The organism is Spirochaeta isovalerica (assembly GCF_014207565.1).
GTDB classification, from domain to species: domain Bacteria; phylum Spirochaetota; class Spirochaetia; order DSM-2461; family DSM-2461; genus Spirochaeta_F; species Spirochaeta_F isovalerica.
Genome location: NZ_JACHGJ010000005.1, coordinates 286,488 through 331,305, shown reverse-complemented (window position 1 = coordinate 331,305; position 44,818 = coordinate 286,488). Strand labels below are relative to the sequence as shown.

Genomic DNA, 44,818 nt, shown 5'->3' with positions numbered 1-44,818 from the left:
ACACCCGTTCCCATCCCGAACACGGAAGTTAAGCTCAACTGCGCCGATGGTACTGCAATTATGTGGGAGAGTAGGTCGTCGCCAGGCTTTTTTTTTATAATACTTTAAGGTTTGTAGTTTATGCTTTATTCAAGTTGCGACGAGGAACGCGCATAGGTAGTGAGCTTGAGCGAACGGAACTGGCGGACTCGTTCCTCGGCAAGCCTGCGGTACGATCCTGATGTCGCCAGGCTTTTTTATTTATAAGGAAATATCCCCGATCGTTTCTGGCTGATATATTTGGGCCTCTCCCTGATTCCGGTTGTTTAAGATCAGGTATTTATTAATCTTTCTCCACTTCCTTTTCAAGAAGACTTACCACAGAACTGAATACGTTCTTGTTTTCTTCGTTCAGCTCCATCAACGCTTTATGAGCTTCGAGCATCATTAAAGCCAGACTACGGTCGCCGGTTACCATTTCCGAAATGTCGGAAAGAGCCGTTTCCGTTACGGGGCTTTCATCGAGAATTGTGAAGAAATTATCAAAACCGATATTTGTCAGTAAGGTCGTTATATCGGGATTGGATGAAATAATGGTCGTTTTCTTATTAAATCTGCTGAGCATGGTATCGGCTATTTTGGCAAGAATCCCCAGATTCGTGCTGTCGAGATAGAGAGATTCCGTTAAGTCGATTACCACGCTCTTGTTGTCGATTCTGGAAAAAATGTTCTCCACGAAAGTATCGAATCCACCGCTGCCTGTGTATTTCAGGTTCCCGCTCATCTTAATGAGATAAAATGTTTCGCATTCGGCAAATTGATATTTTCCTTCATTCACTGGCTGTTCTCCTGACATTGAGGATGGTTATATCGTCGGGCAGAAAGCGGGTAGAATCTATTCCTATGTTTTCGATAAGAGAGGTAACGGTGCTTTCATAGGTCAGAATTTTCAGAAGCTGGCTTTCCTGTTCCTTCAGAGTTTTATCCTTGAGCAGTTCGAGAATTCCGTCGGACATGAAGATTAGAGAGAAATCGCGGGGCAGCTTAAGAATTTCCTTTTTGTAGCGGGCGATTCTTAAAAGACCCACAGGGGGACCCTTGAATCGTATGAAATCTTTTGATTTTCTGTCCAGTAAAACGGGAAAGGGAAACTGTCCCCCCGTAGAGTAATGGAGCTCATTCTTTTCCAGATCGATCAACCCGTAGAAAATTGTCAGATATTTACCAAGATCTTCTTTTATCAGAGTCTGATTTATGACATTGAGAAGTTCATCGGGTTTCAATATGAGTTCCACATTATTGTGATTATAACTGCCGATAAAACCGGATATCATCGATTTGAGGTAAACTGTAATAAAGGCTGAAGATGCGCCGTGGCCCGAGACATCGGCTATGTAGAATCCGATAAAGCGTTCATTAATTCTAAAATAATCGACAAAATCTCCACTGAGATAGAGGGAGGGAAAGATTTCCCTGGAGAAGGTTATCCCGCCGATTTCCATGTTGTCTTCGGGCAGGAGTTTGAACTGTATTTTTTTTCCGGCCTCTTCATCTTTTTCAATGATTTCAAGAGAGGCTGCCAGTTCAGCCGTGCGTTCTGCCACTTTTCTCTCCAGAGTGGTATTCAGCTCATTGATTTTCAATATGGAGATATAGGATCTCAAAGAAGTTATTACCGAGGATTTCAATTTTCTCGATGTCAGCTCTGATTTGTTTTTATAATCGTTGATATCGTAGTCAATCAGAACCTGCTCTTCCGGTGCCTGCCCGGGCTGTCCGGTCCGGAGGATGATTCTGACCATATTGTTTTTCAGTTCTTTCCGGATCTGTTCTACCACTCTTAAGCCCGCATCATCGGTTTCCATCACCACGTCGAGGAGTATAACGGCAATGTCTTCCTCTTTCTGCAGAACCTCCAGTGTTTCTTTGCCTGAGTAGGTATTGATAAACTGTATCGGTCTGTTGTCGAAACTGAAAGAATTGAAAACCAGTTCCGTTACACTGTGCACACCTTCATCGTCGTCTGCGATAAGAATCTTCCAGACGCTACTGCTGTTCATGTCAAATTCATCATCAGCGCTTGAGAACTCTAGTTCTTCTTCCAGTTGAAAATTCAAGCTGTCTGCCAAGTTTCCACCTTCTTCCTAATAATAATAATAGTGTAATGAGTTTTAAAAACAATCCCTTAGTGTTTTCTTTTTCTATCAACTATACTTTTAAATACAATAAAAAAAATGGAGTCACATATGAGAAATAAAAAACAAATATTGATTCTTCTTATTATGCTGCTGCCTATTCTTTCCCTTTTTTCCTACGATCCTTCGTCGCTGAACAGGGTCACCTTTATCAATAAAACGGGAGCTGATATCTGGTATGTTTTCCTGTCTCCCGGAGACAGCAGCGAATGGGGATTTGATATTCTCGGCTCAGAGAGAGTTCTTGAAAACAACAATCTTCTGAGCTTTTACGTATTTTATCCTAATTACAGTGATAATTTTGACATTATGGCTATCGATGAAAACGGCAAAACTTTCGTCCTCTACGAAAAGGAATTCAGTGATGACGAGGAGATTACGGTCCTCATTACATCGGGGGACGAGGAAGATAATCCCGGTATGGAATTCATTGAAGTGGAATTTGAAAACCAGACGGACTACGAAATGCTCTATCTCTTTGTCTCCCCGACCGATTCCGAAATGTGGGGCGTGGACATGATGGATGAGGAGCAGACGCTTTATCCCTATGATACGCTCAGCCTGCTGGCGCCCTATGATGATGAAACAGTCAGTTACGACGTCATGGCAGTCGATGAGGATATGGACGAATACCAGTTCACTCTCAATGTCAACTGGGATTATACAGATGATGACGGAGTGCTTCGCATTCCTATTGAAATGAGCGATCTTTCTGAATAGATATCGTTCCTACTTCATGCGGATAAGAGTTTCCTTTTCATAGGAGACTCCCGCTTTATCCAGGTCCTGAATAAATCTCTTCCCGTCCTGGGGATATCCCGCGGTTCTTTTGAGCCCCGGGATTTTTTCAGACCAGTAATCGTTAAAACAGATCATCATCATCTCCCGGATGTATTTGGAGAAGATCGAAGCCAGAGCGGTCTCCAGATATTTATCATCACCTTTTACCTGAAACCTGATTGTTGAATCTCCGACATCGTATTCCGATAGATCAACAGTTTCCCGGCGTATGGCCAGAGCTGTACGGGGAAATAGTTCCATGAGCCATTCTCCGTAATACCGGCGGCCGCCCTGTCTGTCCACAGTAATCCGGCTTTTTTCATCGAAGATGTGATGGACGAGGGGAGAGAGTATTGCCTGACAGGTTTCTCCCTTATTCTTTCCCGACAGGAGATATCTGTTAAACCTTTGTGCCGGAACAACATCCGAAATCAGACTTCGGGGGGTCAGGGAACGGCTTTTAAAAAATAATGTCAGTTCGCTGGCGGATTGTTCTATCTCTTCGTGAGAGCAGAACGCCGGAAGGGCGTAATCTTGCAGATTTGAGAACCAGGGTATTTCTCTGATTTCATGAAGATGGCTTTTATCGACATTCAGCTCTTTCAGTAGTGCGGATAGGTTGGAAGGAAGGGAACCGTGAAACTGTCTGAAAAAGGAAAGCGCCGTTTTCTCAAGGGGAGCCGGAGACTTGCCGGACGTATAGATTTTCTTACTGTCGCCAATCTGAAGAATTGAAAAATCTCTGAAGACATCGAAAAGCTCTTCTGTATTCTTTATCTCAAAGGACAGAGCTGTTGCGCAATAAGGGCCGAGAACCGGTCCGAGAGCGGCCTCATCTATACCGCCGAAATACTTAAACATAGATCCATACTACTTTTCATGAAGTTTGAATGGCAAGTGAAATATGTTCTTGCCCGAAAGGATGGCTTTATTTATTTTATAGGAATGAGAAAATGCGATTTCTACTCGAGATATGATCTTTCGGACAAAAGTCTTGAAGAAGCCGGTATTAAATGGACAGAGCTGACATCTATCGCCAAAGATTACGATTCTCTTCATGATACGCTCGACGCCGTCGGAAGATTTGTTGTTGATCAGATGATCAGCAGCCCTGTTATCCACTCCATAAACTACCGTCTTAAAGAGACCGATCATCTTTTGGAAAAAATCGTGAGAAAACGGACCGAGAACAGCCGGAGGGTGATTACAAAAGATAATTACCGGACGGAGATCAAAGACCTTATCGGGATCAGGGCCCTCCATCTTTTCAAGGAGGACTGGCTCAATATCCACAAATACATCTGCGACAACTGGGATCTCGCAGAAGAGCCGGTCGCTTTTGTCCGTTACGGTGACAACGACCGTATTCTCAATTTCTATAAACGGAATAATTGCCAGATCCGTGAACACAAATTCGGTTACCGGTCAGTACATTACACACTGAAAACACGGCCCAAGAATGAGGATTATCTGGTAGAAGTTCAGGTGAGGACGCTTTTTGAGGAAGCCTGGGGAGAAATTGATCACCGGGTCCGCTACCCTTATGAGATGAATAACGAACTGCTTGTCCGCCTCTCTTCCATTTTAAACCGCCTTGCCGGAGACGCAGACGAGCTCGGCTCGTATATGCGGTTTTTCAAGAAGAAGGAAAAGAAGAGAATTGCCGAACATAAACGGCAGCTGGAAGAGAAAAACAAACTTATTGATAAACTGTATAAGCAGATTGAATCGCTCGAAATCGGAAATCAGGAAAAGGAGAAAATCAACCGCAACATTGCCGATCTTATGCGTGAGGATGACAGTGTAGAAGAAGAATACGATTTTCCCTGGCTCGATTCTTTTCTGGACAGCGATCTGTTCAAGGGGATTCAGGGCCGCATAGCCGATTATATGAAATCCGAAGACTTCAAGCCTCTGGAGATTTCCGAAGAGGACCTCAGGCTGCTGCAGAAGACACAGAAGGAACTGATGTCTCTGATGGGGCCGTCGCCTGAGAAGGTGGAGGCTTTGCTCAGACAGAAAGGCTCCCTCGATATGCCGAATATGATCGATTATAAAGAGAGCGATGTGGTTGAGGAATCTCAGGAATCGTCGTCATAGAACTGTCTGATTTTCAGAAACTCATCATTGATTTTGAGAAAAAGCTCTACAATATCAGGGTCGAAGGATATGCCGCTTTCCTCTTTAATGATTTCAATGGCTTTTTTATGACTGTAGGCATCTTTGTACGGGCGCTCCGATACGAGGGCATCATAGGTGTCGCATAGTGCCACAATTCTGGCGGAAAGGGGAATGGTCGCTCCTTTCTTTCCTGTGGGATACCCGGTGCCGTCCCATTTTTCGTGATGGTATGTGGCGATTTCCCGGCCCATAGCCAGAAAGTCCTTTCGCCCTTTGTATTCCTTCAATGCCTCACCGGCAATAATCGTATGCTCTTTTATGGATTCGAATTCACTGCTTGTCAGCTTGTCGGGCTTCTGAAGTATCGTATCGGAAATGGCTACTTTGCCGATGTCGTGCAGAATGGAGGAAATCGCCATATCCTCGACAAAGGAATCAGTCAATCTCTCATCCCTGTCTCCGAAATTATGCATGTATTCCTGAGCCAGTTTTCTCGTATAGGATTCGACTCTTTCCAGATGTTTTCCCGTAGTGTGATCCCGTAGTTCCACCAGAGAAGCTATATGATAAATTGAATCTCTGTTATCTATCTTCAGTTCGTGGATCATATTGAGGAGCGTGCTGATATATTCCTCTCTGTTTTCCAGAGCTCTCATAATATCCGTTTTGTCTTTGACTATACCGATGATAAAGTCATCGTTCATGACGGGGACGCAGGAAAATTTGATTTCCAGATAATGCATCACCTCCCTGCCGCCATGAGTGACCGGAACATGAAAGCCCTTTACAAGGATTTCTTCTTCGCCATGGGCCAGTGTGGATAAGGCCTCTTCAATATCTTCCGAGTTGAGCAATTTCCCCAGATTGTATTTGACTCCGTCACGGGGAGAAATATTGACCATATGATAAAAAGCGGGATTAGACGATAGAATATTCCCTTTTATATCAACTTCAATGATTCCATTGGTACTGGATTCAATGATAGCCTGCAGTTTGCCGTTTTCTACACAGAGATTTTCGATTGTATTCAAGTAATGGAAGTTATCCATGAAACTACTGTAATCCTTTATTGCCGAGACTGTAAATCACTTTATTCCCCTGAAGCTTATCCCGCTTTTATTAATTCTTCGTTATTCGGATTTCCTTTTTTATAACGCCGAACCTTTCCGATTTCAGCCTAATCGTTCCGGTTCCCGCTGCTCCTGCCGTTCTTACCCAGAATCCTGTAGAGCCACCGGTGAGGGGGAGAACTTTCGGCCCGATTATGCCGACCGGCCCTTCTGTCTCCAGAGTTATGCTTTCATGGGCATATCTGACTGCATTGGCATATTCGTCCTCCAGATGGACAGTACAGCGGAGACAGTCCCAGGTTTCTCCTTCATGGAGAGTCTCCCTGTCGGCTTTCAACTTCAGGCTGACCGGTGAATTCTGGTCTCTGACTACAGTTTTGACCGGCTGCCCGTCTTTGTAGCCTGTGAAACTGAAAGTTGTGGCCTCTCCTCCCCAGCCTGCAAAATATTTAGTATAGAGATCTTCCGCCTCTTTGGTGTTCATCCGGTTCTTAAAAAGGAGCCAGCCCATTCTGATCTTATCTCTAATGCCCAGATCCAACCCTTCCCGGCTGATTTTCAGCATAAGCTCCTTTATTGCAAGAGCGTCTCTACTGGAAAAGGATTCATTCTTTTCGATGGCGTCGCCTATGAAATCATCGATGATTACAGGCGGATGGGGCAGGGAGGGGTAGAGATCTCTGCGAGGGTGGAAATCTCTTATGAGAACGCCGTTTTTATACATGCGGATATAATCACAGTTCGTAAATATATAGATGTCTCCCAGAAGAGATCCTTCCCTTTCTCCTATATTCATGGAACTGGATATTTCCAGAACAGGCGAATCATCCTGCTGCGAGGCATAGACCGATGCGGCCAGTTTCGGGAGCCGGAACATATCCATGACGCCGTGGTAACAGATTTTATCGCCGCTTCCGAAATCCTTATGGGTGTTGTAATCGAACATAGACCAGCCGATTGAACCGGAAATATCCTCCCGGCTGTACATGGTTTCCAGCACCGCCAGATGTCTTTTCGCCTGACTGAAAAGGTGGGCTTCATCGTCAAATTTCTTTGTGGGATACATGTGTCCGTTGTGTTCCGTCACCAGATAGGGTTTTGCCTTTCCCGATGTCCGGGACGGGGGGATCAGACCGCTGTTTTCTCCGGTATGGCTGAAGTCATTGAAGGTAAATACATCCTCCAGCATACTGCTTTCAGCAATGCAGCGGACTCCGCCAGTGGGCCTGGTGGCGTCCAGTTTTCTGGCAAGTTCATTCGTTTTCCTGTAGAAATCATCATTATCCTGAGATTCGTTAACCCTGACTCCCCAGATGAAAACGGAAGGATGGTTTCCGTCGGTCAGGATCATATCTCTCACATTCTGCAGGGATAGCGCCTGCCATGATTCGTCACCGATATGCTGCCAGCCGGGGATTTCATCAAAAACGAGAAGGCCGAGCTCGTCGCAGCGATCTAAAAAGTGCCGGCTCTGCGGATAATGGGAGAGGCGGACAGTGTTGACTCCCAGCTGGTATTTCAGGATTTCCGCATCATCATACTGGGCGGAACGGGGCATGGCATAACCGGTGTAGGGATAGCTCTGATGCCTGTTCAGCCCCAGCAGTTTGATAAGCTTTCCGTTCAGGCGGAATCCGTCCTTACGGTAATCAACCTGACGGAATCCGAAACGGAATGTCCTGCTGTCCCTGATTTCTCCGTCCATGGTCAGGAGCGTTTCCATCTCATAGAGAACGGGGTTATCTATGTCCCATAATTGCGGGACAGGAACCTGAAAGGAACAGACCTGTTTCTGTTCTTTTTTACCGGTGAAGGTGAGTCTTTCGCCGGTCCTGAAAAACTCTTCTCCCCGGCAGGTGATGATAAACTCCATTTCTCCCGATTGAGCTCTGCCGCTGTCATTGCGGAAATAGAGGTCCATGTCGACTGCAGGTGTTTCGGTGAGAACATTATCGGGTTTAATAAGGCCATGCTCCAGATGGAGCTCATGGCAGTATTCCAATGCGGTTTCCCTGTAAATGCCCCCGTATGTGAGGTAATCGACGACATGGCCGAAGGGAGGGATATCGCTTCTCTCTGTCGAGTCGACATAGACGGCCAGAATATCGGGGCCATCGGTATTGAGGGCATCGGTCAGATCTATCCGGAATCCGGTGTATCCGCCTTTGTGCTCGCCGAGAAAAACCCCGTTGAGAAAGACTCTGGCATAGGTCATAATCCCTTCAAAATGAATGTAGACTCTCTCGTCGCGCTTTAGAGAATCTATGTGAAGTTTCCGTCTGTAGCAGCTCTCGAACTGGTAAATTTTTTCATCAAAATAATTGTAGGGGATTTCGATATTGCTATGGGGGATTTCAACGTTGTCGAAATCGGTATCATCATATGCAGGAGAGAGGTATTCCTCTCTGAAATCAGCCTTGTATTTCCATCCGAAATTTATCGGTTCTCTTCTTTTCATTCGGGTACACTCGCTTCTCAGCCCTATTGTTACGGCGATAATTTAATCATTGAGCATCATACAGACTTTGATGACAAATTTCACTAGTTGTAAGATTTAAAAACCGGGTTTTTTTATAAGGTGAGGATTTTTTGCTTTGAGTGAAAACGATTCAGGATCGGCTGTAGATCCTGTCGAGCAGTTCTGTCGTTTTCAGAGCCCAATCTCCCGTTACCGCCGGATCTCTCTCTTCTCTGATGGCCCTGCAAAAATCGTCTATAAGCGGCGAATGGGCATTTGTACGGGGCGGGCAGACCCCTTTTTCTTTTTCCCCGTTCTTTACTATCCGGTAGATTCCCTCATTGAGGTTCTCTACATGGATAGAGCCTTCTGTTCCATAGATTTCGATTGTGTCCCGCGGTTCCTGTACGGTGTGTAGCGACGCAACATTGGCCATCAGCCCTGTTTTGAAAGTGAGAAGGGCAACAGATGTGTCCTCCACTTCACGCTGAAACCGTAGAGTTTTCAGAGTGCTGGTCAAATCGGCAATCTCTCCGAAAAGGTAATGAAGAAGCTCCAGTCTGTGACAGCCCATATCCATCATGGGACCTCCACCGGAAATTTCCGGTTTCAGCAGCCAGTACCGGGCTTCTCCTTCTTTCCTGTTGAATGGTTCAAAATTCTGGACCTGTACGTATCGGGGAGATCCGATCCCCTTGTCTCCGAGCACTTCCATTATCTTTTCGACCATAGGATAGAAGCGTCTGTAGTAGGCCACACCGAACCGGACGCCGTTGGCTTTGGCCGCGTCCAGCATCAGCGATGCTTCCCTGCTGTTCAGAGCCATGGGCTTTTCGCAGAGTACATGCTTGCCCTGTTCCATTGCGAAGATTGACTGTTCTCTGTGAAGATTGACCGGTGTGGCGATGTAAACAGCTTCTGCTTCGGGATCTCTGAACTGCTCTTTCCAGTCGGTATAGGTTCTGCTGAAGCCGAAGCGTTCGGCAAACTCTTCAAGAAGAGCCTTATTCCGGCGGCTGACCGAATGGGGATGAGCTCCGGGAAGATCGCGAATCGCCGGAGCAACCCGTTTCTCGCAAATATCACCTGCTCCGCATAGGGCCCATTTTACCGGCGTCATTTCAGATCCTCCCTGGGAGGGGAAAAGAGATCAAGGAGAACTGAAGGCTCTTCATAAGTCCAGGCATTGTGTTCCACTCCTGCCGGGGCTCTGTACCACTCGCCGGGATTGAGATCCTGAATGATTCCGCCGATATTGAAGCCCATTTTCCCGCTCACCAGATAACCCATCTGTTCTTCTCTCTCGTGTTTGTGGGGTGGAAAGGTTTTCCCGGCGGGAAAGCGGTATTCTACAACCTGGATATGGTCTCCCGTGTATATTCTCCGTTCGATATCGCCTTCGACAAATTCTATCTTCATTTCAGCCTGGCCGATAAAAAAATCTTCTGCTTTCATTATGTACCTCGCATATATGAAACTATATTACGATTCTCAGGGAAAGTACAATCAGAGCTCTGCAGCTCTGACCTCTTTGTTTGACGGTGTTCCCTTTCAATGGTATGTTGCATAAAAGGGATTGAGAAATGAGAAAAGGAACCATGATTCCGGCCGCGATCATTCTATTCGGGGTTTCGGTGTTGTTCGCAAACGGAAAAACAGAAGCTGATATCTCAGATACTCCCATCGTATTAAGGCTGGCTGAAACTCACGGCGCGGACTATCCTACGACACAAGGCGATTATGAATTTGCAAGGCTGGTTGAAGAACGGTCAGATGGCAGAATCCGTATCCTTGTTTACCCCGATGCGCAGTTGGGCGAAGAAAAAGCGGTTATAGAGCAGGTGCAGTTCGGCGCCATTGATTTTACCCGTGTCAGTATTTCTCCCCTGGCGGCATTTTCCGAAAATTTCAATGCCCTTCAGATGCCCTATCTTTACAGAAATGCCGACCATATGTGGAAAGTTCTGAACAGCAGGCTGGGCGACGATTTTCTGGGAAGTCTTCTGCCGGCCGGATTTGTCGGATTGAGCTGGTTTGATTCGGGAGCGAGAAGTTTTTACAACTCCGTAAGGCCTATAAAATCAGTAGAGGATTTTAAAGGTCTTAAGATCCGAGTCCAGGAAAGCTCCTTGATGGCCGGTCTCGTCGAAGCTCTGGGAGCCGTTGCGACCCCCATGCCTTTCGGACTTGTCTACAGCGCCATCCAGACCGGCGTTATCGACGGTGCCGAGAATAACTGGCCGAGCTATTTTTCAACGGAACACTATGAAGTGGCCCGGTATTTCACCATTGATGAACATACGAGAGTCCCTGAAATTACTATTGCCAGCAAAATCACTATGGACAGGTTATCCGATGAAGATCAGAGGCTGATTATGAAAGCGGCAAAAGACAGCATGGCTTTTCAGATCAATGCATGGAAAGAGTATGAGAAAGAAGCGGAAGCTGCCATAGAGGCCAATGGAAATGAAATCTTCTATCTCGAGGACAACAGTTCCTTTCAGGCGGCCATGCAGCCGCTATATGATGCTCTTTCTCCCGATCTCCAGAATATCGTTAAAGAGATCAGGGATATAAAATAACCTTATGATAGATAATCTGATCGGAAAAACATGGAATAACCTCTCCATAAAAAGAAAACTCATATTCTTCTTTACCATCATTATTTTAAGCGTTTCCATTCTCTACTTTTATATTCTGAACAACGCTTTCGTATACATGAAAATGTTTGAAGAGGACCTGATAAAAACATCTCTTGTTCACAATCTCTCAACGGCTGTGAAGGCGAACAATGAGAAATTCGCCGTCGCTGTCAGAGATTACAATTCTGAGAATGTGGAGGCTTTTGATAACACCATCGATAGGGTGTGGAAATCATGGAACATGGTGAAGAATGAAACCTTTTCATCCCGGGATGCCCTGTTTGAAATTGAGGCGGTCCGCTACGGTATGCTGGCGTATCTGGAGAGCGCGAAGTCATCTCTCGTCTTATTCAATTCCAATAAGGACCTCTTTTCCGAACAGCTTCTCCGTGCCAACAGGATTGAAGATTATATTGAAACTTATCTGGACCGGCTTATTAACGTCAGGCTGGAAGAGAGTTCGAAGCTTCATGAAAGTCAGAAAGAAGCTGTGTCTCATATACAGAGAATCAGTTTTCTGGGAATTCTTTTTATCAGTCTCTTAAGCCTTGTATTCGGAAATTTCTTTTCGGTTACGTTGACAAAGCCGATCATAGACCTTGCTTCCAACACTATTAAAATAGCCGAGGGGAACCTCAATGTCAAAAAAGTTTCTGACAGTTCGCATAACGAAATAACCGTGCTGATCAATTCATTCAACAGGATGAGCCGCAATATCAATCAGATGGTTGAGAGCCTGAAAGACAAAGCCAATATAGAGAAACAGCATTATGAAGATGAAATGAAACTGATTGATATGGGAAAATCCCTCCGGGAAGCGCAGTTTCTCAGCCTGCAGTCCCAGATTAATCCCCACTTTCTCTTTAACACCCTTAATACCATAGCCCGGACATCCATGTTTGAACAGGCTCCCAAAACAGTCCGCCTCATCGAATGTCTGTCCAATGTGTTCCGGTACAATCTCAATAATCAGGATAAAGCAGTCTCATTGAAAGAAGAGCTGGAAATTCTCGATGAGTATATGTTTATCCAGCAGACCAGATACGGTGACCGTCTCAAATTTTCCATTGATAACAGGATCGACGCATCGCATATACGGATTCCCATATTTACTTTGCAGCCCCTTGTGGAAAACGCTGTAAAATACGGGATTGAGCCGAAGGAAGAAGGGGGCCGCATCAGTATCGACGTGGACAGAATCAGGGACGGCATCCTTATTAAAGTAGAGGATACGGGGATAGGTTTTGATATTGATAAGAGTCGGCAGACCGTCAATTCTCTTGATTCGACCGGAATCGGCGTAGAGAATGTGAAAAAGCGACTGGCCCTGAAATTCAACGGGAAAGAAAAATTCTCCCTTCACAGCGTTATCGGAGAGGGGACCGTTGTAGAGATCTTTATTCCGGAGGAAGCCGATGTTTAAATTGCTGATTGCCGACGATGAACAGCTCGAAAGGGAAGCTCTCCGTTTTATCATTTCCAAGAGCATCGATTCCATCAACCATTTCGAGGAAGCCGTAAACGGACGGGAAGCCATAGACAAGGCCCGCACGACGAAACCGGATATCATCATTCTCGATATCAATATGCCTGGAATAAACGGTATCGAAGCCGCCCGGAAGATTCGAGAGTCCGACGAAACCGCCTGTATCATTTTTCTTACGGCATTCCATCAATTCGATTATGCCCATGAAGCAATAAAAGTAGGTGTGGAGGACTACATCGTCAAACCCTCATCAGAAAAGAGAATCGTCGAAGTGATGGAAAAAGTAACCTCCAAGCTGATGAGAAAAATAGGAGAAAAGCAGAAACGTGAGATTATTGAATCGAGGCTGGACAGGGTAACTGATTATCTCGGTTCGGAGTTTATCTATAATCTGGCAACACGGACTCTGGAGGAAGAGAAATTCGAAAATTACCTGACCTTACTCGATATGGACTTCCGCAAAGGCCGCGGCATGATTATGAAGCTGAATTACAAATCCTATCCGATTCTCACAAGCCAGGAATATCAGAAAGAGATTCTTAAAAAAAGATGTATCAGACTTCTTAAAGCTCAGCTTCGCCAGCACGATCTCTTCTGTTCATGCAATGCAGACCTCAATAGCGTCCTCATCCTGGTATATTGCGATAGATACAACGGTATAATGGAATCCGATGAGATTCTTTCAAACCGCCTTCAGTCCATTACCGACAATATCAGGGATGATTTGAATATCGATATCATGCTGGGGTTCGGATCAATCTTTGAGAGCGCCAACAGGGCTCAGATATCTTTTTCCGAGGCAAAAAAGAGCTTGAGCGAAATATCTGATAAGGAAGACCTTTCCTCTTCGGGCGGAAGTTTTCCTATTGAACTGGAAATGGATCTGGAACAGGCTGTTCTTGCGGTGGATAAAGGGAAACTGGATGAGCTTTTTGTAAAATTGGAAGATATGGTTCAGTCATCGCCGGCCTCATTTGAAGATAAAAAAAACAGCATATTGGATTTAACCGTTATTCTCAGACATTCGGCAGCTTTGCAGTTTCCTGAGGGAGAATGCCGGATTGATACTGTGGAACTGGGGGATTCGCTTAATGTACTGGAGTTGCTGAAAGCTTTCAAGGACGTACTCAACGAATTGATAAGCAAGGTTGCGATTCTCTATGCCAGTGAAAATATACCCGTGATAAAAAAAGCCTGCCAGTATATTGAGGAGAACTATTACAGGGAGATAAGCCTGGAAGATACTGCGGCTTACTGCAATCTCTCCACTTTCTATTTCAGTAAAATCTTTAAAGAGCATAAAAAGAAAAATTTCATTACTTTTCTGACGGAGATCCGGATAAATGAAGCAAAGCGGCTGCTGAATCAGACAGATTTAACCATGAAAGAGATAAGCGGCAGAATCGGATACCGCGATCCGAATTATTTTACACGTGTATTTAAAAGGGTTGAGAAGTGCTCTCCCCGACACTTCCGGAACAAAAAAATGCTAAAACAGCAATAATTGAAAGGTTTCGGGCTTGTTTCGAATATTGATTTCCCAAAAGTCAGCAAATAAGTGAAGAGGTTCATATTTTTGTATAGAGCGCGATTATAAAAGCGGGCGTACCATAAATTGACTTTAAAAAAAGAAGGAGCAATTTATGAAGAAGATTTTGTTGATTTTATTTGTAATGGTTCTGGCCGCGACAAGCGTGATGGCCGGAGGACAGCAGGGTGACAAAAGCGGAGCTCCCGCTGAAGAAAAACCTGTAACTCTGGTTTATGCCGAGGTTAACAACCTCGAAACAATTGTCGGTAAGACCGGTCTCAAATTCAAAGAGGAAGTTGAAAGACTCTCCGGCGGAACTGTTAAACTCGATATCCAGCACAGTGGTGTTCTCGGTGCTGAACCCGATGTCCTCGATGCCATGCTCGGCGGCGGCGGAACTATTGATATGTCAAGAATCTCCGCTTTTGCCCTGACCAGCTACGGCGGTGAGAAATCCAAGCTTCTCTCCATCCCCTATACATTTACCGGAAGAGAGCATTTCTGGAAATTCGCCACAAGTGAACTCGCTCCCGAATTCCTTCTCGAGCCCCATGAAAACGGAACGGGAATCCGCGGTCTTTTCTACGGAGAAGAAGGCTTCCGCCATTTCTTCGGAACCAGCCCCCTGAACACGATGGCCGATCTTGCCGGTATGAAAATCCGCGTATCAAACGACCCCGTTGCCCGCGGTATGGTTGAGGGAATCGGCGCTTCTCCTACAGTCGTAAGCTACAGCGAACTTTACTCCGCTCTTCAGTCCGGTGTTGTTGACGCCGCTGAACAGCCCATAGCCAACTACTACGGTATGTCTTTCCACGAAGTGGCTCCCTACATGATTCTCGATGGTCATACTCTCGGTGCGATCCAGGTAATTATCACAGACGAAGCCTGGGACAAACTGTCTCCCAACCAGCAGAATGCTCTTGTAGAAGCCGGAAAAATTGCTTCCGCTTACAACAGAGAGCTTTCCGAAGGTGCGGAAAACGAAGTACTGAAAAAACTGGCTGCTGAAGGCGCCGTTGTCGTTGAAGTTAAAGACAAAGGACCCTGGCAGGCTGCCTGTGCTGATGTAATTAAAGAATCCAGCGCTTCCAATGCGGCTCTTTACCAGAAAATACTCGATATGCAGTAGAGATCAGTTCCTTCCGGCGCATTTCCCTCCGGGAATAGGCCGGAAGCTTTGATCAAACTCAAAAAATCATGGCACAGGAACAGATGTTTCTGTGCCATAATAGTTTAATGAGGAGATAATATGAAAGCTGTGTTCGAGATGGCTGATAAGATCAAGCCTTTTTATGACATGATTTACAAAGTGGTGCTCTTTCTGTGCAAGCTGCTTCTGATAATTGATATCGGAATCACGGCTATGGCTGTTACGGGAAGATATGTTTCCTTTATACCTGATCCCGCCTGGAGTGAGGAAGTTGTCCTTACCTGCATGGCCTATATGGCTGTTTTATCCGCTGCATTGGCTATCCGGCGCAATGCCCACATCAGGATGACGGCTCTTGACAGATATCTTCCGAAAAAACTGATCAGCTTTCTGGATATGTTTGCCGACCTGGCTGTCATGGCTCTGGGATTTGTCATGATCGTCGTAGGGTGGCGCTATGCCCAGAAACTCGGTTCCAGGGGGTTTTACGTCAGCATGCCCTCCGTATCCCGTTTCTGGATGTACCTGCCGGTTCCCCTGGCGGGAGTGGCTATGGTCATATTTGAAGTGGAGACTATAGTCAATCAGATTAAAAAAATCGTACTCGGGGAGGATTCTGAAAAATGATTGTCGACAGCATGGCTATTTTCATCCTTCTGGGAAGTTTCCTTCTTCTGGTCCTTATACGTTTTCCCATTGCCTATGCGGTAGCTCTTTCCTCCATTCTCTGTCTGCTCTATCAGGGGCTGCCTCTGACTACTGTGGCTCAGCAGATGGTCAAGGGTATAAGCTCTTTCAGCCTGATGGCGGTGCCCTTTTTCATTACTATGGGTTATCTCATGGGAAGCGGTGGTATTTCTGAAAAACTGATTGCACTGGCCGATGCCTGCGTCGGATGGATGCGCGGCGGAATGGCAATGGTCAATATCGTCGCATCTTATTTTTTCGGCGGAATTTCCGGATCCGCTGCGGCCGATACGGCGTCTCTCGGAAGCATCATGATTCCCATGATGGTTGAGCAGGGATATGACGACGATTTTGCAACGGCCGTAACCATTACCAGTTCCTGTGAGGGTCTTCTTGTCCCTCCCAGCCATAACATGGTTATTTACGCGACAACGGCCGGCGGACTTTCGGTCGGAAGCCTTTTCCTCGCCGGTTATCTTCCCGCTGCCATTCTCGCGGGAACCCTGATGATCGGATCCTATATCATTTCCGTCAAAAGAAAGTATCCCAAAGGGGCCAAGTTCAATCTGCTCAATCTTTTGAAACAGTTCGCCGTATCCTTCTGGGCCCTGGCTGCCATAATCATTGTCGTCGTCGGCGTTGTCGGAGGTATTTTCACGGCAACCGAATCAGCGGCTATCGCTGTCATCTACAGTCTGATCGTCAGCGTATTCATATACAAGGGTCTGGACTGGAAAGGCGTCTGGAAGGTCCTGGATCAGGCGGTTCATACATTGTCCATCGTTCTGATTCTGATTGCCACATCCAGCATTTTCGGATTCCTGCTTACCCGCCTCAATGTTCCGACTCTGGCTGCGCAGACCATCCTGGGATTAACGGAAAATCCCATTATTCTGGCTCTCATGCTGAACCTGATCCTTCTGGTTCTGGGGATGATTATGGATATGGCTCCGATTATTCTGATCGCGACACCCATCCTGCTGCCTATCGCCACGAGCATTGGAATTTCTCCCATTCAGTTCGGAGTTATGATTATTCTGAACTGCGGAATCGGGCTCCTGACACCGCCTGTCGGTTCAGTGCTCTTTATCGGTTCGGCTGTCGGAAAGGTTCCAATCGAGCGGGTCGTAAAGGCGACATTGCCTTTTTATGTGCTGATGATTGTTACTTTGATGCTGCTGACCTTTATACCCTCCATCAGCCTCTTCCTTCCCTCTTTATTCAACTAGACGGCTTGTTGATAATGGAATTCAGCTTTCAATATAAAGTCAGACCCGGGAATCTTCTGATTCTCGGGCTGGCTAATACCTACCGGTCCATGGCGGGATTGGTTAATCTTATTTTTACTATCTCGATGATTCTTCTGGCCGTCCGCTTCTGGGCCGACGGCAGCCGGGATGTGAGAATCCTTATTGTTGCGGGAATACTTCTTTTTCCTCTGGTTCAGCCTCTTTTTATCTATATGCGCAGCAGGAAGATCGTCGCCTCGATACCCGATGGTCTGGAAATGAAGATAGACGGTTCGGGAATCAGGGTTATATCGGAAAAGAGCAGCACGCTTATCCCCTTTTCCGATCTGATATCAGTAAAAAGGGTCGGAGAAATTCTTATTCTCTATACCGGGACAAAACAGAGTTTTGTCCTAAACAAACAGACACTTGGTGGGCAGGGACAGGAGCTCTATGATTTTCTGTCGGCTCAGAAGGATGCTAAAAAGTGAAAATGATCATGCGGTGGTTCGGTGAGGAAAATGACACTGTCACCCTTCAGCAGATAAGACAGGTACCCAACATAGACGGTGTTGCCGGCGCTCTGCACCACATTCCGGCCGGAGAAGCCTGGCCCATGGATGAAATACTGGCTCTGAAAAAAAGCATCAATGATGCGGGGCTTCAGTTTGAAGTTGTGGAGAGCGTCAATGTTAGCGATGCCATCAAATTAGGCAGTCCCGAGCGGGATGCTCATATCGAGAACTATAAACTGACTATTTCCCGTCTTGCCGAAGCGGGAGTGAAGGTCATATGCTACAATTTCATGCCTGTTTTCGACTGGACCCGGTCCAGCCTCGATGCCCCGCTTCCCGACGGTTCTCAGACAATGGAGTACAACGAGTCCATAATAGCGGAGATCAAACCCGATACCATTGCCGATTATATGCTGGAAAAAGCCGAGACCTACAGCCTTCCGGGCTGGGAACCGGAGAGAATGGCGAAAATAGTCGATCTGTTTTCAAAGTTTTCCGTCATTACCGAGGAAAAGCTGAGGGAAAATCTGAAGTATTTCCTCGATGCCATTATGCCGGTCTGCGAAGAAACCGGCGTGGCTATGGCCATACATCCCGACGATCCTCCCTGGAGCGTTTTCGGGCTTCCCCGCATATTCAAAAACCAGGGTGATATGGAAGCGATCATGGCTCTCAACGAGAACAGAATGAACGGGATCACTCTCTGCACAGGCTGTCTGGGAAGCCATCCCGACAATGATATTCCGGCCATGATCGAATCGGCGGTTTCAAAGGGAAAACTGCATTTTGTCCATATCCGGAATATCCGGATTACGAAGCCGCGGTATTTTCGTGAAGTGTCCCACTTCAGCGGGGACGGATCACTCGATATGTTCGCTATCCTGAAGGCGCTGTACCAGTCTGGGTTCGACGGTTATGCCAGGCCGGACCACGGCAGAATGATCTGGGGCGAACAGGCGAGACCCGGTTACGGGCTCTATGATCGGGCGCTGGGGATCGCTTATATAAACGGGATCTGGGAGGCACTTGAGAAAGGTTGAATAAGGAAGATCTCTGTATTCGCATTCCGGTAGTAAAATTGTTTGATAGAAAAGACCTATTGATCAAAAAATAAGCTGCCCCAAAGGGCAGCCTGACGGAGGAAACTCTTCCAGTTAATTAGTACCCGCTGGCTTCTTCAGACAACCTGTCTCTGAAATCTGCCTGTGCTTTGGTATTTTGCCATTTTTCCCAGTTGTAGGTTCCGGTCTGTTCTGTTCTTCACACTCAATATCATAAGGGAAATGAATTACTGGGCGGCGGAGTGTGGCTGGCTCTTCATCTGAGGAACCATTATCTATACTCACGCGATGAGATCTTTCTACGTGATAGGGCATGGCCCACAGGATCTCTGAGGGGGTATCGGACCAAAGGATGTTTTGGCTTAACTGTTAACTGGAAAGACGGCCGGATAGCCGATCTGTGTTTTGATTGCTCACAGGCTGTATCCTGTAAGGTCTGTTATAAAGGGGAGCTGAAAGAGACAGATCAGCTGAAGAGGATCGGGGATGGACAGTCTCTGTTTCGGTATGAGTGAAAAATTATCTTAATTTTGAAGCAATACAGCTAAAAGCTGCGTATTTCTCTTAGTAAACATTAAAATTGAGGTAAATCCATGCTAGAGAATACACAGAGTTTTTTTATATCATTAACAGGACACTTAGTAAAAAATTATTTTTATATTTTGGTCTTAACTGTCATTATTATTTTTGCCGGATGTTCCTCTCCTACAACACCGACAATACCAACAGATTCCGATTCACAGAGTTCCTTCTCTATTATTTACCATGCTAATGGAGCGGACTCGGGAACAGTCCCTGGAACTCAGCAGAAAGAGGAAGGACTGAGCATTGATTTGGCTGATAATACAGGCAATCTGGCAAAATCAGATTATCTGTTTTTAAGGTGGAACACAGAGCCCGATGGAAGCGGAATGGATTATGAGGGTGGAGACATTTATACAGATGATGCCGATCTGAACTTATATGCAAAATGGAGAGATACAGCATTTGTAACCAAATGGACTGGAGATTATACAGACAAATCAATTACCATCCCTACAGACAGTAGTTATATATATAATTACAATATTGATTGGGGTGACGGAACATCGGAATCCGGTCTAACCGGCGATGCGACTCACACATATGCCAGCTCAATGGTGGAGTATACTGTAAAAATTACCGGAACTTTTCCGGCAATCAATTTTTCATCTTCAAGTTACACGAACCGATACAATATTCATTCCGTGGTCAATTGGGGAACAATAGAGTGGAAGAGTATGAATCATGCCTTTTATTCCTGTCCGAATTTTAAAACTATTGCAGAAGATGCCCCGGATTTATCCCAAGTTACAGATTTGAGTTATATGTTTTATGACGCTGCTATCTTTGAAGATTTCAGTTCCTGGGATGTATCAAATATCACTAATATGAGCGCCATGTTCAAAGAGGCAAACTTCTTCATTGAACCGGGTTTAGAAAACTGGAATGTTTCTAATGTTACAAATATGGCTTCTATGTTTGAATCTTCACTCAAATTTGATGAAGATCTCAGCAAATGGGATGTTTCTAAAGTTACTAATTTTGCGGCTATGCTTTACGGTGTATCTTCTTTTACCGATCATGATCTTTCTTCCTGGGATGTAGATTATTCCGATGATGATCGAACAGTTATATATCATAATTATTTCAGCAGGAACTGGGGTAGTGGAAATATAGAACCGAATTGGATTGACTGATCGCATTAGAAAGCGCTGGCCTTAGACGGTCAGCGCTTTTTTTTGATTTTCTGAATGATCCTGAAGAAGATATCTACACCATGGAAGACGGGAAGCCCGTCGAATGGTAAAAGGAACTATCGTACTTGCTCCCTTTCCGTTTACTGATTTATCGTCGAGTAAGGTCAGACCTGCTTTGTGTCTCTCTGATAAAGTCGGTTCCCACAAGCATATCGTTCTTGCTTTTATCAGCAGTAAAGTTGGTAAAGATCTTGAGAGAGTAGTTATTTGATTTGAATAGAAAAAGAGCACGTATTTATGTATACTAAATGTTAGGAAAGAACTATGCATGTAAGAGTAATAATTAAATACGATCAGGAAACAGACTCATTCAGCGCCGTATGTCCTGAACTTCCCGGCTGTACTTCCTGTGGCGACACGGAAGCTGAAGCCATGGAAAACGTCAAAGAAGCCATCGCCCTTTATCTGGAACCCGATACTCATGCCTTGAGCCCCGATGCCAAGGTCTATGAGGTCGCTATTTAGTGTCCCCCCTATAGAAAAGATTATCAGCCTCAGAAGTTACCAAGATTCACTCATATCATGGATTTGAGGAGGTCAGCCAGAAAGGGAGCCATCAGAAATGGAAGAACTTCAAGACCGGCTATCAGATAATTGTCCCTTTTCACAAGGGTAAAGAACTTCCTATCAGTACGTTGAAATCGAATATGGAAGGAAGCGGTATACCGCCGGACGCCTGGAGCTAAAGGATCAGCAATAAAGTTTAATTTGTTGTCTATCGAACCTGTTCTGGGATACACTCTGATCCGAAGGAGTCCGAACCATAAATGTCTCTGAAAAGCGATGGCATCAAGTAATCCAATAACTTCCCCATAGAAGAGATGTGCTTCTTCATCGAATTCAACTATACCACCTATCCATCCAATCAATGCAAAGCTCCATCCACCGGGCCATTCCGTTCCCAGTAATGTTTTGTTGCATTCTCTCCGCAATACCGATCTTCCCCTTCTACAGATATCAGAAGAATCGGGATACGAAAGCCATTCCTATTTTATCCGCCGCTTCCGTAAAATACGGGGTTGCACGCCTGGACAATACAGAAATAGGGAATCGCGCTTCCCCTCTGGATAGGATTGATGATTTACCCTATTATTCTTTCATCATTCAATCGGGAGATTCTATTGTGAGAGATTATATAAAGCTGGACCAGGAAAAATATGCCGCTCTGGCCAGACAAGCTGCAGCCGAAGGGTGCGTCCTGTTGAAAAACGATAAAGCGACACTGCCCGTCAGGAAGGGGGAGTCTATCGCTCTTTTCGGCCGGTCCATGTTTCATTATTATAAATCGGGGCTCGGTTCCGGCGGTCTGGTTAATACCCGCTACACGATAGGTCTTCTCGATGCGCTGAAAGAACATGATGAAATTTCAACTAATGAGTCTGTTCTGGACGCCTATGAAAACTGGTTGATTGATAATCCTTACGATGAAGGGCAGGGGTGGGGAAAAGTTCCCTGGTCTCAAGCGGAAATGCCTCTCCATGAGGAATTGGTACGAAAAGCGGCTGAAGAATCGGATCTGGCTCTTATTGTAATCGGACGGACCGGTGGAGAGGACCAGGATTCGAAAGACGAAGCGGGAAGTTATCGTCTGACTGAACTGGAAGAGCAGATGATAGCGACAGTCTGCCGCTACTTTCCCCGATCAGTTGTCATACTCAATACGGGAAATATCATTGATATGAGCTGGCTGGAAAAAAGTGATCCATCCGCTGTTCTCGCTGCCTGGCAGGGAGGTCAGGAAGGGGGACATGGCGTTGTCGATATTCTGACCGGAGATATAAATCCCTGTGGCAGATTGACAGATACCATTGCTTTAAAAGCCGATGATTATCCCTCGACAAAAAACTTCGGGGATCTGAAAACGAATATCTATGAAGAAGATATCTATGTGGGGTACCGCTATTTCGAAACTTTTGCAAAGGAAAAGGTGCTCTATCCCTTCGGATTCGGTCTTTCTTATACGGATTTTACCATTGAAGCCGAACTTACTGCGATTAAGTCTGAATCAATATCTGTTGAGGCGACTATAATCAATAGAGGCTATTCCGCCGGTAAAGAGATTGTTCAGGTCTATAGCGAGGCGCCACAGGGTAAACTGGGCAAACCTGTCCGGGTTCTTGTCGCCTATGGAAAAACTGAAGTTCTAAAACCGGGAGAATCAGCTTCCATCACTCTGGATATACCGAAGACAAGGCTGGCTTCCTATGATGACAGCGGTGTCACGGGTTCAAAATCATCTTTTATCCTGGAAGCGGGAAGATACAATATTTATGCCGGATCCGATGTGCGTCAGGCTTTGAAGGTAGGATCATTTGAGCAGGATTTCACTGTTATCGAGACGCTTGAGGAAGCCTGTGCTCCCGTCACATTCTTCAATCGTCTGAAGCCGGTTCAAAGGGAAGAGGGATTCTTTGCGGAAGGGCGTCAGCCCGTTCCCCTGAGAACTGTCGATCTTCAGAAGCGGATTGATGACAGAAGTCCCGAAGAAATCGCCTTTACAGGAGACCGTGGTATCTCTTTCGGAGAAGTCTATGAAGGGAAAACCTCTCTTGATGATTTTATTGCTCAGCTCTCCGATGAGGAAATGGCCTGCCTGACCAGAGGCGAAGGGATGAGCAGTCCTAAAGCGACGCCGGGAGTAGCCGCCGCATTCGGCGGTTTAACCGATAGTCTGGCGGATCGGGGAATTCCTGTAGGTTGCTGTGCCGACGGCCCTTCGGGTATTCGGATGGATTGTGGAACCAAAGCCTTCAGCCTTCCCAACGGAACGGCTCTCGGCTGCACCTTCAATGATGATCTGGTCCGCGATCTCTTTGTTATGCTCGGACGGGAATTGAGGAAAAACCGGATAGAGACCATACTCGGTCCGGGAATCAATATCCACAGAAATCCTCTGAACGGACGGAATTTCGAGTATATCTCGGAAGATCCTCTGCTAACGGGAAAAATTGCCGCTGCCCAGCTTCTGGGTATGGCCGAATCCAATGTGACCGGAACAATCAAACATTTTGTCGCCAATAACCAGGAGGCGGGACGGAGTTCTTCCGATTCTGTTGTCTCTGAAAGAGCTCTAAGGGAGATTTACCTCAAGGGGTTTGAAATCGCTGTAAAAGAGGGCGGCGCATACTCTGTCATGACCACTTACGGAGCTTTGAACGGCATCTGGACAGCGGGGAATTATGATTTGTGTACGACCGTTCTGCGCGATCAGTGGGGGTTTCATGGAATCGCCATGACCGATTGGTGGGCTCAGATGAATTTCGAAGGGGAAGAACCTTCCAGAAACAATACGGCCGCTATGATAAGAGCACAGAACGACCTCTATATGTGCGTCGGCGATTCCGCTACCAATGCGGGAAATGACAATACACTGGAAATGCTGGAAAAGGGTGTACTGAAAAGAGCTCATCTCCAGAGAAGCGCCCGGAATATTCTTAAGTTTCTCCTGGGATCCCTGGCAATGGAACACAAATCGGGCCGGATCAGCGATCAGGAATTGAAAGAAATGAAAGCTGATGAGGATCAGGTCGCCGACAGGGAAAACCTCACCTTTTACCGCATCAACGCGGAAGGTACCGATATTGACGGCAGCTCCATGAATACGTCGGGAGGCAGTGAAGAGCTCTTCGGCATAACTGTCAGAACCTTCGGGATGTATGATCTGAAAGTTCGCTACAAAAGCGATCTCAACGTCCTGGCCCAGGTTTCGGTCAGCGTTTTTATGGACAACCAGCTAATAGGCACGCTTGCGCTGCAGGGGACGGAAGGGGAGTGGAAAGAGCAGACTCTTCACATGGGCATGATTTTCGGAACGAACCACTTTATCAAGCTGTTCTTTCCTCAGACGGGGCTGGATCTGGAGTCTTTGACGTTCAAGCTGGAAAGAGAGTTCAACCCACTAGGGTGAGTTTTCTGTAATCCCGGGGCGTCATGCCGCTGATGGATTTAAAGATTCTCCCGAATTGCGAAAGGCTGCCGAAGCCGCACTTCCGGGAGATCTGGCCTATCTCCTCCGATGTTTCGCGCAGAAATTTCTGAGCCCGTAAAGCTCTTATATGATTGATGTACTCTGTGAGAGTGAATCCGGTTTTCCTGTGGAAGAATCGGCTCAGGTAGGACGGGCTTATATAAAACTGTTCCGCCAGCATTTTCAGATTGAGATTTTCGCTGTAATTATTTTCGATAAAACGGATGATTGATTCGATTTTTCCGTTGTCCCGGATCTCGATTTTCCCGTCCTGTTTCATATCTCCATGTCTGGCAATTATTACTGAAATTTCAGCAGCCAGAGATTCGGACATGATCTGATAGAAGTCGCTTTTTTCCTTCAATTCCCTATCCATGCGTGTAAGCACTATTCCTGTCTGTACTGCCGGTGCTGAAAGTGAGGGAAAGTAAACCGCGCCTTCTTCAGTTGTTGATCTAAGCGCTTCATTTTTCTCGAGATACAGAGAGTAAATTTCCGATTCCTTACCATTTTCAAGCGATTTGTGTATGAGATGAGGCGGGATAAGCAGGAAATCCCCTTTCTTGAGAGTGACTGTTCTGTTCCCTGCAAAAATATCCCGCACTCCGTCGATTATGTAGAGAATCTCATAAAACTCATGGAAATGGCGCGTCTGGCTTATGTTCCGGCTCTTTTTATATCCCAGAGTTATTGAACCGGCTTTTAAAGAGTAACTTTGAGTCATTGGACAAAATATAGTCAATAATAAGTAAATGTGTCAAATAATAGCCAATAATTGCTTTTGAGTAGCTGTATTATTCTTTTATGAACAAAAAAATGTACGATGAGATAATCCGTTTTACATTACCCTGTCTGGCGGAGCTTTTTCTGTTCTCGCTTATTTCAGTTGTCAATATGGCGATGGTGGGACGTCTGGGCGCAGCGGCGTTAAGCGCGGTGGGATTGTCCAGTCAACCTGTCAGAATTTCCATTGCCCTTTTTCAGGCTTTCAATATCGGGGCTACCGCCATGATCGCCCGGTACACCGGCGCGCGGGATTATGGCAACGCGAGAAAAGTCATCGTTCAGACCATTCAGTTTGCCTTTGTCGCCGGACTGATTATTTCACTTCCTTTCTATATCTTCGCCGAACAGATTGTTATGTTTATGGGGGCCCGGTCAGACAGCTTGAAAGAGGGAATAACCTATATGCGCTTTATGGCGGCGGGAACGGTTTTTCAGGTTTTACCCCTGGCCGTATCGTCTCTCCTCAGAGGCGCTGGCGATTCGAGGAACGCCATGCTTATAAACATCCTGGCCAACATTATTAATGTGGTGCTGGGGTATGTGCTGATTTTCGGGTTTGCCTTTATACCGGCTTTTGGGGTTTGGGGAGCCGGGATGGCAGCGACTGTTTCCAAAGCTTCCGCCTCGATGCTGGGGCTGGTTCTGTTATTCAAAACCAAATTGCCCGTCAGGCTGAAGGGAAAAGTCGTTCTCGGTTGGGATAAAACTGTTTTAAAAGGTATTGCCGGTATCGGTTCATCTTCCGCGGCGGAGCAGCTGGTTCTCAGAAGCGGATTTTTTCTCTACACCAGGATGATCGCCAATCTGGGAACCGTGGCATTTGCCGCCCATCAGGTCGCCCTGACGGTATCCAATCTTTCCACCAATCTTGGGCAGGCTCTGGGGATAGCGTCCTCATCCTTCACTGGAAGGCATCTGGGAGCACAGCGGCCCGACAGGGCTGTTCTCTATGTACAGGTTCTTCATCATGGGGCTTTTCTGATTTCCCTGATCGTCTCCATACTCTTTCTTCTTTCCGGAGATGGACTGGTCAGGATATTTACGGCCGACATAAAGGTCATCGATGTCTTTGGCCCCATCCTGTTTATTCTGGCTGTGATCAATCCGGCGCAGAATACTTTTCTCGTGTACAGCGGTTCCATAAAAGGCGCCGGAGACACAAGGTGGCCGCTACTCGTTTCCCTTGTCGGGTTGATATTTGTCAGGATTCCTCTTGTTTATATCTCAATCCATTATCTGAAATGGGGGCTGACCGGGGCCTGGATCGCCACGGCTGTGGAGAAATACCTCGGATACATTATGCTCCGGATCCGCTTTGCCGGGGGCAAGTGGAAAAAGGTAAAAATTGTCTGAAAACCGCAATAATCCGGGGCGGTTCTTTTTAGATGTAATATTCAAAATTAAAGTATATAATCTCTGCATGATATACTACACAGATGATGCAACTCCTTTCAGTGAAGATGATTTTCAAGGCTTTTTTGACGGTTGGCCTGATCCCCCTTCACCGGAAACGCTACTGTATATTCTGAAAAACAGAGAGCATTCACTTTTGGCCGTAGATGACCGGAAAAGAAGGATCGTCGGTTTTATATATGCTATTTCCGATAACAAACTCTTCGCCTATATTCCCATGCTCGAAGTCTTGCCGGAATACAGGATGCAGGGAGTTGGAACGCAATTGTTAGAAAGGTTGACTGAAAAAATGAAAGATATGTATTCCATTGATCTATGTTGTGACGATAAACTCGTTCACTTTTATGAAAGATCGGGATTTTTGAAAGTAAACGGGATGCTGAAGAGGAATTGTAAATGAAAAAGTTAATAATAATCCTGATATTCCTAAGCCATACATTGTTTTCGGTTAGTTACAATAATTATCCCATGGTTTCTTTGAAGGTTATCCAAACCGGTTCTTCAGAAAATGAGTTGGGATATGAATATGATCCGGGCTATATTTTCAGCGGCGGGCCGCAATCTTTTGCCATTGATGAGACGGGAGATGTTTATATAGCGGATACTCATAACAAGCGAATGGCAATCTATGATGAAGATATTAATTTCAAGCGCATCCTTAATGTTGATGGGAGTTCAACGGTTTATTATTCCTCATCCCTTGAAATTAACAAAGATCGGATTTACGGAAGAGACCAGGAATCCACCTTTTATATTATATCTGACAAAGGAGACAATCTTTTTCAATATGGTTTTGGAGGCACAGAGCTATTCAATCAATTAAAGACAGACAAATTCATATGGATTGATTCTGTGCTCTTTCATCATCTAGCCGATGGCGAGGTCATTGCGATTGAAAATCAGGGCAGTGAGTATTCACTTTATGATAAGAGAGAGATTAAAGATATTGTAATGGGCGTTTCCGTCGACGCTGATAATGTCATTTTCCGCGATGGCGAAATTCAGACAAAAGATTTCCTAACTTTTATAAACCATATGGACAGGAATCTCGATCATGCCAACGGATTTTCATACGATCTTTTTTTTAAAATGGTGAATAACAAATATCTAGGGGCGGATAATCATCAGAATCGATACTGGAAAGTCGGAAGCAAACGAATCATTGTTTTCAACGGGGATGATCGATTAATAGATTCATTTCTTTATGATCATACCAAATCAGATTCCACGCCGGCCATTCATCCCGATGGATCGATCTATTTCATGAAGATTCAAGCGGAACAAATCGAGTTTTTTAAAATCACCAGACAATGGTAATTCTGAGGTGTAAATGAAAAAGAATGTTATAAAAGATCACTTAAGATTATTCTATTTTATATTTTTCTTTATTTTCAGCTTTTCTCTTTCTGCTCAAACTATTGAAAAAAAGAATATGATTTTGGAATTCCAACTGGAAAACGGCGATCGTTCGGAGCAGTTAAAGTTTTACAGAAACGCCAATAGTGGTTCCCAAAAACCGGGAATCTCTGGTTTTGCAATTAATGATTCATCTCAATTTTTACTTGGCGATACCTGGAATTATAGCATTGCCATTGTCAAAGATAGAGAAGTCCAAAGCAGGATTCCTAACATCCTGTATAAAAAGGGGTATTGGGGATCCTGGGATACCTTTCCATCTAAAATAATGTATCTTGATAATTCGATTATTTTAAAGTTGATTGGAAATTATATCCAGCTCACCAGAGAAAATAAAACCTGGATAGTCGATGGAAGCAATATCTCTTCCGGGAGATGGAAGGGTTTTTGTTTATATGGTGACTTTTTATTTATCGAGGATGACCAGGCCAGCATTTTTGTTGTGAAATTAATTGATGATGTAGATATTATATCAAATTTTTTGACAGATGAAGAAATCGTAGAATTAGATATCGAATCGGATGAGATTAAGACTATAGATAAAACAGTTGAAATCCATGGAAAATTATTCACTTCTCAATATGATATTTATTATAAGTATCATATGGATAAAAATGGCTTAAGAGATAGTGAAAGATTGTCAAATAAAGACTTTGATATTCCTCCGGGAAAAAGTACGGAGATCCAGTTAGCAGGAGAAGATTCATATGGGAATACTTACTGGAATTTTCTTGAAAAATACATCATTATCCGGGATTCCGAAGGCTATCTGCTGGAGTTCTTTGAGTATGATGAATCAAAATCCAAAACGAATATAGCCGTATCACCTACGGGAGATATTTTCTTTTTGGATTATAATGCAGAATTTACCTTTATTTATAAAATAGCAAATACTTGGATTTAATAGATCCTGAATTCTTAAGGAGTCCTACCTGTGTCCCGTTTCGTAAAAGAGCTGTTTTTCCTTTTTATTGCAGTTTTATTTATTGCATCATGTTCCAATTCTTCTGAATTCAAAAGAGACCCTTACGGATTTCTGAATAAAATACCCAATGGCAGTTCATTTTCAGAGATATTTGTCTATGAATACCCCGATGAACCCTATCCCCTTCACTTCGGAATAGACCGTAGTAACCCCAATTCGAATTATTACTCCTGGCACCTGCCTGTGGCCGAGATTGCACCTCCTGAAGGTAAAGCTACCGATTCTGTTAACATCCGGGCAATTGAAAATACACAATTCACCGGCGAGGGGGCGGAGTTCCTGGTATCATACGACAGTCAACGGGAATCGGTTCTCAGCGGAGGCCTTATCGCTACTGGAATCAGTCGTTTTGGCAGGTATAAAGTGGATTTTAAGGCTGCTGAGGGAGAATCTGTATATACGAGGATTCAGATCCATTCTATACTCAGCGATTTTAAAGATAAAAATGGCGGTTATATCAGGATGATGGTTCCAGGCTCCAATCCCTCTCAGATTTACCTGGCTGTAGATACAAAACTGGATGACCCGTCAGCTCCGTCTCACTATTCATTTAAGCTGGAACTTGGATTCAATGCTGCCGAATCGGTCCATAGTTACTCCTTTGAGTGGCTTCCCGATCGGGTACTTTTCTTTGTAGATGGAGAGGAAGTTCATCGTTACGAACCGGGAGAAGAGATGACAACCGGTTCAGAGCTCCCAGATGAAAGCGCTATTCCTCTATTCCCCGGGATATTTCAGGCCGGTGTGATTTGCTATGGTGACGATGAGAGCTTAAAGAAACCGGAAGTCCCAGCTCCTGTCGGCCTCGTCAGAGAGGCTTCTTTTACAACATTATCCGAGCTTGAGGAGTATGAGGATCTATACCCGGTGGGCTGGGATGGCTCTATGGACAGACATTTTTTCAACCACCGCAACAACGGAACCCGGTATCCGGAGCTTCGGTATGTAGATTGGTTGCGATTATACCCGCGTCAGGCTTCTTTAACAGATTTCTTTCAACAGGATTTTCCCTATGCCGCCAATACATTTCATCTTCCTGATGCCTCCGGGTCTATTGAACCCGAGCTGGTTGAATATGCTAAAACTCATAGCGCCGAAGAGGTCCGTCAACGAATCAAAGCCGGTGGAAATCCCGATGCTATAGTCTTATACGATAGCGAATATGAACGGTATTTTTCCACGCTTATTGGTATATATATCGGCAAAAGGGATATTGAAATGGTGCGTTTTCTCCTGGAAAACGGCGGCGGCAGCTCCCGGGACCTTAATCTGGAGCTCGGTATGGCAGTGTCAGCAGCATCCGTCGAGATTCTTGCTTTGCTTTGCGAGGCCGGGGCTCCTTTGGCTGCTGCCGATACTGGTCCCTCTCTTGTGCGTTTCGCTTTGTATTCCGGTAATCCTGATTGGGCTTCCGCTCTGGTGGGACTGGGAGCCCTTGCCAATATTGCAGACCTGCCGGCTGACGACCGTGATATTTTAACCGAAATCGGAAAGCTGGCAGCGACCCAAGGCAATCTTGAGATTGTCGCTTTGCTCGATTCTGCCGGTATTGGTTATTCTCCTGAAATGTTTGTCCTGGCTGCGGAACATAACCGAAATGAGATTTTCCGCTTTCTGCTTTCCAGCCATGTAATACCTGATGAATACTTTTATGCCGACAGTGAAGCCATTTATGATGGAGCACAGACTCTTAACTGGCTGTTGCGAAACGGAAATATGGAAATAATAGCGTTGCTCGATGATCTCGGGTATACCCTTTACCCGTGGATCGCCGGGGAAACCATGCGCAGCGGTAATGTCTCAATGCTCCGTTATCTGGTTGAGAACCTGAGGCTGGACCCCTTCGGCCGAAGCTACAGGCCGGCTCCCGGCACCGGGTTTGCCGTCTTTGAGGGCTACCCCCAGAGAAAAGTCGGCATAGGCCGCAAAGAGTATGAACCCGATCCTGCTGTAATCGAATATCTCGCGGGGTTGGATTATTCCTGGACCGATGATCCGTATCTGCTGAACTGGCTGATGAGTAAAGCTCCGGAGCATCCTGTCCTGTTTCCTTTACTTGAAACCGTCCTAAAGGTTTACCCGGAAGCTGACCTGAATGAGAACTCCGACTTTCGTTCTGCCTTGTTTGAACATGGCAATCCGGAGGCCGTGGAATATGCGCTCAAGCTGGGAATGGATCCATCTATAGTTCTTGGAAAGGGTACGGACAGGGCAAAATCGCTTTTGATAAACTCTGTATTAAAACGCGACCTTGATCTCATCAGGCTTCTCATCGATGCGGGAGCCGATGTCGATTGGGAAAATGCCGATGGACAGACGGCGCGATCTTTGGCTCTGGAAGCGGCTCTTCCTCCCATTCCCGGCCTCATAACAGAATCCGATGAAGTGAATTTGTATGCCATAGCCGATTTCCTGATAGAATACAGCGATAATAAGATAGCTAAGACCCATGGTCGTATGCTTCAAAGGGAAGCGTTGGCCAGGTTGAAACAGATGTTATCCGAAACCGATCCTTCCGTTCTTGAGCTGACAGCCGGAGAAACGTTAAGACAATATTTCCTCAATGCGGCGAAATATGAATTGCCTCTCAAATCGGAAAGAGAACATACCACACCATTTCTTTTTGGCAGTGTCAAGGCTATCCTTGAAACCGGTCATGTCAGTCCCGAGCGGAATCCCGATCTTCTGGAAGTATTTCTCGATTCTTTCCTGTACCTGACCCGAAACACCCAGACTCAGGAGTTGTACGCTAGAGAAATAGTCATTCCTTTAGTGGATCTCGGTTTTAAGGCTCCAGGAAGTAATCACTTGATGAAACTGCTGGATTTTATGACCAGGTGGGACGTTGACGGTTACCCTTATGGCGGCGATGACCTGTTTTTTGAGTCCCTTGTGAATGCCGGTCAGACAGTAATTCCCGAGTTTATGTCTCCGTCCAGTCCGAAAACCCATCAGTTCACCATGATCCGCACATTTTTTGAGAACTCCAATCTGTGCAGCGATGGCAAAGCGGGGACCCTTGTCGCTGCTGGGCTGGACGGAGCCATGAACGATCCCGATACGGGAGAAAGCCTGCTGCAAATTGCCTTGGCTGACAGAGGGCAGTCTGAAACCATTGAAGCTTTGCTCGATGGCGGAGCTGTGCCCCGTTATAGCGAACCAGAGGAGATAGATTTACGTCCGGCTACAGAGATCCATTACTATGTCGGCGCTCCTTATCCCGAAATGACATTCAATAGCAATGAAAGCGTAGATGTACCTCTTGACAGTAAGCGTCTCTATCACAGTAGCGTGGAATCCACTCCTTTTCCCAATGCCTTCTTCAGGGGGGAATTTCCCGGGCTGCGCAAAGCCGCTAGCGGTGTTCGATATGGACATAATCCGAAGTATCCTCCCAAATTTGTTGATGATATGAACTCCGATCTGGTCGCTTCAGCAACTCTGGGACATTCCCCTTCCGTACTGGCAAAAATGATAGCTGCCGGAGCCGAGACAGATGAGTTCAACCAGTTCGGGTTTACCGCTCTTGATTATGCCATGGTCAGTCTCGGCGGAGATGAGCTTGTAGAACTTTTATACTATTGGCCTGATGAATCGGCCATACCGGAAGAAGAGCCGGGTGTTGTAGATCCCAACTATCATTACATTTCATCCGATCTCTCCGGCTCCCCTCTTTTCCCTTTGACAATGTCGGATAATGTAATCGGATTTTCTCCTCTCATGTTTGCTTTGAGTAACTCCACGGTGAATCCCTGGGTAATCAGAGGAATTATAGAAGGGTCCCCCGAGAACCAGCGGAGCGAAATGATCAATCATAAATCGCTGTCGGGCAACACTGCCTTGATTCTGGCGGTATGGAATGGTATGTCCAGGGAGATTTTAGAAATACTTCTGGAATATGGTGCAGATCCGTATGTATGGAACAAGGTCGGAGTGAATGTTTTTCTTCTGGCGGACTTCAACGGCATCCAATGGCAGCAGGATTTCCTAAAACCCTTACTTTTAAAGGCGCCAGAGGCTATGAAGGCTGAACTGCTGGACCAAGAGTATCAGAGCAATCTGAAAAAACTGCTGAGATGGAAATAATTGATATATCTCAGCTTAGAATAAAAAAATATCTTGACCTGAAGTCAACTCCATATTTCAGCATAATTAGAGTTATGAAAATCTCAAAGTAGAGAAAATTCTGAAATCAGAAGTCTATTTTACAACATTTAAGACAACCTCACAGGAGAATCTCCTGCAAAAATTGCACAGGTTGATTAAGCGTGCCGGTATCGAGGATATGGATTTTAAAGATAAATATGCTGCGATCAAGATTCATTTCAAAGGACACGAAATGGCCGTATGTCTCGTTGATGCCATCGGTGCGGATTGGAGAACATCATAACCATGATCCTTATACTATGACACACCCCGATACGTATTGGACTACCTGTCTCGAGCACGGAGTCAAAATCGGGTTGGGAACACGGGATTATGAGTTGATTGAGATTTAAAACGCTGTTCTGACCGTGGGGATCATAAGGTTTAGATCGGTATAACCGGCAGAGATCGCCGGTTCAAAAAACAAAATGTCACTGATTCCATTATAAATTCAAATAGGCCAGTATAAAAGGGGCGATCCCTTTGGCCTCGTTTTCCACAACTGGTTCTGACATATAGTACTCAAATGATCCGTCTCTCCTTTCCTTCCCCCCCAGTCCGGCGACAAGACAAGTCCCTCCCAGGTTCATTTTCCCCTCTTTTTCATAGAGATACTCCCGGCAGATTCCTTTGAATGCCCTTTCACCATGGGAATAATAAGAGCGGGGCAGAATGTTGAGCCGAACGGCTTTTAGAAGGGCAAAAGCGATAATGCTGCTTCCGCTGGTTTCCAGGTAATTCGGTTTCCGGCTTCCCAGATCAGCAATCTGAAACCACATTCCCGATTCATCCTGATATTTAAGGAGGGAATCAGTTAGTTCTTTGAACATCTCTGAAATCTCTTTTTGAAACTCATAATCCTCTTTATCGAGAAGTTCCAGCACATCGACTAATGACATATAAAACCAACCAATAGCCCGGAGCCAGAAGTGGCGGGATAACCCGGTTTTCCTGTCACACCAGAACATCTTTCGGGAAGTATCGCAGGCGTGAAAGTATAGTCCCGTTTCCCGGTCCCTGAGGGTCTCGTAGACATTTTTGTACTGGGAGAGTATATCGCGGTAGTTCCTTTTGCCGTTGAATCGCTTTTCATACTCCAGATAAAAAGGCTGGGCCATATACAGTCCGTCGAGCCATATCTGGTCGGGGTAGATTGCTTTATGCCAGAAGTTCCCTCCGGCCGTTCTGGGCTGGTTTATCAGCTGGTCGTACAGAACATCCAATGCCTTTCTGTATTTTTCATTTCCGGAATGGTCGTAAAGAGCGAAAAGAGCCCGTCCTTCATTGATATTGTCCAAGTTCCAGGCTTCTCTTTCGTATGTCAGAATCGATCCGTCTTCAGCGATAAAATAGTCTATATATTCTTTAACGAAGTTCAGAAATTTAATGTCCCCTTTCTTTTTGTAAAGTGTCAGAAAAGCGGTCATCATGCAGCCGTCGATATAGTTCCAGTGAGGCTTTTTGCCCTGGCGGATCATTTCCTGGTTCCAGAGAGGGGTTTCCGGAGTGCTTTCCAGCAATTCATCGATATACCGGTCAATCAGTTTCATTTCAAATCCTCTTTTACACTATCCAGAAAACGGAGAGATTCTCTCAGGGTTTCCGGCCTGTTGTTCTCCAGAAGGACATGAATCCATGGCTTGTAATGCCTGATCAGATCGAAGAGAAGATGATAATTCAGCTCTCCCTGTCCCGCCGGCAGCGTTCCGTTTTTTATACCATCATCCATTTTGAAATCCTTGGCATGGATAGCTACCATTTTGTGGGCGAAAAGCTCAAACGCCTCTTCCATCAATCTGTCGCTCTCTCCGGATTGAGCTGCCGGAAGGAAGTTCACCGGATCGTAAATGACTCCCAGATTGGGAGAGGGTATCAGTTCCAGTGTCCGCTTCATTCTTTCGTGGGAGTGGATAGTGTGTTTGTCCGCCACGCCTTCAATGGCGACGATGGCTCCCGTTTTTTCTGCCGCAGCCACCAGTACCTTCAATGCGGCGATAAAGTCTTGAAAGGTTTCCTCTTTATATATGTCTTCGGTAAAACTGCAGTCCGGATTGGGAGACCCGGTTTCCGTACCCACAATGGCGCATCCGAAATCCCGGGAAAAGAGGAGGTGCTCCTTGAAACGGGAAATGGCTTTCTCTCTCTCCAGCCTGTCGGGATGGACGGGATTGATATAACAACCGAGAACGGAGATATCGATCCGGTTCCGCGCAAAGCTGTCGCGGAAATAATTGCCCAGGCCGGGACTCAATCTTCCATGGTCTTCATCGAATCCGGCTATGGCTTTTTTCAGCGCCAGCTGAATGCTTGAAAAACCGAATTTCCCTATTCGGTCCGATAGTTCCGGAGCTTCCATCTTTCCGAAATCATGGGCTCTTACTCCGATGTTAATCATTCATCAATCTCCTGGAAAATAGGTTTTAAAATGTTTTCTGTCTGTCCGTCGATTTTTATGTCGATAAAATGGGAGTTACGGACAAAAGCCCTCATTATGGCGGGACTTGCCGTTTTGGTATGGAAGAGATCCATCGCCGGCTCCTCAATCGGCCGATCCTCTTCGCTTTCAGCTGTAAAACCGGTTATGCTGATCCTTTCTATAGGACTTTCCGGAAGGCCCAGGAAAAAGGCTGCTGCCGACCTGATATTCTTCGCATGAATATTTTCGATCACTATATCCCGTATTACCGGTGTCGACGTTCTCTCTATGATCTCCGGAATCTCCAGAGAAGCAAGCCTTTCCGCCTCATCCTCGCCGGCCCCGCATCGGTAATACATATTCATAACGATAGGCGCAGACACGCCATCCATTTCCAGATTTTTCAGTCTGATATTTTCGACAGTTCCGCCGCGTCCTCTCCTGGTTTTAACCCGGATACCCCGGTCCGTCCCTCTCATCCGGCAGTTCTCAACTGTAATGTGACTGATTCCTCCGGAGGTCTCCGATCCGATGACAACGGCTCCGTGGCCGTGCTCCATGGAGCAGTTCTTCACATTGACGTGGGCGGTCGGTTTGCCGACCCGGATGCCGTCGGCATCCATTCCCGATTTCAGGCAGAGGCAGTCGTCGCCCACGTCGAACCGGCAGCCGTCCACAGTTACATTTTCGCTCGAATCGATATCCAGCCCGTCGCTGTTGGGAGCGTCATAGGGATTGATGAAAGAGAGATTTTCCAGAGCGACATCGCGGCTGTAGAGAATATGAGTATTCCAGAAGGGCGAGTTTTTCAGAGTCACCCCTTCAATCCGGATCCCGCTGCAGTTTTTGAACTGAATGAGGGAAGGCCTTAAGAAGCCGGTTTCCCTTCCGCCTCCGCCGGATCCGCCGCCGATTTCTCTGTTGAGTGGTATAAGTCTTTCCTGAACCTCTTTCACTTCCCGGGATACAAGGCCTTTTCTCATGTTCCTGTAGGAGGACCACCAACGGGCTCCCTGTCCGTTGATCGTACCCCTGCCGGATATGGTTATGCCGCTGCTGTCTTCTGCGAAAATCAGAGCCCGCAGGGCATAGCATTCGGTCCCCTCCCATCTGGTGAGGACAGCGGGACAGAGAGAAAAGTCATCGGAAAAGAGCAGCTCCGCACCTTCGTCCAGATGCAAATTAATATGGGAAGGGATTTTAAGAGGCCCCGAATAATGCTGCCCCGGTTTCAGGATGATTCTTCCATCCTGTCCTTTCAGCGAATCCATTAGTCTCTGTAATTTTGAGAGGTCCCCGGTTTCTGTCGGGTTTACGACGAATTCTTTCAATGTTAAATATCCTGAAAAGCAGAGCCCGTAAAGGGCTCTGCCAAATTATGGTTCTTACTCAAAAAGAGTTTAGCTGTTGAGCTCCGCGATAACCGCATCGAGGTCCAGATCGGCGGCTTTAGCCTTGTACTGAGCCTGACCTTCAGCGGGTGTCAGCCTGCCGACAACGACTTCAGAGAAGATTTCCTGCTTGATGGTCAGCAGTTCTCCGATTCTCTTGATGTACATATCGCCGCCCTGGGGCAGTGAGAGCTGTACTGCGTTTTCGCTCTGGATTTTCCGGGACAGAGTGATCAGATCAGCCTGGGGTACGAGAGGTGTCCATCCGTTCATAACCAGAGTGGGGTCGGAATAGGCCTTGTCGAAAGGTCTGTCGGGATTGGAAGGCTCGGGAAGCATTACGTAGCCGTTGTCGCTCTTCCGGAAGTGCTTGCCTTCGATACCGTGAGTGAAAAGAGCCTGTCCGGCGCCTTTGTCGAGCATGGTGTTCATGAAAGCATTAAAAACGCCTTCGGGATTCTTTGCCGCTTTGGTGATGGAGAAAGCCGGTCCGACTCTGTTAATGTAAAAAGCATTGTCGATAGGCTCTATAGGAATTACCTGAGCTTCGGGGTGAGCATTCTGAGCGCTGTCGTTGAATCTGACAGCCCATGTACCGGACCAGTATTCCATAACGCCGGCCTGGCCCTGATAGATTTTTTCTCTGGCAGTGGAAGTTTTGTTGGTGAAGAACTCGTTGTCGAGAATCTTTTCCGCATAGAGCTGCTGGAATCTTTCCAGAGCGGGAATCATTTCGGGCTGAAGGAATCCGTCCACCCATTTTCCGTCTTTTTCCTGGAAACCGAACATGGCTCCCTGCATGATGAATCTGTTGTAGTAATCGAACTCGTAACCGGTCTGGAAGGGGAGTGTGAGACCCATTGTGTCATTAGCTCCGTTTCCATCGGGGTCGTTGAAAGTGAAGGCTTTGAGAACTTCGTAGTACTCATCCCAGGTTGCGGGAACGTCGAGTCCAAGATTGTCGAGCCAGTCTTTTCTGATATAAGTGACGCATCCGCCGCCATCGTAAGTGGGAACGCCGTAGATATGTCCGTCTTTCAGTCTGTAGGCTTCAACAAGAGCGGGATCGACATCTTTCCACTGGGAAGATGCGGCGATATAGTCTTCCAGGGGAACGAGGTTGCCCGAAAGAGCATAGGACAGGTAGTCATTTGTCTGGATTTCCAGAAGATCGGGAATATCACCCGCGGCGAAAGTCGCTCCCAGTATCTGGGAATACTGGTTGTGCGCCGGCTGAACGATATCGATTCTGGCTCCCGTCAGCTCTTCAAAAGCTGCGGCCCATTCTTTCTGTCCGTTTTCTTCCGTCAGAATTCTGTCGAAAATAGCTTTGATTTTTACCGGAGCCGCGCCGTCGTCTCCGCTTTCCTGTTGACCGTTCGCAAAAAGCGCCGCTGTCAGCACTACGAGCAAACCTAAAAGAACATTACCTTTTTTCATAAAAAAATCCTCCAATATATTTTGAAGAGCCGCCGGAGCCGCTCCACAATTCAATAAATCATCAGGGCGCATCACCCTTTCACAGCGCCCAAATTAATCCCCTTAACAAAGTGCTTCTGGACCATCGGATACAGGATCAGAACGGGGATGATCGAAACCGTAATCGCCGCATTCTTCAGACTCTGGGTCGCGAAGGAGAACCCTTCGAATCCCTGGGTGTCCGACTCGATGACGAGACTGCGCAGGAAAACCTGGAAATTGTGCAGGTTCGGTTTCGTCTGGATGTAGAGTATGTAGTCGAAGAACTGGTTCCAGTAATAGACCACGTAGAAGAGGCCTATCGCCGCCAGTCCGGGCTTGGACAGGGGCAGGACCACTCGGATAAAGGTCTGCAGAGGGGTACATCCGTCAATTTCCGCCGCATCGAAAATGCTCGTCGGAATGCTCTCGAAGAAGTTCTTCAGGAGCAGCAGATAGTAAGCATCCATGGCGTGAACCAGAAGAACGGCCCAGAGGCTGTTCATCAGACCCAGATTTCTGACAACCAGGAACAGAGGGATCATTCCGGCCCGGAATACCATGGTCACCAGCGCCAGCCCCATCAGGAATTTTCGCCCCGGCAGATTCTTCTGCGCCAGGCCATAGGCGTAAAACGATGTGATCGTCATGGCTATAGCCGTTCCCGAAATGGTGGTGATGAAACTGATGACCAGCGGGCGGAAAATGGCCGGCCGGCTTAAAATCAATTTGTAGGCGTCAACGGTTATCGCTTCGGGGAAAATCCTGAAAATGGTTTCCGAAGCTTTCTCGTCGAAGGAGTCTATGACGATTTTCAAAATGGGAATCATAATTACCAGAATGATGCTGAGCATGAAAATCAGGTTGATGGTTCTGAATATGTTGTAACCCGTCGAATGGGAATGAAGACTTTTTCTCTTTGTCATTTTTCCCGCCTCCTAAAGCACCGACTCACCGCGCAGGCGGCTGGAAATTTTGTTGGCGCTGACAACGAGCGCGAATGCTATGACCGAACGGAACAGACCGACTGCCGTGGCGTAACCGAAGCGGAACTGGGTGATTCCCGAGCGGTAGACATAGGTCTGGATAACATCGGAAACCTTGTAGACCAGCGGATTGTAGAGAACGAAAACCGATTCGAAAAGGTTGAAAATCTTCGCCAGGTTCATGATCAGTACGATTACGATGACCGGCACCAGCTGGGGCAGGGTTATGTGAACCATCTGCTTCCATCGGTTCGCTCCGTCCATAATGGCGGCCTCATAGAGTTGAGGATCCACACCGGAAAGCGCCGCAAGGAAAACGACAGTTCCCCAGCCCACTTCCCGCCAGCTCAATATGAACAGGTAGGTGCCTCTCCACAGAGTCGGATTTCCGAGAAAGTACTTCGGTTCGCCTCCCAAGCCGGAAATGACCGCGTTGACCAGTCCTCCCTGACGGGACAGAAAGAGAGTGAATAGAGCGCCCACAACCACCCATGAAAGAAAGTGGGGCAGGTAGATAACGGTCTGGACCGCCCTTTTGAACAATCTGTTCTTCAGTTCATTGAGCAGAAGGGAGATGCTTATTGTCAGAGTCATCTGGATGACTATGTTCGCCGAACTGAGAATAAGCGTATTTTTAAATGCCCTTGTAAATCCTTCGCTGGAAAGGGCGTCTCTGAAGTGTTCAAATCCGATAAAATCACCCACGCCTCTCAAGTCGTAATCGTAAAAGGAGAAGCGCAGCCCGAGCATGGGCAGATAATGGAATAACACCAGATAAACGAATCCCGGAAGCATAAGCAGATAGAACATTCTGTATTTCCAGAGTCTGTTCCAGGCCCTGCCGGGAGCGTAAGCCGATCGGTTCCCCATAGGAATATGTACCTCGCTAAAATAAGTTTCCATTTATTATTTCCTCTGATTTTTTCATCTGGATAGAGACCAATAATTTGGAATGCGGCCTTATTTTTTGGATTGGGGAGGGGACAAATTTTTAGGTCGCACCCAGAATTTTGGAATGGGCAAACAAAATTTTACAGATGGCGGAAACCGGGGTAATCTTGTATGATTTTTCATTGAGGAGAGGCCGTGCGTCCATTCAACAGGATTTTCCTGTCCTTTTTAACAGCCTATATAGTCCTTATTCTGGTTCCCCTGATTACGGGGATGGCCGTTAACAGTTCAATAGCATCGGATTACGAGCAATATGTCAAAGCTTCCCAGCTGACGCATCTGAAAAAGACGCAGGACGTTCTGGAAAGCTTTATCGATGATATCAAATGGTCGACTTATCAGATCGCAGGAAACACGAAACTGCTGCGGCTGATTGCCGATAGGGATCAGAAGCTTAGCGGTATGGAAAGGTCGGCGCTTATCCGTGACACGATGATCGAACTGAACGATTCTCTGCTCTACAATACATCGTTCAATTCCACCTATTATATCTACCTCAAAGACCAGGACATCATAATCACGCCCTATTCCATCTACACCCACAGCGATTTCAATGATTCGGTCAATTTTTTCAAGATGGAAAACATCAGTTCCCGCGAATGGCACACAGCCATCAGTAGCCAGTTCTACAGCGGGAGGATATTGCCGGTCCGCTCGGTTATCATCGAGGATTTTAAAAACAAGAGAATGATTCCCTATGTCCAGACCGTACCGATTGACAGAACGGGAGGAACAAAAAACATACAGGGCGCCATTGTCTATCTCATAGGCGAAGCTGATTTTATCCGGTTTCTGGAGACTGACGAACTGCCCCCCGGGGGCGTTTCATACATTGCCGACGATGATTACAATCTCATCACTCTTGTCTCCCATGCCGACGGTGATTTTTCTCCTCCGGCTCTGGCAGGAGAGGAGGGGATGATCGAGCGGACCATTGAGGGGAAAAAGATGTTTATCATCTACACGACAAGCCGGAAAAACGACTGGAAGTATGTGTCAGTTCTTCCTGAGAAATGGGTTGTGAAAAGCGTTTCCTTTTACAGACTGATCTCAATAATCCTGATGCTGCTCGCTCTGCTCGTCTGTCTGGCCGCAGCCTATTTTATCTCCAACCGATGGTCGCGCCCCCTGGTCAGCAGTTATCGCTCCATCTCCGGATACCTGAATAAGGATGTTCGGGAAATGATTTCCCTCAGAACGCTGACGAGCAATGTGAGCGAATTGATCCATCAGAGCGAGGACCTGCAGGACGAGCTGATCAGCCGTGAAGTTTTCGTTCACAACGCTTTCGTCAACAGATTGATCAACGGATTTTTCCGGGACCGGAAAGATCTGGAAAAATACCTCGATCATCTGGGATTCCGGATCTCGGAAAACTATTATTCCGTGGCTATCATTTCCCAGGGAGTGATGGAGTCGGCCGGCACGGCGCAGAGCTTCGAGGAGATTGTCAGGGTGAAAAATTTTCTGAAGACAAGGCTCCAGCAGGAATTCCCCATCAGAATCATGATCGCCGAGCAGGAAAACAGCAATCTTGTCCTTATACTCATGACCGATTCGGACAATCCGGAACAGCACGTCAGAACGGCCGGTGAATCGCTGGAAGATTTCTCCCGCTCTCTGCCCCATCTCTATTCCGATTCCCTGTTTATCGCTCTGGGGGAAACTGTGGACTCCCTTCAGAAAGTCCATCATTCCTTTATGCAGGCCCGCGATGTCCTCTCTCTCAGTTCCGATGAAACAGGTATCCGGATCATCCATTTCAGCGATGTCGATGAAAAAATGGATGATTTTTACTATCCTCTGGAGCTGGAATCGAGACTGATCAACGCTGTAAAAGCGGGAAATGAGGATATACTGATCGGACTGCTGGACACTCTGGCATTTGAGAATATGGAGAAGCGCGTTCTGGAAAGCAACAAGATGAATAATTTCCTCTACGGTCTTCTCAACAGCTGCTTCCGCATCGAAAACCAGTTGTCCGATTCTCTGGGCGATCATGTGGAAAATTTGCCGGACCGCTATACCGATGGCCCGGATTTCGAGAGCATAAGAACATTTCTGACGGAAGTGTGCCGCCATCAGAACCGCAATAAAAAGAGCCACAATGTCACGCTTGTCGATAAGGTGGCCGATTATCTGGAAAAGAACTACGGCAACAGGAACTTGAGCCTACAGGTCGTAGCGGACCACTTTTCGGTCAACGAGTCCTATCTATCCTTCTTTTTCAAGGAGCAGACCGGGACGAATTTCTCAACATATCTGGAGAAAATCAGGATCAGCAAAGCCGGAACGCTTCTGAAGGAAACCGACGAGCCGATTCATATCATAGCCGGAAAAGTGGGCTATAACAGCGATAAGACCTTCCGGAGAGTTTTTCAGAAGCACCACAACATGAGTCCCGGCGTTTACCGGGAAGCTTAGCCGCCCGCTAGATTTTTCCGTTCAGTTCATCCAGTATTTTATCCAGAGAGAGCTCGGCGGCTTTTCGCCTGTATTCTGAAAGTCCCTCTTCTATGGAAATTCCGCCGTTGATAATGCGGCTGATAATGTCGGGCTTGAGGCTGCGCTCGATTTCCAGATAATACCTGTCGTAGTTGGCCTTTCCGAATTTGATCTTCTCCTGACGGGAGTTGCTGTTAAGCGTTTCCTGTACAGGTACAATCACTTCATCAATCCTCATCGGCTGGTCCCAATCATTGATAATCTCCGTCGGCGGAACAAAGCTCTTTGTGAACAGGACTTTATAGGGATCGTTCTGATTGATCAGGAACCGGGGCTCTCCGTCGACAAAGTCCCAGTGGTACCCTTTTACGCCGTATGTGAAGAGCGTCTGAATTTCTCCCTTGTCGTACTGCCGGTCGATGAAACTGCTGAATACTTTACCCGGTTCCTCCGTATCGGAAGTGATGACCAGAAGGGGTGCGACCCTTTTTATATAGTAACCGTCATCGAGAGGCGGAATGGCAACGAGCTCAACCTCCGGTCCCGATACTTTTCCTGTTCTCTCCAGGAGGTTTCTGGCCCAATGGTTCCCCCAGTAGGTGAAAACGCCCACATCGCCGTTTATAAAGCGGTTTCGCGCCGTAAATGTTGTATTTGTCACAATGTTGGGGTCTACCAGCCCTTCCTGGTAGATCGTTTTGAGTCTTTCCAGTGCGGCAGTTGCGGCCGGTTCGGTGAAACCGTCCACCCAGGCTCCGTTTTTCCAGTAGATTTCGACCCGGCCGTCCAGCATGATCGCCCGGTTGTACCAGTCTTCGGCTCCCGAGTTGACATCGGTATACCCGCGGGTGTCGTCCAGTCCGTTTTCGTCGGGATCGTCATAGGTAAAAGCTCTCAGGACATTGTGAAACTGCTCCCATGTGCGGGGGATTTCCAGTCCCAGATTGTCCAGCCAGTCTTTCCGGATATAGGTGACGCAGCCTCCCCCGTCTCTGGCGGGAAAACCGTATATATGCCCGTCGTGGGACCGGAGATTGTCGAGAAACTCATCATCGAAATGGCTGACGTGAATGGAATTTTCGATGTATTTGTCCAGGGGAAGAGCTATTTCCCTCGATACGAGAAGCGAGAGATATTCAGGCAGTATCTCACAGAGCTCGGGGCTGTCTTTCCCGGAAAAACTGACCATGAGTTTTTCCATATACTGCTGATGGGGCGGCTGGACGATGTCGAGTTCCATGCCGGTCAGGCGGTTGAACTCCTCAATGAAGACTTTCTGTCCTTCCCAATCCTGGATGATATTATCCAGATAAGCTGTAAATCGGTAAGGCTCTTCCTTTTTGATATCGCCGGATCCGCATGCCGTGACCAGAAAAATCAATAATAGGGGAGGGATGATTCTTTTCATAAGGGACCTGTGCTTTCTCTGACGATTAATGATGTGTTTATGGAACTGAGGACCGGCACATTGCGCCCGTTCAGGATATCGAGGGTCAGCCGTGCGGCAGCCAGACCCATGGCGTCGCTCTGGCTGTCAACGGAAGTAATGGTGGGAGTCGAGCCTTCGGCATAAATCGAATTGTTGAATCCTGTCACGGCTGTCGTGCCCGGGATATCCACACCTTTCTCCTTCAGTCCTTTAATGATACCCATAGCTGTCAGGTCTTCTCCGCAGATCACCGCATCGACTTTAAAGGGGAGGTCAGTAATACGCGATGACGCATCCTGTGCAGGCTGTAATCCTTTCGGAATTTCCAGAACTCTATTCTCTGT

Annotated in this window: 38 protein-coding genes and 1 rRNA gene (1 of these 39 running past the window's edge); 23 read left to right on the top strand and 16 right to left on the bottom strand. The window is 46.5% G+C overall.

The features are described from left to right. Nucleotides 1-87: ribosomal RNA gene (gene rrf, locus HNR50_RS14535) — 5S ribosomal RNA — on the top strand; the annotation flags it as partial. A gap of 235 nt (nt 88-322) precedes the next feature. Here rrf and HNR50_RS14530 read toward each other — a convergent pair. Further along, on the bottom strand, nt 323-817 hold the full coding sequence (locus HNR50_RS14530; RefSeq protein ID WP_184747494.1) for an STAS domain-containing protein: 495 nt from the start codon (nt 815-817) through the stop codon (nt 323-325). Next, nucleotides 810-2,108 carry a SpoIIE family protein phosphatase gene (locus tag HNR50_RS14525; RefSeq protein WP_184747493.1) on the bottom strand — a complete coding sequence of 433 codons (1,299 nt, stop codon included), beginning with the start codon at nt 2,106-2,108 and terminating at the stop codon, nt 810-812. The genes HNR50_RS14530 and HNR50_RS14525 overlap by 8 nt, the downstream gene beginning before the upstream one ends. Nucleotides 2,109-2,225: 117 nt before the next feature. Between HNR50_RS14525 and HNR50_RS14520 the strand changes: the two genes are divergently transcribed. After that, nucleotides 2,226-2,894 (top strand): hypothetical protein, encoded by a 669-nt coding sequence (locus tag HNR50_RS14520; protein WP_184747492.1) that lies wholly within the window; start codon nt 2,226-2,228, stop codon nt 2,892-2,894. 9 nt (nt 2,895-2,903) lie between these two features. Here the strand turns inward: HNR50_RS14520 and HNR50_RS14515 are convergent, their stop codons facing one another. Beyond that, entirely contained in the window at nt 2,904-3,815 is a 912-nt protein-coding gene (locus HNR50_RS14515) for a ribonuclease H family protein (protein WP_184747491.1), read from the bottom strand. Nucleotides 3,816-3,899: 84 nt separating this feature from the next. Between HNR50_RS14515 and HNR50_RS14510 the strand changes: the two genes are divergently transcribed. Then, nucleotides 3,900-5,054: a RelA/SpoT domain-containing protein gene (locus HNR50_RS14510; RefSeq protein WP_184747490.1), complete on the top strand. Its 1,155-nt coding sequence runs from the start codon at nt 3,900-3,902 to the stop codon at nt 5,052-5,054. Here the strand turns inward: HNR50_RS14510 and HNR50_RS14505 are convergent. The 4 genes from HNR50_RS14505 to HNR50_RS14490 form a co-directional block, all read right to left on the bottom strand. After that, nucleotides 5,036-6,124, bottom strand: a complete 1,089-nt coding sequence (locus HNR50_RS14505; RefSeq protein ID WP_184747489.1) for an HD domain-containing phosphohydrolase — start codon at nt 6,122-6,124, stop codon at nt 5,036-5,038. The genes HNR50_RS14510 and HNR50_RS14505 overlap by 19 nt on opposite strands. 70 nt (nt 6,125-6,194) lie before the next feature. Further along, nucleotides 6,195-8,603 (bottom strand): glycoside hydrolase family 2 protein, encoded by a 2,409-nt coding sequence (locus tag HNR50_RS14500; protein ID WP_184747488.1) that lies wholly within the window; start codon nt 8,601-8,603, stop codon nt 6,195-6,197. 151 nt (nt 8,604-8,754) lie between these two features. Next, nucleotides 8,755-9,723, bottom strand: a complete 969-nt coding sequence (locus HNR50_RS14495; RefSeq protein WP_184747487.1) for a Gfo/Idh/MocA family protein — start codon at nt 9,721-9,723, stop codon at nt 8,755-8,757. Beyond that, nucleotides 9,720-10,058 (bottom strand): cupin domain-containing protein, encoded by a 339-nt coding sequence (locus HNR50_RS14490; RefSeq protein WP_184747486.1) that lies wholly within the window; start codon nt 10,056-10,058, stop codon nt 9,720-9,722. Before HNR50_RS14490 ends, HNR50_RS14495 begins: the two co-directional genes overlap by 4 nt. Before the next feature lie 128 nt (nt 10,059-10,186). On the opposite strand from HNR50_RS14490, the gene HNR50_RS14485 reads away from it, so the two are divergent. The 13 genes from HNR50_RS14485 to HNR50_RS14425 all read left to right on the top strand — a co-directional run bounded on the left by HNR50_RS14485 (nt 10,187) and on the right by HNR50_RS14425 (nt 24,592). Continuing rightward, nucleotides 10,187-11,185 carry a TRAP transporter substrate-binding protein gene (locus tag HNR50_RS14485; protein WP_184747485.1) on the top strand — a complete coding sequence of 333 codons (999 nt, stop codon included), beginning with the start codon at nt 10,187-10,189 and terminating at the stop codon, nt 11,183-11,185. 4 nt (nt 11,186-11,189) lie between these two features. Next, nucleotides 11,190-12,668, top strand: a complete 1,479-nt coding sequence (locus HNR50_RS14480; protein ID WP_184747484.1) for a sensor histidine kinase — start codon at nt 11,190-11,192, stop codon at nt 12,666-12,668. Next, entirely contained in the window at nt 12,661-14,235 is a 1,575-nt protein-coding gene (locus HNR50_RS14475) for a response regulator transcription factor (RefSeq protein WP_184747483.1), read from the top strand. The genes HNR50_RS14480 and HNR50_RS14475 overlap by 8 nt, the downstream gene beginning before the upstream one ends. 139 nt (nt 14,236-14,374) lie before the next feature. After that, nucleotides 14,375-15,394, top strand: coding sequence for a TRAP transporter substrate-binding protein (locus HNR50_RS14470; protein ID WP_184747482.1), 1,020 nt, complete (start codon nt 14,375-14,377; stop codon nt 15,392-15,394). Nucleotides 15,395-15,514: 120 nt separating this feature from the next. Beyond that, nucleotides 15,515-16,042 (top strand): TRAP transporter small permease, encoded by a 528-nt coding sequence (locus tag HNR50_RS14465; protein ID WP_184747481.1) that lies wholly within the window; start codon nt 15,515-15,517, stop codon nt 16,040-16,042. Then, complete coding sequence (locus HNR50_RS14460) at nt 16,039-17,331, top strand: TRAP transporter large permease (RefSeq protein WP_184747480.1); 1,293 nt, start codon at nt 16,039-16,041, stop codon at nt 17,329-17,331. Before HNR50_RS14465 ends, HNR50_RS14460 begins: the two co-directional genes overlap by 4 nt. Nucleotides 17,332-17,345: 14 nt before the next feature. Beyond that, a complete protein-coding gene (locus HNR50_RS14455) occupies nt 17,346-17,822 on the top strand; it encodes a YcxB family protein (RefSeq protein ID WP_184747479.1) in 477 nt (158 codons plus the stop codon). A gap of 2 nt (nt 17,823-17,824) precedes the next feature. After that, nucleotides 17,825-18,886 carry a mannonate dehydratase gene (gene uxuA / locus HNR50_RS14450; RefSeq protein WP_221439893.1) on the top strand — a complete coding sequence of 354 codons (1,062 nt, stop codon included), beginning with the start codon at nt 17,825-17,827 and terminating at the stop codon, nt 18,884-18,886. A gap of 614 nt (nt 18,887-19,500) precedes the next feature. After that, entirely contained in the window at nt 19,501-20,625 is a 1,125-nt protein-coding gene (locus HNR50_RS14445) for a BspA family leucine-rich repeat surface protein (RefSeq protein WP_184747477.1), read from the top strand. Nucleotides 20,626-20,949: 324 nt separating this feature from the next. After that, a complete protein-coding gene (locus tag HNR50_RS14440) occupies nt 20,950-21,150 on the top strand; it encodes a type II toxin-antitoxin system HicB family antitoxin (RefSeq protein WP_184747476.1) in 201 nt (66 codons plus the stop codon). A gap of 44 nt (nt 21,151-21,194) precedes the next feature. Continuing rightward, nucleotides 21,195-21,371, top strand: coding sequence for a type II toxin-antitoxin system HicA family toxin (locus HNR50_RS22855; protein ID WP_184747509.1), 177 nt, complete (start codon nt 21,195-21,197; stop codon nt 21,369-21,371). A gap of 226 nt (nt 21,372-21,597) precedes the next feature. Beyond that, nucleotides 21,598-21,756 (top strand): helix-turn-helix domain-containing protein, encoded by a 159-nt coding sequence (locus tag HNR50_RS22850; RefSeq protein ID WP_425506746.1) that lies wholly within the window; start codon nt 21,598-21,600, stop codon nt 21,754-21,756. Nucleotides 21,757-21,808: 52 nt separating this feature from the next. Next, a complete protein-coding gene (locus tag HNR50_RS14425; RefSeq protein ID WP_184747474.1) occupies nt 21,809-24,592 on the top strand; it encodes a glycoside hydrolase family 3 C-terminal domain-containing protein in 2,784 nt (927 codons plus the stop codon). Here the strand turns inward: HNR50_RS14425 and HNR50_RS14420 are convergent. Next, nucleotides 24,576-25,376, bottom strand: a complete 801-nt coding sequence (locus HNR50_RS14420; protein WP_184747473.1) for a helix-turn-helix transcriptional regulator — start codon at nt 25,374-25,376, stop codon at nt 24,576-24,578. The two genes, HNR50_RS14425 and HNR50_RS14420, sit on opposite strands and share 17 nt — an antisense overlap. Before the next feature lie 80 nt (nt 25,377-25,456). Here HNR50_RS14420 and HNR50_RS14415 point away from each other — a divergent pair, with 80 nt between their 5' ends. The 6 genes from HNR50_RS14415 (at nt 25,457) to HNR50_RS14390 (ending at nt 33,642) form a co-directional block, all read left to right on the top strand. Further along, nucleotides 25,457-26,791, top strand: a complete 1,335-nt coding sequence (locus HNR50_RS14415) for an MATE family efflux transporter (protein ID WP_184747472.1) — start codon at nt 25,457-25,459, stop codon at nt 26,789-26,791. A 67-nt stretch (nt 26,792-26,858) separates the two neighbouring features. Further along, nucleotides 26,859-27,251 (top strand): GNAT family N-acetyltransferase, encoded by a 393-nt coding sequence (locus tag HNR50_RS14410; protein WP_184747471.1) that lies wholly within the window; start codon nt 26,859-26,861, stop codon nt 27,249-27,251. Further along, on the top strand, nt 27,248-28,168 hold the full coding sequence (locus HNR50_RS14405; RefSeq protein WP_184747470.1) for a hypothetical protein: 921 nt from the start codon (nt 27,248-27,250) through the stop codon (nt 28,166-28,168). The genes HNR50_RS14410 and HNR50_RS14405 overlap by 4 nt, the downstream gene beginning before the upstream one ends. Before the next feature lie 13 nt (nt 28,169-28,181). Beyond that, the gene (locus tag HNR50_RS14400) at nt 28,182-29,171 is read left to right on the top strand and encodes a hypothetical protein (RefSeq protein WP_184747469.1); all 990 of its coding nucleotides are present in this window, start codon (nt 28,182-28,184) and stop codon (nt 29,169-29,171) included. Nucleotides 29,172-29,201: 30 nt separating this feature from the next. Beyond that, complete coding sequence (locus HNR50_RS14395; protein ID WP_184747468.1) at nt 29,202-33,338, top strand: family 16 glycosylhydrolase; 4,137 nt, start codon at nt 29,202-29,204, stop codon at nt 33,336-33,338. Nucleotides 33,339-33,501: 163 nt separating this feature from the next. Then, a complete protein-coding gene (locus tag HNR50_RS14390) occupies nt 33,502-33,642 on the top strand; it encodes a hypothetical protein (protein WP_184747467.1) in 141 nt (46 codons plus the stop codon). A gap of 199 nt (nt 33,643-33,841) precedes the next feature. Here the strand turns inward: HNR50_RS14390 and HNR50_RS14385 are convergent, their stop codons facing one another. From HNR50_RS14385 to HNR50_RS14360, 6 genes are all read right to left on the bottom strand, one after another. Further along, the gene (locus HNR50_RS14385) at nt 33,842-34,948 is read right to left on the bottom strand and encodes a glycoside hydrolase family 88/105 protein (protein WP_184747466.1); all 1,107 of its coding nucleotides are present in this window, start codon (nt 34,946-34,948) and stop codon (nt 33,842-33,844) included. After that, the gene (locus tag HNR50_RS14380) at nt 34,945-35,793 is read right to left on the bottom strand and encodes a sugar phosphate isomerase/epimerase family protein (protein WP_184747465.1); all 849 of its coding nucleotides are present in this window, start codon (nt 35,791-35,793) and stop codon (nt 34,945-34,947) included. The genes HNR50_RS14385 and HNR50_RS14380 overlap by 4 nt, the downstream gene beginning before the upstream one ends. Next, nucleotides 35,790-37,145 carry a glycoside hydrolase family 28 protein gene (locus HNR50_RS14375; protein WP_184747464.1) on the bottom strand — a complete coding sequence of 452 codons (1,356 nt, stop codon included), beginning with the start codon at nt 37,143-37,145 and terminating at the stop codon, nt 35,790-35,792. Before HNR50_RS14375 ends, HNR50_RS14380 begins: the two co-directional genes overlap by 4 nt. Nucleotides 37,146-37,214: 69 nt before the next feature. After that, nucleotides 37,215-38,645, bottom strand: a complete 1,431-nt coding sequence (locus HNR50_RS14370) for an extracellular solute-binding protein (RefSeq protein WP_184747463.1) — start codon at nt 38,643-38,645, stop codon at nt 37,215-37,217. A gap of 71 nt (nt 38,646-38,716) precedes the next feature. Then, nucleotides 38,717-39,589, bottom strand: a complete 873-nt coding sequence (locus HNR50_RS14365; RefSeq protein WP_184747462.1) for a carbohydrate ABC transporter permease — start codon at nt 39,587-39,589, stop codon at nt 38,717-38,719. A gap of 12 nt (nt 39,590-39,601) precedes the next feature. Beyond that, complete coding sequence (locus HNR50_RS14360; RefSeq protein WP_246434022.1) at nt 39,602-40,552, bottom strand: ABC transporter permease; 951 nt, start codon at nt 40,550-40,552, stop codon at nt 39,602-39,604. A 183-nt stretch (nt 40,553-40,735) separates the two neighbouring features. Here HNR50_RS14360 and HNR50_RS22755 point away from each other — a divergent pair, with 183 nt between their 5' ends. Next, nucleotides 40,736-43,024, top strand: a complete 2,289-nt coding sequence (locus HNR50_RS22755; protein WP_184747461.1) for a helix-turn-helix domain-containing protein — start codon at nt 40,736-40,738, stop codon at nt 43,022-43,024. Nucleotides 43,025-43,031: 7 nt separating this feature from the next. On the opposite strand, the gene HNR50_RS14350 is transcribed toward HNR50_RS22755, so the two are convergent. Together HNR50_RS14350 and HNR50_RS14345 are read right to left on the bottom strand one after the other, a co-directional pair. Next, nucleotides 43,032-44,453: an extracellular solute-binding protein gene (locus HNR50_RS14350; protein ID WP_184747460.1), complete on the bottom strand. Its 1,422-nt coding sequence runs from the start codon at nt 44,451-44,453 to the stop codon at nt 43,032-43,034. Continuing rightward, nucleotides 44,450-44,818: the 3' end of a LacI family DNA-binding transcriptional regulator gene (locus HNR50_RS14345; protein ID WP_184747459.1), read on the bottom strand. Its footprint extends 627 nt past the window's final position; only the last 369 of its 996 coding nucleotides appear in the window; the start codon falls outside the window, past its right edge; its stop codon occupies nt 44,450-44,452. Before HNR50_RS14345 ends, HNR50_RS14350 begins: the two co-directional genes overlap by 4 nt.

What these genes read in the sequence shown, in the direction of transcription:
- HNR50_RS14470 (WP_184747482.1), top strand. Translation starts at nt 14,375, where the DNA reads ATGAAGAAGATTTTGTTGATTTTATTTGTAATGGTTCTGGCCGCGACA.
- HNR50_RS14465 (WP_184747481.1), top strand. Translation starts at nt 15,515, where the DNA reads ATGAAAGCTGTGTTCGAGATGGCTGATAAGATCAAGCCTTTTTATGAC.
- uxuA (WP_221439893.1), top strand. Translation starts at nt 17,825, where the DNA reads ATGATCATGCGGTGGTTCGGTGAGGAAAATGACACTGTCACCCTTCAG.
- HNR50_RS14475 (WP_184747483.1), top strand. Translation starts at nt 12,661, where the DNA reads ATGTTTAAATTGCTGATTGCCGACGATGAACAGCTCGAAAGGGAAGCT.
- HNR50_RS14380 (WP_184747465.1), bottom strand. Translation starts at nt 35,793, where the DNA reads ATGATTAACATCGGAGTAAGAGCCCATGATTTCGGAAAGATGGAAGCT.
- HNR50_RS14500 (WP_184747488.1), bottom strand. Translation starts at nt 8,603, where the DNA reads ATGAAAAGAAGAGAACCGATAAATTTCGGATGGAAATACAAGGCTGAT.
- HNR50_RS14445 (WP_184747477.1), top strand. Translation starts at nt 19,501, where the DNA reads ATGCTAGAGAATACACAGAGTTTTTTTATATCATTAACAGGACACTTA.
- HNR50_RS14480 (WP_184747484.1), top strand. Translation starts at nt 11,190, where the DNA reads ATGATAGATAATCTGATCGGAAAAACATGGAATAACCTCTCCATAAAA.
- HNR50_RS14365 (WP_184747462.1), bottom strand. Translation starts at nt 39,589, where the DNA reads ATGACAAAGAGAAAAAGTCTTCATTCCCATTCGACGGGTTACAACATA.
- HNR50_RS14520 (WP_184747492.1), top strand. Translation starts at nt 2,226, where the DNA reads ATGAGAAATAAAAAACAAATATTGATTCTTCTTATTATGCTGCTGCCT.
- HNR50_RS14505 (WP_184747489.1), bottom strand. Translation starts at nt 6,124, where the DNA reads ATGGATAACTTCCATTACTTGAATACAATCGAAAATCTCTGTGTAGAA.
- HNR50_RS14490 (WP_184747486.1), bottom strand. Translation starts at nt 10,058, where the DNA reads ATGAAAGCAGAAGATTTTTTTATCGGCCAGGCTGAAATGAAGATAGAA.
- HNR50_RS14400 (WP_184747469.1), top strand. Translation starts at nt 28,182, where the DNA reads ATGAAAAAGAATGTTATAAAAGATCACTTAAGATTATTCTATTTTATA.
- HNR50_RS14405 (WP_184747470.1), top strand. Translation starts at nt 27,248, where the DNA reads ATGAAAAAGTTAATAATAATCCTGATATTCCTAAGCCATACATTGTTT.
- HNR50_RS14385 (WP_184747466.1), bottom strand. Translation starts at nt 34,948, where the DNA reads ATGAAACTGATTGACCGGTATATCGATGAATTGCTGGAAAGCACTCCG.
- HNR50_RS14460 (WP_184747480.1), top strand. Translation starts at nt 16,039, where the DNA reads ATGATTGTCGACAGCATGGCTATTTTCATCCTTCTGGGAAGTTTCCTT.
- HNR50_RS14415 (WP_184747472.1), top strand. Translation starts at nt 25,457, where the DNA reads ATGAACAAAAAAATGTACGATGAGATAATCCGTTTTACATTACCCTGT.
- HNR50_RS14440 (WP_184747476.1), top strand. Translation starts at nt 20,950, where the DNA reads ATGCATGTAAGAGTAATAATTAAATACGATCAGGAAACAGACTCATTC.
- HNR50_RS14350 (WP_184747460.1), bottom strand. Translation starts at nt 44,453, where the DNA reads ATGAAAAGAATCATCCCTCCCCTATTATTGATTTTTCTGGTCACGGCA.
- HNR50_RS14410 (WP_184747471.1), top strand. Translation starts at nt 26,859, where the DNA reads ATGATATACTACACAGATGATGCAACTCCTTTCAGTGAAGATGATTTT.
- HNR50_RS14360 (WP_246434022.1), bottom strand. Translation starts at nt 40,552, where the DNA reads ATGGAAACTTATTTTAGCGAGGTACATATTCCTATGGGGAACCGATCG.
- HNR50_RS14515 (WP_184747491.1), bottom strand. Translation starts at nt 3,815, where the DNA reads ATGTTTAAGTATTTCGGCGGTATAGATGAGGCCGCTCTCGGACCGGTT.
- HNR50_RS14495 (WP_184747487.1), bottom strand. Translation starts at nt 9,723, where the DNA reads ATGACGCCGGTAAAATGGGCCCTATGCGGAGCAGGTGATATTTGCGAG.
- HNR50_RS14370 (WP_184747463.1), bottom strand. Translation starts at nt 38,645, where the DNA reads ATGAAAAAAGGTAATGTTCTTTTAGGTTTGCTCGTAGTGCTGACAGCG.
- HNR50_RS14510 (WP_184747490.1), top strand. Translation starts at nt 3,900, where the DNA reads ATGAGAAAATGCGATTTCTACTCGAGATATGATCTTTCGGACAAAAGT.
- HNR50_RS14485 (WP_184747485.1), top strand. Translation starts at nt 10,187, where the DNA reads ATGAGAAAAGGAACCATGATTCCGGCCGCGATCATTCTATTCGGGGTT.
- HNR50_RS14420 (WP_184747473.1), bottom strand. Translation starts at nt 25,376, where the DNA reads ATGACTCAAAGTTACTCTTTAAAAGCCGGTTCAATAACTCTGGGATAT.
- HNR50_RS14455 (WP_184747479.1), top strand. Translation starts at nt 17,346, where the DNA reads ATGGAATTCAGCTTTCAATATAAAGTCAGACCCGGGAATCTTCTGATT.